The sequence below is a fragment of the Pseudomonas sp. SBT1-2 genome (assembly GCF_028640875.1).
GTDB classification, from domain to species: domain Bacteria; phylum Pseudomonadota; class Gammaproteobacteria; order Pseudomonadales; family Pseudomonadaceae; genus Aquipseudomonas; species Aquipseudomonas chlororaphis_I.
The window spans coordinates 32,205-75,718 of the sequence record NZ_JAQZAA010000046.1; the positions used below are offsets into that span (position 1 = coordinate 32,205).

Here is a 43,514-nt window from a genome sequence, read left to right on the forward strand (position 1 = left end):
AACTCGGCGCCGACTTCGAGGCGCCGACCCCGGTCAGCAGCCGCGCGCCCTTCGACGCCGTCAGCTGCGAGCTGGTGGAAGAGCTGCGTCCGGAAATCGTCAGCTTCCACTTCGGCCTGCCGGAGCCGGCCCTGCTCGCGCGGGTCAAGGCCACCGGGGCGAAGGTGCTGTCGTCGGCCAGCACCGTCGATGAGGCGATCTGGCTGGAGCAGCGTGGCTGTGACGCGATCATCGCCATGGGCTACGAGGCCGGCGGCCATCGGGCGATCTTCCTCAGCGAAGACCTCAACACCCAGGTCGGCACCATGGCCCTGGTGCCGCAGATCGTCGATGCGGTGCAGGTGCCGGTGATCGCCGCCGGCGGGATCGGCGACGCCCGCGGCATAGTCGCCGCCTTCGCCCTCGGCGCCTCGGCGGCGCAACTGGGCACCGCCTACCTGTTCACCCCGGAAGCCAAGGTCAGCGCCGCCCATCACCAGGCCCTGCGCACCGCCAAGGACAGCCAGACCGCCCTGACCAACCTGTTCACCGGCCGCCCGGCGCGGGGCATCGTCAACCGGGTGATGCGCGAGATCGGCCCGATCAGCCCACTGGCCCCGGCCTTTCCCCTCGCCGGTGGCGCGCTGATGCCATTGCGCGCCAAGAATGAGGCCGACTTCGCCAACCTCTGGGCCGGCCAGGCCCTGCGCCTGGGGCTGGAACTGCCGGCCTACGAGTTGACCCGCACGCTGGCCGAGCAAGCCCTGGCCAAGCTCAACAGAGGCTAAAAACCCCAGGGCCGCGACTCCGCTCGCGGCCCGCTGCCCACTCCAGCTCTTGCCCCAGTTCCGTTCGCTGGCGATTCGCTATATATTTCCGTATACAGCGTTTCACCCACCCCCGGTGCAGTCCCTTTCCATATCCCCCACTGCCCAACGTCCCTTCGCCAATGGAGCTGTTCATGAACCGTCGTCTCTCAGGTTTTGCCCCGACCTGCCTTGCCGCTGTGCTCGCCGCCTGCGCTTTCGGCTCGGCCCAGGCCGATGAAGTCCAGGTCGCGGTCGCCGCCAACTTCACCGCGCCGATCCAGGCGATCGCCGCCGACTTCGAGAAAGACACCGGGCACAAGCTGGTGGCCGCCTATGGCGCGACCGGGCAGTTCTATACCCAGATCAAGAATGGCGCGCCGTTCGAAGTCTTCCTCGCCGCCGATGACAGCACCCCGGAGAAACTCGAAAGCGAAGGCGCCACCGTCAAGGGCTCGCGCTTCACCTACGCCATCGGCACCCTGGCGCTGTGGTCGGCCAAGGATGCCTACGTCGACAGCAAGGGCCAGGTGCTCAAGGACAACCACTACCAGCACCTGTCCATCGCCAACCCGAAAGCCGCGCCTTACGGCCTGGCCGCCACCCAGGTATTGGCCAGGCTAGGTCTGACCGAGCAGGTCAAGGGCAAGATCGTCGAAGGCCAGAACATCACCCAGGCCTATCAGTTCGTCTCCACCGGCAACGCCGAACTGGGCTTTGTCGCCTTGTCGCAGATCTACAAAGACGGCAAAGTCAGCAGCGGCTCGGCCTGGATAGTCCCGGCGCAGATGCACGACCCGATCAAACAAGACGCGGTGATCCTCAACAAGGGCAAGGACAACCCGGCGGCCAAGGCCCTGGTTGACTACCTCAAGGGAGCGAAAGCCGCGGCCGTCATCCAGTCCTACGGTTACCAACTCTAAATGCCGCTATCGAGTGCCGACTTTTCCGCCATCTGGCTGACCCTGCAACTGGCGTCGCTGACGACCCTGATCCTGCTGATCGTCGGTACGCCGATTGCCTTGTGGCTGTCGCGCACTCGCTCGTGGCTGCGGGGGCCGATCGGCGCCATCGTCGCCCTGCCCCTGGTCCTGCCGCCGACGGTGATCGGCTTCTACCTGCTGCTCGCCCTCGGCCCCAACGGCTATATCGGCCAGCTCACCCAGGCCCTCGGCCTGGGCACCCTGACCTTCAGTTTCAGCGGCCTGGTGATTGGCTCGGTGATCTATTCCATGCCCTTTGTCGTGCAGCCGCTGCAGAACGCCTTTACCGCGATCGGCACCCGTCCGCTGGAAGTGGCGGCGACCCTGCGCGCCAATCCCTGGGACACCTTCTTCAGCGTGATCCTGCCGCTGGCCAGGCCGGGCTTCATCACCGCGGCCATTCTCGGTTTTGCCCACACCGTCGGCGAGTTCGGCGTGGTGCTGATGATCGGCGGCAATATTCCCGAGAAGACCCGGGTGGTCTCGGTGCAGATCTACGACCACGTCGAAGCCCTGGAATACGCCCAGGCCCACTGGCTGGCCGCCGCCATGCTGGTGTTCTCGTTCCTGGTGTTGCTGGCGTTGTACTCCAGCCGCAAAACCCGCGCTGGCTGGAGTTGAGTCGTGAGTGCATCGATCCATGTGCGCCTCAAGCGCCGTTACAAAACCTTCGACCTGGATCTCGACCTGGAGCTGCCGGGCCGTGGCGTCACCGCCTTGTACGGGCATTCCGGCTCCGGCAAGACCACCTGCCTGCGCTGCATCGCCGGCCTGGAGCAGGCCGAACAGGGCCTGGTACGGATCAACGACGAAGTCTGGCAGGACAGTGAACGCCAGCTGTTTATGCCACCGCACAAACGTTCCCTGGGCTACGTGTTCCAGGAAGCCAGCCTGTTTGCCCACCTCTCGGTGCAGGCCAACCTGGAGTTCGGCCTCAAGCGCATCCCCCGCGCGCAACGCCGTGTGGACATGGCCCAGGCCACCGAGCTGCTGGGCATCGGCCACCTGCTGCAGCGCCATCCGCACAACCTGTCCGGCGGCGAGCGCCAGCGCATCGGCATTGCCCGCGCGCTGCTGACCAGCCCGCGGCTGCTGCTGATGGACGAGCCGTTGGCGGCCCTCGACAGCAAACGCAAAAGCGAGATCCTGCCGTACCTCGAACGCCTGCATGACGAGCTGGAGATCCCGGTGCTGTATGTCAGCCATTCCCAGGATGAGGTGGCGCGCCTGGCCGACCATATCGTGCTGCTGGAAAACGGCCGCGCCCTGGCCAGCGGGCCGATCGGCGAAACCCTGGCCCGTCTCGACCTGCCCCTGGCCCTGGGCGACGACGCCGGGGTGGTGATCGAAGGCCAGGTCACCCATTACGACGCCGGCTACCAGTTGCTCGCCCTGCAACTGCCCGGCAGCCAGTTGCAGGTGCGAGTCGCCCATGCGCCGATGGCCATCGGCAAGCACCTGCGCTTCAAGGTCCAGGCGCGGGACGTCAGCCTCAGCCTGCAGGCCGGCGAACACAGCAGCATCCTCAACCGCCTGCCGGTGACGGTCAGCGGCGAAATCCCCGCCGACAACACCGCCCATGTCCTGGTGCGCCTGGACGTCGCCGGCACCCCGCTGCTGGCGCGAATCACCCGCTATTCCCGCGACCAGTTGCAACTGCACCCGGGCCAGCAACTCTGGGCGCAGATCAAGGCGGTGGCCGTGCTCGCCTGAGTCGCGCGCCGGGCGCAAGCGTTTCTCGCGAGCAAGCTCGCGCCTACCAGGGCGCGTATTGGATCTGTAGGAGCGAGCTTGCTCGCGATAGCCGCGCCGCGGGTTGTCATCCGGCCCACCCGCGCGTTAGGCTAGCCGCCCTTCCCCGTCACCGGACGATTGCCGACGTGAACAACTAAGCCTTCCAGAAATGTATTCGCGACAAGCCGCCTTGCTGCGCTTGTTGGCCTTTTTCGACATTCTCCGGAGGTGCTGATGACTCACGTCACACGGCTGCCTGCGCTGGTTTCCCTGAACCAGCTGACATTCCAGTTCGCCCATGGCGAAACCCTGTTCGATTCACTCGACCTGACATTCGATGCCTTGCCCACCGGCATAGTCGGGCGTAACGGCACTGGCAAGAGCGTGCTCGCGCGCCTGATCGCCGGCGAGCTTGCGCCGTCCTCGGGCAGCGTCACGCGCTTCGCCCGCCTGGCTTATGTGGCCCAGGAACACCTGGCGCAGGAGGGCCAGAGCGTTGCCCAGGTCGCCGGCATCGCTGAGGCCCTGGCCGCCCTCGAGCGCCTCGCCGCGGGCCAGGCCTCGATGGCCGACCTGGCGCAGGTCGACGAGCGCTGGGACCTTGGCGAACGCCTGCGCCGCCTGCTGGACGAGGCCGGTCTCGACACGGTCGGCCCCGACGATCCGGCTGCCAGCCTCAGCGGCGGGCAACGCGCGCGTATCGCGGTGATCGGCGCCCTGCTCAGCGATGCCCAACTGCTGATACTCGACGAACCCAGCAACCACCTCGACGAGCCCGGTCGCCAGTGGCTGCTGACGCAGCTCCAGCAGTGGCGCGGCGGACTGCTGCTGATCAGCCATGACCGCCAATTGCTGGCGCAGATGCAGCGCATCGTCGAACTCACGCCTCACGGCGCGCGAGTCTACGGCGGCAACTACGCGGCATTCCGCGCCCAGCGCGAAGCCGAGCACGGCGCGGCGCGGGCCGCCCTGGAGCACGCGCGAACCGAACGCAGTCGCGAACAGAAGCGCCTGCAACGCGAACACGACACCATCCAGCGCCACGCCGCCGGCGCCCGACGTTATGCCGACACCGCCAACATCGCCAGCTTTGAACGGAGGAAGATAAAAAGCGCCGCTCGGGACATCATGGGCCACGTGCGCAACCGTCAGCAGGGCCACAAGAACAACCTCGATCAGCAGGTCCGCGACGCCTATGCGCGGGTGGTGCCGGAGGCGCCAACCCTGGTGACGCTGCCCGGCACCACGGTGCCCCAGGGGCAACAGGTGTTCTGCCTGACCCGAGCGCAATTGCCCTGGCTGCCGCCCGAGGCCGCCTCCAGCTACCTCGACCTGACCGTCACCGGGCCCATGCGCATCGCGGTCAGCGGGCCCAATGGCTGCGGAAAATCCACGCTGCTGAAGATGCTGGCCGGCGAGATCCAGCCCTTGAGCGGCCAGTGCCAGGTGCGGCTGGCCAGTGCTTGCCTTGACCAGCGCCTGTCGCTGCTCGATCCCGAGCGTTCGATCCTCGACTACCTGGGGGCGCTCGACCGGCCACTGCAGGAAGGCCTGCTGCGCAGCCGCCTGGCCTGGCTGCAACTCGATGCCCAGCGCGTGACCCAGCCCTGTGGCCGGCTCAGCGGCGGCGAACGCCTCAAGGCCGCGCTGGCGATTGCCCTGTGGCGTGAGACGCCGGCCAAGCTGCTGCTCCTGGACGAGCCGACCAACCACCTGGACCTGGAATCGGTGGAAGCCTTCGAAAGCGCGCTGCGCGATTTCCCGGGCGCGATGCTGGTAGTGTCCCACGACCGCGAGTTCCTCGCCGCCATGGCACCCAGCCACCGGCTGCAATGGACGGCAGCGGGCTGGAGACTGGACGAGGCCGGCCAATGAACAGGCTTTTGCGCGAATTTCAGAGTTGCTTCTATAGTTGCTCTGAGCAGCTATCAACCAGGGAAGCGCCATGGAAGACATTTTTGTCGTAAAGCGCTGCAACAAGATCATCATTCAGGGTCGACGCGCCGGGGAAGCCGCCCACGGCGCGCCGATCGCCGCCCACTGGTACCGCATCGCCGACACCCGCACCGACGGCTTCATCGGCGATGGCTACGACCTGGAAGAGGACGCCATGCGCGAGTGCCGCCGGCTCAATGCCGCCAGCCGCCGCGCCTGAAACCGTGGACAACCGGGTGGTGCAGCCACTCGCCGGCAATGATGAAATTTCTTTCACTGTGAACCTGCCAAGGCTTCGCTAAAGTGGCTCACGCTTATTGAAGACTCCCGACTGGCCCACCGCTCCCCCGGTGGGTCTTTTTTATGGGCGATCGCCAAGGGCCGGGCGGCGGTCTGGCAGAGGACGCCAGGCATAAAAAAGCCCCGCACGCGGGCGAGGCTGTGTGATGCGGCGAGACGCTGCTTACTTGAGCCTGACGGCGGTGCCGGTGACAAAAACCACCACCATGCCGCCACGGCCGCTGGGCATGCTGATCTCGTAGTCCAGGCCGATCACCGCATCCGCGCGAATATCGCGGGCACGCTCCTTGATCTCGTCGGTCGCCTGCACCCGGGCTTCTTTCAGCGCCCGCTCCAGGGTCTGGGAACGCCCACCGAAAAAGTCGCGCATTCCGGCGAAGACGTCACGCACGACGTTGATCCCCTGCACGGACTCGGCGCTCACGATATCCAGGTACTCGGCGATCTCTCGCCCCGCGATCGCGTGGGTGGTAGTGATAATCACGGCATTCTCCTTTGACCGGCGCGACCCTGCCCTGAACCCGGGCGGGGTCGCAAAAAAACGCGATGGTAACAGACGCTCGGCAGGCAGCCATGCAGAGCATGCCGCGCGAGGCTGGCGCAGCGGTCTGCACGGTGCTGCCAAGGGCGAGCCTGTCCGTGATTAAATCCGCCAGCGGATAACCGCAGATCCTTTCCCCACTGGAGTATTCACATGGACGTCATTCAGTCGCTAGCCCCCGAACAATGCGCAGGCATGGAGGATATCCGCCGCGAGATCGATCGCCTCGACCAGGTTGTCATCCAGCTGCTGGGCGAACGTTTGCGCTACGTCATGGCCGCATCGAAATTCAAGACCTCGGAAACCGCCGTGCGCGCGCCCGAGCGTTTTCGCGCCATGCTCCTGCAACGCCGGGAATGGGCCCAGGCCGAGGGTCTGAACGCCGATGCCATCGAAAAGCTCTACAGCGACCTGGTGCAGCATTTCATCGCAGAGGAGCTCAAGGGCTGGAAGTCCGCCCAGGCCCAGTCGCCGGCCTGAGGGTAAAAGAACACCCGACAGCCCGGGAACACGCCAGGCTGTCGGGCAGGGTCGTGGATGGGGTTATCGGGTGTTGGCCCCTTGCGCAATCTTCTTGGCCTTCGCCTTGTAGGCCGGCAAGGCTGCCGCGTAGGCCAGGGCCTCTTCCCGGGTGCCAAAGGAGCCAAGACGGTCGCCCTTGGTGCAGACCCGCCAAGGGCCGCTGTTGACGCTGACCACGTCATAGCCGTTCATGTGCATCTTGTTCAGCATTGGAACGCTCATAATCGCCTCCCTTTCGGTAGAGATCGTCCGAGGTTGTCGCGAACACCTTACACCCGGTCCGCGCGGGCGTGGGTTCCATCCATCGCTACGAAGCCGGAGTACCCTGCCTGTGTTTCACTTGGGCTTCAGGTTCCCCAGCGGGTCATACGCCCGGGACTTGGGTTCTTTCTCCGGCTTGTTGTCCCTGGGCGCTTTCGCCGGACCTATGGGGTCCACCTGCGGATCCGCCAGGTCCGGGGAGTCGGGGTCGAAGCCCAGTTCGTCCTTGCCGGAAGCGTGCTCGGATGAACGCGGGCCAGTGGGCCTGTTCGTATTCATGGATACCTCCCGACCAGGATGGAATGTTCTTTCAATAAGAGGGCCATTCCGGCGCGGGGTGCAAAACAGCTGACGAATGGCACTCGAGCAAACGACCTTTTTCCGCCGTGCTTATGGCGTTTTGGAAGGTCTGCCGCAGTCGAATCATGAGCTGCGTTATCAGTCCGCGCCAAGGCCTGCGTTTCGTCGCCCTGTCGTTGCTAGGGCCATAGCGCAAGCGCACACTGGCTGCAGCTGACGGATCAGCTCCCCCTCTGCAAAAAGCCCGCCCATGCGGGCTTTTTGTCTATCCGCCATCCCCTCGTCCCGCCCTTTGCGAATACTGCTCGCCGCCCTCGTCGCTCGGCTTTACTTCAACTGATGCATCAGGCGTCTCTTCACGACACCGACCATCGGGAGCCCTGCCATGAACAAAACACTTATCGTCATGATCATCCTGTTATCAGCTGCCTCCGGTTGCACCAGCAATTCCCACGTCTACCGCAATCAACCGCTGGTGGCGAAGGTCGAGACCGGCATGACCCAGGACCAGGTCCGACAGATCGGCGGCGAACCCTTGTCCGTCACCCCGCGCACCGTGGAACTCGGGACCTGCTTCGACTATGTGTTGACCCAGGCCGGTCATAACCAGCCGTTCAATGTCAGCTTCGACGGCAACGGCAAAGTCGACCACACCAGCTTCCTCACCTGCGCCGAATGGAGCCACGCCCAGCAGAAAGCCAGGGCTCCAGGCAGCGGCACGAGTGATATGGGTGGCGGTTATTGAGCTGAGCTGGCCAGAGTCGGCGGCGATTGCGGGTGGGTACGTCCAGATGAAATTTCTTTCACTGTGAGCCGAGCGCCAGGCGGGTAGATTTCACCCTGCTCATTCAACTATTGGCCCGCTCCCCGCGGGCTTTTTTTTGCCTTGCAGAGCGACGTGAAAGATCGCCGCAGGCAAATTTCAGGCAAAAAAAAGCCCAAGTAGCTGATGGACACTTGGGGCTAAAAATGCATAAACCGTGGTAGGTGAACGCGGGGCTATCTTAACGTCCCCGAGAACATGTAACAATATATTTTGAGGTTATTTTTACCCTAAATGCTTTCTAAGCCCTTAAATAACCACATGTTTTTTCAGGCCATGGCCGATTCGTCACCTTGTTGACGTCAGTAAAAAAGCACCACCGCCTGGCTTTCCGCATGATTCAACGTCTGCGTGAACCTCTTGCCTGCCGTCAGGCATACAGGATCACGCACTCCGCAAACGAGGAAAACTCACCGGCTTCCACAGGCCCGCCGGTGCTGACCAACCTTGCCGCGAAGGACAGCCTGAAACCCGGTGCCACCGGGCACTCGGCACAGCCTTCATGGCCCAGAAGCACGACTTTTCCCTCGCTATCCAGCAACTGAACGCCAACATTGCGTGCGGAACCGGCCTCTTCGTAATCATTCATCAAGGTCACACCATCACTGGTGATGCCGTCAAAGTAGATCTGGACCTTTTTCGCCCCCTTGAGCCTGTCTTCATTCAACTCGACGCTGAACAGCTGCGGAAAACTGCCACCCGCCTGAAGCACATCAAGGCTCGATGTGCCCAGCCCGACCACCTGCTCCATGCCGCTGGAACGCCGATGTGCAACTCCAGAAACAACACCTGCATCCAGGCCATGACCAGGATCGATCGTCCACGTGGGAGCGGTGACCCTGGCGCGAAAATCAAAGAACTTTCCAACATTTTGAGTGGGCATTATTTATTCCTTTAATTGAATGCAAACATGCGATCGGTTCAGTCCGGAGCAACCACCCAGGCCACTCTTCTGCCTGTCGCCCTGCGCTTTTTCAATGGGCGAAACGCCGCCGACTCGACAGTCGGTGTCAATCCAAAAAGCGCACACGGCGAACGCTGAAACCTTAAAACGGCGCCCAATCAACGTCCTTAGGACACTTCCGAAACGCTCCACTCAACTATCAGATCGCGCTGGAATGTTGCCGAAGAGGACGCTCGGCAAAATCACCGCCAAGGCGGTTACCTGTATTTGAGCCAACGAAAGACAGGAAAACCGGAGTCAAACAGGATGTTGGAGAGGGAATATCGGTGGGAATGGAATGCTGTGTGTCAGGCAAAAGCCCGGTCTTGCACCGGGCTTTGCTTGCGGGTCGGGCCGGACTGAATCAGTCCAGCGCGTCGTGCAGAACTTCGTAGATGATGCCTGTCGCAATGGCGACCAGGATCAAGTCAGTACCAGCCTGTTGCCACTCATAACCGTCATAGTGCGGCAGCCGGCTTAGCATCCGGCCATCCAGCTTTTTCGCGATACCCGGCGGCAGGGGTTTGCCTCGGGCCAGGTTTTTCTGAATGCCTGGCGGCAGGGCCGGCCCGGGTGACCAGTAGTCGCGACTGTCGCCAATGATCACGCGCACACCGCCGACATCTACTTGAGGTCCGCCATACCTGTAGTCCTGGGATTTGTTGCCTTTATTGCCGTGCCCACCCTGATTGCCGTGGGGATTGCCCTTGCCGTTCCCTGGGTCCGCATACAAGGCAGTCGAGCCGAATAAAAACGCGGCGCTTGCTAAAACAGCTACAACCGAACGAGTCGTCATCTCTGCAGTCCTCTGCATGAATCCAGCCGTGGTGCCATTCGTCATGACACACGAACTATAGACAGCCGATTGCGTCTTAGTTCATGCAAACCTCTCCTTATCTATGGAAGCGATCATGCTTTTAAAGAAAAAAAATCTCGTGACGGCCCTGACCTGCGTACTGATGCTGGCAGCGGCGCCTCTGCTCCCTGTGACGTCCGCCTATGCAAAGGACGGTGGTGGCCATGGTGGCGGAAATGGCGGTGGTAACGGCGGGGGTCATGGCGGTGGCAATAGTGGCGGCAATGGTGGTGGTCATGGTGGCCAGGCAGGCGGCCACTCCGGAGGGGTCAGCAGCAAGGGCCATAGCGGCGGCCTGAAAAGCGACCCGGCCGGCAAGTCGGTTCGCAATCTCGGAGAAAATGGCAACCATTACGGCAGCATTCGTAATGACAGCAACGGCCATGGTTCGACCACTTCCGGCGTGGCTCACTCCAAAGACACCCGCGGGCTGTCAAAAGCCACCGCGATCTCGGACACCACGCCCGGTGACCACAACTCGAAAGGCCTGGGCAAAGCCAGCGTCTCCTCGAGCAAGAATGATCGATAGACCCAGCCTCATGCTCTCCAGCTGAGTCGGTTTCAACACTGCCGGTTGGTCAGCATTGCCCGCATGAAAAGCCCGGCCCAGCGCCGGGCTTTTTAGTATCTGCCCCGCCCTTCTTTGCCCTCACGACTCGCGCATGGATGAAATTATCTTTAAGTAACCTTCATGAAGCGAAGCATCTGAGTGCCTACCCTTCTGGGACCGACAAAGTGAACTACAGGAGTAACCCACGATGTTTTCCCATGAAGGTCTCGGTCTGATGTCCATCTTCATTGTCCTGCTGCTGTGTGTGCTGGCGATGTTCATTCATCCTGTGCACGCCCTCTGTAGCTGGGTGCAAAGGCGTAGGCGCAGGTTGTCGGTCGAAAATACGCGGCGTGAAGGCAAGCCCTACTCACGCTGAACAGGCAGCCATCCAACGAAGCCCGGGCATGTCCGGGCCTCTGCTTTCTTGCTTCTACGCAGCCGCTTAGAGCCGCCCGGGCCGTTTGCGCCGGTCGATCACAACCGCGGTCGCCGCCAGCAGGATCGCCAGGGTGTAGGCAAACAGTCCGAGGTTAACGCCCAGGATCAGCTTCTCAGAGCCATCGGTGAGCACCATCGACCCACCGTAAGACTGCCGAAGCCAGTAAGCCGCCAAGAAGCCGCCCGTGACGAACAGGGTCAGGAGGCTGGACAGGCGCAGGTTGCTCTTCAGCCACACCAGCCACAGGCTGAATGCACCGATCGCCGTATTGGTGAACAACTGCCAGACCTCATGCAACCGTGCGTGCGGCTCCCAGGCCGGGTTGAAAACATGGGTCTGATTGATCTCCAGCACCGGTACCACAACGGCGTAGAAGATTATCCCGATCGTCACGAGCAGCTTTGCAATCACCTGGAGCCTCCTTGTTGTGAGGGTCGCGGCAACGTTCGGTAAGAACGAGGCCAGCACTTCAGCGGCATATAAGGACACGCAACCCCATAAAGGTCAGGCCCGATATCTGCCAAAAGCCAGGAGGGAATCACGCTGCAACTGCGCGTTCTACTCTCCGCTGCCTGCCGATTGCCTCAGTTGCCGGGCATCGTAAAGCTCCCGGGCAGCGTCCAGTTGCGGGAAGTTGTGCTCGGCCCAACGATCCAGCGCGGCCAGGGTGTCGACCAAAGAGCAGGCTACCGCCGTCAGCCGATACTCGACATGGGCGGGCTTCTCGGCGAAGTCCAGTCGCTCGATCGGCTTCGATGTGCTGGAGCCCTACCTCATCCACGGCGTGCGTGGTGGGCTGGCTCCTGAGGCAGAACGGAAACAGCAAAATACCTGGAGCAGCGAACCCTCGATTACCAGGCCAGGCTCACCCGCTGGGCACAGTGGCCGTCGATCCCGTTCAACCAGGAGCAGGACTTTATCGATGGCCAGAGCTTGCGGCCTGGCGCGCCGACTTACAGCCCGTTCGTCCGGCACATCCCTTAGCCGTGCAGCCAGCAACCTGTGCCGGCTAAAGGGTTGTTTTACAAGGAGGGTAAAACGACAAAGGCCAAAGGATGATTGGGCTTTTTCGATGCTCGAGCGACTTCTGCCAATGCCATTCGTCCAGGCCTGAGAGCCGCCCCCCGTTCCTCATCTACACCTTAGACATGAGATATCTGGTCGCACGGGTCCGCACAGCTGAATGGAGAGGACCGGGCCAGGCATTCGATTCGATGGCACACGAAGCGCCATGCGAAACCGCAGTACCTCAAGCTTCGGGCTTCATTTCTCAAGGAACGGAAAAATGATCACGAACTGCACGAACTGGCATGCCTGGCTGGACACCATGCCACCCAAACCGGACGAACTTCATGTAGTCGGAGACGTTGAAGTCTCCAACCCAGGGGTCAAGGCCTACCTGACGGTACGAGTCCCGCAGGGTATCAACCCGGCAATACTTATGCTGGATCTGCACCTGTACCAAAGGCCAGGGCAATGGATTCAGGTAATCACCTGCACGCAAGTCAGGTTCACCCGGGTGCTGCCGCCAAACTCCGTGCTCTACAGCGCGGTTGAAATCTTCCACAACGGTGAGCGAATCGCGTATATCGACGAAATCCCACACATCTCCTGACTGATCCGTACTGAATCAGTGGAGCCTTGAAATCCGACTGCGACCGCCTGATCCTCGATCAGTCGGTCGCCTCCCCCGCCACACTCCTGCTTCGTTCAATAGGTTGGCTCTTGAACTGGCCAGCGTCTGCTTCTAGCCTGCAACCCGTTGTCAGGAGAAGCGGAAGAGAAATGATCAGAAGATTTGAACAGCAAGATATGGATGCCGTGCTGGACATCTGGCTGCAGGCTTCGCTGAAAGCCCACGATTTTATCGATGCCTCATTCTGGCAGTCGCAAGTCGACAACATGCGCAACCTGTACCTCCCGACGTCAGAGACCTATGTCTTCGAGCGACAATCCAAAGTGCGGGGTTTCTATTCACTGCACGACGAGCAACTGGCCGCCCTCTTTGTTGCACCTGAATTCCAGGCCAAGGGGATTGGCAAGCAACTGCTCGCCCATGCCAGGGCACAGCGTCCCGTGTTGAGCCTGGCGGTATACAAGGACAATACGGCCAGCTGCGGCTTTTACCTGGCACAAGGCTTTGTCGTGACCCACGAGCAGACGGATGAACATACGGGGCAGCAGGAATACCTTATGAGCAGCGCCCCGCTCTGATCCATGTAGCCCGTCACGGTATATCCAGCCCTGGCCTTTTACTGCCCTCCAAAAACCAAAAAGCCCAGCGTACGAGCTGGGCTTTGCCTGGCCAAAAACTGAATCAATGAGGCTGGCGTTGCCTCTGCAACTCTGCCTTTAACCAGCTGCTTGCCGGTTGCGATCCAGCAGCGCAACGCACTTCATAAACCTTGCCACTCATGCTGCTTTTAGTGGCGGCAAGATCGATAAAGTCCTCCGCGCTGCTCACCATGTTCTTGCCCTCGAGGTAATTCAGTTTTTTCTCCAGGTGCTGCCGTGCTTGGGGGGCTGGATACTCGGCGCCATTACGCACGAACTGGCATTGGCTGTGCTCGACAAAGTCCAACAAGCCCTTTATCTCCTGGGCTGCCTGAGGCGTCGTTTGCGCCTGCGCGTTAGTCGCCATTGCCAAGACGGCGATACCCGCCGCCATCAACCATCGAGCCTGTTCACCGGTAAAAATTCGCATCATTCGTCCTTGTCTTGAAACTGAGCACTGTTGTCGGATCGGCCGAGCATTACCCGGCGCCAGGTCGGTCAAACTTCGATAGGGAAAGCCGGCTGAACGCCCTGTTGCGCATCCGCGCTTTCTATAGCGGCCTCAAGTCTGGCCAGGAAGGCTGGATTCAATTTGGCGTCAAGCAGATTGACCTGCTCTACCGCCCTCTTCTGCTCAATCATCTTGGCAAGTTCTGCATAAGACAGTTTGGGTGCCGGGTTTTGAATAATAATCACTGAAACGCTTCCTTGGTTCATCCGTCCAGCCCACCAGAGGCTTGGCGGCAAGTGTATCCGCTGTTCCGCACTGATCCAAACTCGCCCGGCCTGCACTTGGACGCTTGCATCCACTCCCTGCTTTGTCGATACCTGGCGCCTCCGGGCCTCGAATGCCGCGTCGAGCGCAGCCTTGAGCGTTGCCGCCTCAGCCCTTCTTTGCCACGCATGCCTGCCCATGCCCAGGCCCGGCAGCGCTTCTGCCCCGTCATAGACCAATGGTGCCGCCAGTCGTCGTCGCAGCGTTGACGCCCCATCCCTTAAGGCGCGCAATGGCCCCCTAAAAATGATCGCCTGGGGCCTTTCCAGATGGCAAAGATCATAGTGCTGGCCGGTGACTTCCCCCAGGGTGACGCGGAGTATCTGCGCGGAACCATCACGCTCAAAACCGCCAATAAGCCGCTGATAGGGAAAAGTTTTCTCGTTTCCGAGTTCAAGGACCTGGTCGTCGAAAATACCGACTCGAACAAGAACATTAAGAGCGCCATAGGCCTTGGAATGGTTGGCGCGATGTTTCTGGGGCCTGTGGGTGCCGTCGCCGGCTATCTTCTGGCGGGCCACAATACCGAGGTGACATTTCTGGCCACCTTGAAGGATGGTCAGACACTGCTTGCTGCAACCGATAACGAGACCTACCAAGACATCTCGGCGCGCTTCAACAGAAAAAACTCACCTGAAAAACGCGATAAAACCGAGACTTGACGCCCGATATCGCGGGATGTTGCAGGCCGTGACGGGGTGAACGTAGCACTGTGGTGTCCCCCTGTTCACCCGGTACTCATTGACCGTCATATCGAAGATCAAGCATCCAGAATGCCTTGCAGATTGCTGCGTTTTACCCGCCAGCAGCCCCCTCTCGTTCAGCCTTCTCCGCAGCCGGCAACTATCGACGCAGCCTGGATGGAGGATTGAGCGCAGCGCGATTTGCGCCCGAATGGAAAAGCAACAAGGCTGACCGGATTAGCCATTCACAGTCAGCCTTGTCGTTGGGACAGCTTCAACCCAGGAAACGGCAAATCACCATTGGCCCGAGAAGATGCAGGTCAGTGCTTCGATACCGCTGAACTTCCACAGCGAGTCGTTACAGTCTCTGGCGAATGCATGGGCGTTCGAGGCGGTGAGGGCCAGGACCACGGCGGAGGCGTAGACGATTTTCTTGAATGACATGGTGAATCTCCTTTTTCGTATCGGCACTTTCTTGTAAGAGCCACCCCGACGAGGATGGTCGTGCGCACTATAAGCCTGGCCTCGGTAGCAGACGATTAGGGCTGGTGTGCTAATGGCGAATACGCATCACCCAAGGCCGCGGGCGAGTTGCACAGGGCTTACACCCCCCTCTGCGAATGAACGCCAAGCCAGATCAGAAGTTGCAGTTGTATTGATACTCGAAGGGGAAGAACACCGTATCGACCACCAGGGAAAACGGCGCGTCGATCAGTAAAAAGGGAATCAGCTTTCCATGGGAGGTGCCTACCAACCACCAGTCCAGGCGCACGCCCTTGTAGGGGCAAGGGTGGTCGTAGTCCATGCGCATCGCCACCGCGGCGCAGCCGCTCAAGCAACTGATCAGCAGTAACAGAATCACTTTCCGAAACACGTAATGTCCTTATTACATCCATCTGCGGAGCGGCGTAGACGTCTCTGCAATACGCCCATCACCACTTCCCAGTGGTGATGAAAGAGAAATACCTCCGCCAGCAGAAAGGCAGCCTCTCAACCGCGTAAATCGCAGAGCGGATTTGAATGTGCGAACCGGAAACGAACAAGGGTTTGCATCAGCTTTCGCCAGCAAACCCTTGAGATAGATGGTGCCCGAAGCCGGAATCGAACCGGCACGCCCTTACGAGCGGGGGATTTTAAGTCCCATGCGTCTACCAGTTTCGCCATTCGGGCGGTAGCGCGGTGTTGCAATCTGAAAGGCTTGAATTGCTTGAGCCGTTTCAGCGCCTTGCGGCAAGGGGGTGAAATATATACATCCCATACCCTTGAAGCAAGTTCGTTGGCGTCAAATTCAAGACTGGATGTCGAGTACGGCCAAAAACAAAAAGGCGCCGTAAATCATCGATCTACAGCGCTATTTTTATAAGTGGGAGCAACTGCCAGAACCGAACCGGTGCAGATGGCGCCGCATTCCACTGATAAAACCAGATATTTCAATAGGTTACCACAGCAAAAACGGCGTAACCATCTGATTTTAAAAGGCTTGTAGCTGGGCGAACAGGCGAAGACAGATTTGCCCAGCCAGTGTAGGGATCGTGACGCCACTAACCCCATGGGCCAGCGAAGTCGAAGAGGCAGGCCAAAGGCCAAACTGCGAAGGCGCGATCAGCTAAACGCGAGGACAATAAAGAGACAGAGCCGCATCGCTCTTCCGGACTTTTCAACGAGGGATTATTCAAAGGTGCCACAAGATCACCAGGCGTAATGCCTGATAAATTGGCGCCCACCCTGACCAGCTGTTGGCCGTTCAGCATTCCATCGTAAACACACCTGGCCGGGCAAGCGCGACCACTCTATCCAGAGCGGTCGCGCATGTCTCGAAGACAATTCTGAAGAAACCTGAACGGCTTGAAGAAGCCTGGACGATAGTAGGCCGCCACCTGTGCCGTGGCGACGCCACCAGGCGAGAACGACTTGGTCAAGGGTGCCATGACGAAGCGGTTGTGCCTTGAGCACCCTGGTCGTGCTGGAAGGCTGCCTGGTGATCGGACGGGCCAGCGTATAGACAGAAGCATTCGAGGCGGGGCTGGCGATGCTGCTTATCCAACTCGGCGAACAGAGAGCGGCACTTTCCTTAACCACCAAGCCAGTCTCTTGAACAGGCAGCGATAGCGAGGCGGTGGATGGGACTCCATTGACTCGCACATGCGGCAGGAACCGTTGGCCAGGGCAAGACGGATCAGCCGCATGACCTTAGCGCTTTAAAACACAGCTGGAAGATGTGCCCAAGCGCAACGAGTGACCGCCGCCTCGGCGAGCAAGCGCATGTCATCTGTCAGGTTCGATAGCCAGACCTTCGCGCCGTTGGAGCACCTTTACCCCAGATTGAAAATCTCGATGCAGAACCCACATGAGCGAACATTGATAAAACAGCAAAAACAATTGACTCTGACACTAACTCTACCACTCGTCGGAACCGTCACTTCATAAAGGTGGAGGTACCTTGCTTTTACCTGTTTACAGGCTTGACTGTATTCCTATCTATGATCGAAGGAGGAAACGAAACATATCAGCTCAAGAAACTGACACAACTCTTGACACCGATATCAATCGCCTTTGCCATCAATACTCCACGACATCTTCAATGAGTTAACCTAACTACTGTTTTCTCGTAGCAGTGGCAAGTCTGCAATTTGATTTTGAATAGGGAGCCAACTCATGGAATGCACAATCAAAAAGGAATATGAACATGAGCATCACAGTCACAAACGGAGCAAGCGCAGTAGTTAACGTGGCAATCAGCACATGGGAGAAAGACGGCAGTGACGCTTACTACCCATTAGAGCAAGGCAGCGGTGACACCTGGAAACGTAGTGACCCAAGGGGTTACTTGATGGCCATACAGGATAAATCCCAAACAACTGAATACTACGTCTCCTGCAACAGTGCAATTGTCATCGAAGACAACCTCGTAAAGGATCACGGCCGAACTCTTAACCCAGTCGCTGCGGCCGGGAAGAAAAAAGTGGCAAATGCGTAATACCTAGCAGTAAGCGCATATATAAAATGGCCAGTATCGTACAAGATGCTGGCCATTTCCGTAGGAAAAAATCAAACCACTCATCCGACTAGCGACCACCAGACGCCCTCATATTTAGTTGAGTTCTTATGTCTCAATACACCTAGACAAAAGCACTTCACTACTTGTCTCTGCAAACTTCTTTGCGATAACGCCTGATACGCAACAAAGCAATCAGTCCTTGATCACCATCGTCAGTAATTCTGATAGTTCGTTGAACATCCGGCCGGACACGCCAGGTGCGTGCAGCCCTATGAATCACTCCACTGACGCCGGAGACAGTAGGTACATTGGTGCAACGGGTTGGACCTACTCATCACGGGAAGACGGATAAGGGATTGCGCATTTTGCTGGAGATAACAGGCAACAAAATAGCCCCGATGAACTCACCCAGGAGATTTCTGGGAGGACAAAGCACCACGGAACCCAGCCCCCATTAAAAGCGGTGGAACACCGGCTTCCCTCCAGCCAATAAAAAGCCCGCACCTTTGCGGCGTCACACAGGGTCGCTTCTCCAGGCTTATGTTCGGTCGAAAATGCCAGCTTCAGAGGGTTCGTTGAATATGACGTGCTGTAGAAGGCTCCGGCAAAGTCACCACGACTTTGCACTGGTATCCCAGTGCCCCTGGATAGGACCAGTAGCACTTTAAGAATCGCCTGATACCTGGAGAAATCCAACGCCACTAGTATGCCCGGGCACTTAGTCAGGACATGCGGCGAAAGTCCCACAAGCAGTCGCACGGTTTTCTGAACACTCCACGAAGAAGAGGCGCCTTGATGTCTCTTTCAGTTGTCTCGAGAAACTTCATGAAAAAGCACCTTGCCGTAAGTGCGGCGCTTGCCGGATTTCTGTCGTTGTTTGCCATGCCCTCCCATGCTGGCATCTCATTGGGTGTAAACCGAGTGGTACTGGTTGCGCCGAAGAAGGAAGCTTCCGTTCTAATGCTGAACGATGAATCGACCCCCTTCATGGTCCAGTCCTGGATCGAGCCCTTCAGTGCTAGCACCGATCAGGACGTCCCCTTTGCCCTTACCCCTCCCCTGAAACGCCTGAACGGGAACGCACGCCAGCAGTTGCGTGTTCTGTATCAGGGCGCGGGGCTTCCGGCGGACAGGGAGTCGGTGTTCTGGTTGAGCGTGCAGGAAGTCCCCCAGAAGTCGCAGGATGAAAACATCCTGCAGATTGCCGTGCGCCAGCGCATCAAGTTGTTCTACCGGCCCGCCGACTTGCCAGGCGACGTTGGCCAGGCCCCATCCAGGTTGAAGTGGCGCATGGTGCCCAAGGATGGCAAGCCGGGCCTGGAAGTGAGGAATGACTCAGCGTTTCACATCTCTTTCGGCACGGTGAACCTCAAGAGCGGTTCGAACGACTATCCGATTCCCGTGGCAATGCTACCCCCCTATTCAAGCCAGTCATTCGCGATCGAGGGAGCTTCTTCCCTGGCTCCAGCCGGAGCAACAAAGATCGAGTTCGAAAGCATCAACGACGATGGATTAGCGGTACAGCACTCAAGCAACATTTCCAGCTGAGCCTAGTTAAAGACCAGGACGCTTTGTTTGTCGCTTAACCCAGCGCCTTGTTATCGGCTGAATATCACTTATTAGTGACGTACACACTTCGCTAACGATCTGCAGCCAACAAAAGAATCATTTCCGAACGAATGGAGCCAAGGGTGCGTGAGAACGATTCACCCACGAACCACACTCAAGGTCGATCAGAGAGAAACAGGCAATGAAGACCACAGCAGAAAGAATTTTCAGCGCAATATTTATCGTGCCGCAACTGTGCGTAATAACATTCACGGCCCTCGCCGTGTCACCGACCGCGAAGGCGGATGTAACAGCATTCGGGCAAGAGCTTTCGATTCCGAAGAACACAGCCAACGGCACCATAGTGGCTCGACATTACATCACTCCGCAGCAGCTATGCGGCGGATCGAGCTGCAAAATCACCCAAGTTATCGCCTACCCGGATGGCGGCGGGTCCCCCACAAACTCAACAGTACTCACCACGAATGTCTCGGGCATATCGACTCGTTTGTTGATCAATGGAAGAGCCTACGGAACTTCATATCCAGAGCAAACGTTCACGCGGCCAATCGAAGTACAGTTACTTGGCGACGGTCGGGAAAATAAAGGCGGCTCCCTTGCGGGCGTCCACTCCTCACCGTATTACTACCAGCTCAGAGCAGTAGAGAACTTCGATTTTCGAATCTACCTGAAGGGCACTATCACCCCTATCGACGGTACCTGCTCGGTGCCGAGCCAGACGGTAAAGCTACCCAAGACCTTGCTGCAACGCCTGGAGCGCATCGGCTCGACAGCCGGCACCCAGAGTTTCCAGATACAGGTCAACAACTGCCCCAAGGGCTATAACCGGATTGGCTATACCCTTGACCCGGTTGGCGGCGTGATTGCGAACTCGCCAGGGGTGTTACCGCTTGCTGGCGGTTCAACCGCGAGCGGCATAAAGATCCGGGTCGAAAACGCCCAGGGCGCTCCAGCAACCATGGGGAGTTCGATAACGGTCGATGGATACAGCAAGGCGGCAGGTGGCTCGTTTGTCATTCCGATGCAGGCGTCCTACATCAGAACCGACACAGTCGCCACACCGGGAACGGTAAACGGTGCGATGACCGTGTTTATGGATTACCGGTAACCCTTCCCCCTCACTATTCTGCTGGCCTCCTTCGAACCAACGACAGGAGGCTTCGCCAGTCGAGCACATGCCTGGCTAGCCAATGCCGGTTTCGAGGCAGACTTTGAGGGGCTTCCAAAAGCCCATCGGGTGGACCTGGAACGGCAGGTCGCCATAAGGCTTTTCACTGCATAAATGAAAGTTGGCCTGCGGCCATATCGGCTGCTAATCGCGGCACAGGCATCGCCCCTTGCGCTTCAAGCCCACTTTCTTCCAGCCAATAAAAAACCCCGTAGATCATTGATCTACGGGGTTTTCAGTTTGGAGGCCGAGGTCGGAATCGAACCGGCGTAGGCGGATTTGCAATCCGCTGCATAACCATTTTGCTACTCGGCCAAACTTTCGATGCCTTACAACCGCATCAAAGGTATACAACTCTAAGCTGGAAGCCTGAACTTAATCTACCTTCCAACCCTTTGAATTCTAAGGGGTTTTTCGCGTTCCTGAATCAGGAATGGACGCAATTCTGGACTTGTTCGCAGGGCATGTCAAGAACGGAAGTGAAATAATTCAATGCTTTAGCACCAGTCTTTACTTCAGGCCGCGACAGGCCCGGTTGTCCCGTTCTCCGCTAATCCTCATCGGGCCCGAGGATACTTTCCAGCCTCGCCATCCTTTCCCTGTCCCTTCTGAATCCACAAAACATCGGTGAACCTGCCGCGGGCGACTTCCGAAGGCCCTCAACTACTGCATTTGATGCAGCAGTCAAATGCAAACGGCCTGATTGTTGACCCCGCAGCACGACCCTATCCTCATGTTCCCATCCCAAGTTTCCAAGGAGATTGAGCATGGTCACCCGCATACAGCTTCACCAAGTCGGCGCCCCCCAGGTCCTGCAGTTCGAGCAGGTGCCAGCCCAGGCACCCGGTGCTGGCGAGGTCTGGCTGGAGCAGACGGCCATCGGCGTCAATCCGCTGGACCTCAGCCAGCGCAGCGGCGCCGTGCCGGTTGCCCTGCCCTGCGGGCTCGGGCTGGAAGGCGCGGGGCTGGTCAAGGCGATCGGTCCCGGGGTCACCCAGGTCCAGGTGGGCGACCGCGTCGCCTATGCCACCGGGCCCCTCGGCGCCTATGCCAGCGCCCGCCTGTACCCCGCCGAGCGCCTGGTCAAGCTGCCGCCGCAGCTGGGCTCGGACGCCGCCGCGGCGCTGCTGTTCAAGGGCATCACCTCCCAGTACCTGCTCAAGTCCACCTACCCCGTCGGGCCTGGCACCCGGGTGCTGATCTATGGCGCAGCCGGGGCTCTTGGGCAATTGATGGTGCCTTGGGCCAAGCATCTGGGGGCCACAGTGATTGGCGTGGTGTCCAAGGCGCAAAGCGTCGAGCGGGCCCGGGCCGCCGGCTGCGACGAAGTGCTGGTGTTCGATGCCGCGACCCTCGCCCAACAGGTCGTCGAGATTACCCAAGGACACAAGGTCGATGTGGTGTACGACCCGATCGGCCGGGTGTCCTTCGAAGCCTCCCTCGACAGCCTGCGCCCGCGCGGCCTGCTGGTGTCCTTCGGCGCGACGTCAGGTGCTCCGGACGCGGTGCAGGTCGGCACGCTCAACGCCAAAGGTTCACTGTTCCTCACCCGCCCGTCCCTCGCCGCCCACACCGCCAGTGCCAGCGAGTACCAGGCGCGCGCCGCCGATGTGCTGGACGCCTTCGCCGCGGGTATCATCCAGCCGCGGATCTGGCAGCGTTATCCCCTGGCCGAGGTGGCCCAGGCCCACGCCGATCTGCACGACGGACGCGCGCAAGGAGCCATCGTATTGATACCTTGAGGCCGTTTCCTTCCCTTCTGGCCGCATAGTGAGGCACCCCAGGCACATGGATCTGTTCGACAGTCGACAGGCCGATGAACTCGCCACCCTGATGGCGCTCTTCGAGCACGGTTCTTTCGCCGCCGCCGGCCGCGCCTTGCAGCGCCACCCTTCGGTGCTGTCCAAGCGCCTGGCGGCCCTGGAAAGCCGCCTGGGCATTCGCCTGGTGCAGCGCACCACCCGGCAATTGCGCTTCACCGACGAAGGCGCGCGCCTGGTCGAACGCCTGCGGCAGGCGGCGAGCCTGATCAGCGAAGCCGAACACGAAGCTTCCCAGGGCGCCGCGCAGATCCGCGGGCGCCTGCGCCTGGCCCTGCCGGCCGCCATGGGCCGGCGCTGGCTCAGCCCGATCCTCGCCGAGTTCGCCCTGGCCCATCCCGGGGTGGTGCTGGAGACCGAGTATTCGGACCGCTTCGTCGACATTGTCGGTGAGGGTTTCGACGCGGCGATCCGCATCGGCGAGCTGGCCGACAGCCAACTGGTGGCCCGCAAGCTCTGTGCGCACCGGCGCATCCTCTGCGCCGCACCCGCCTATCTGCAACGCCATGGCGAACCGCAGGTGCCTGCCGACCTTGCCAGCCACAACTGCCTGGGCTTTACCGGCCTGCGCTCCTACCCCGACTGGCGCCTGACCCGCCAGGGCCAGCTGGAAACCGTGCGCATCCACGGCACCCTGCACAGCAATGACAACGAGGCGCTGTTGTCCGCCGCCCGGGCCGGCGTCGGCATCCTCGCCGGCGGCGACTGGCTGATGCACCAGGACCTGGAGTCCGGGCACCTGGTCCGGGTGCTGCCGCAGTGGCAGCTGGACAGCGACTCGGGAATCTACCTGCTGCGCCCCTCCGCGCGCTTCAGCAGCGCCACCACCCAGGCCTTCAAGCAGTGGATCGAGGCGTTTTTTGCCCAGGGCGCGCCGTGGGAAACGCCGGCCAGGGACGAGGCGTAGCAGCGTTCACAGCGAAGCGACGATGAACTCCCGCAGCCATTGGTGGGCCGGGTCGCGGTGGCAGCGCTCGTGCCAGAGCATGGCCATTTCATAACCCGGGACTTCCAGCGGCGGCTCGACCACCTTCAGCGCCGGGTTGTCGCGCACCAGGCGCGCCGGCAGCATCGCCACCAGATCGGTGCTCGCCAGCGCCGAGAGGACAAACAGAAAGTGCGGCACCGACAGCACCACCCGGCGGGTCAGGCCCACCTCGCCCAGCGCACTGTCGGTGACGCCATGAAAACCGCCGCCATCGGGCGACACCACAACGTGCTCCAGCTTGCCGAACTGCGCCAGGCTCGGGCGCCGTTGCAGGCGTGGATGGCCCGCACGCCCCACCAGCACATAACGTTCGCTGAACAGCACGCGACGCCGCAGCCTAGGCGGCGAATCCTCGCTGGTATGCAGGGCCAGGTCGATGATGCCCTGCTCGGCCTGCCGGACCAGCCGTCCGGGCTCCAGTTCGAGCACCGCCAGCCGGGTGCCGGGCGCCGCCGCGCGCAAGCCGGCCAACGCCGGGAGGATCACCGTCGACTCGCCGTAGTCGGACGCCGACACGCTCCAGGTATTGGCCGCCGCGCCCGGGTCGAACGGGCTGGCCGGCGACACCGCCAGCTCCAGTGCCTCCAGCGCCCGGCGCAACGGCTCGCGCAATTCGTCGGCCCTGGCGGTGGGCCGCATGCCCCGCGGCCCCGGCAGCAACAACGGGTCGCCGAAGATCTCCCGCAGCTTGGCCAAATGCACGCTGACCGAGGGTTGCGACAGGTTCAGGCGTTGCGCCGCGCGGGTCACGTTGTGCTCCGCGAGCAGCACATCCAGGGTCAGCAGCAGGTTGATGTCCAAGCGCCTGAAATTATTCACGACAATACCTGGGATATTGGATATTCATTTCCAATATACCTGGCGACGACCGATCCTGCTGTCTCCCGACATTGGAGACCCTGTGATGAATGTACTGCTGGTGTATGCCCACCCCGAACCCCGCTCCTTGAACGGCTCGCTCAAGGACTTCACGATCAAGCGCCTGGAGGCCGCCGGCCACGCGGTCCAGGTCTCGGACCTGTATGCGATGAACTGGAAGGCGCCGCTGGATGCCGACGACAGCCTGGGCCGGCCGGACAACAGCCGCTTCGATCCGTCCCTGGACTCCAAGCGCGCGTTCGAAGAAGGCCTGCAATCGGCGGACATCGCCCGCGAGCAGGAAAAACTGCTCTGGGCCGACACCGTGCTGCTGCAGTTTCCCCTGTGGTGGTTCTCCATGCCGGCGATTCTCAAGGGCTGGGTGGAACGGGTCTACGCCTACGGTTTCGCCTATGGCGTGGGCGAGCATTCGGACGCGCGCTGGGGCGATCGCTACGGCGAAGGCACCCTGGCCGGCAAGCGGGCGATGCTGATCGTCAGCGCCGGCGGCTGGGAATCCCACTATGGCCCGCGGGGCATCAACGGGCCGATGGACGACCTGCTGTTCCCGATCCACCACGGCATCCTCTATTACCCCGGCTTCGACGTGCTGCCGCCGTTCGTGGTCTACCGCACCGGGCGCATCGACGAGGCGCGTTTCGCGGCGATCTGCGACCAGCTCGGACAGCGCCTCGACCAACTGCAACAGACCGCACCCATCGCCTTCCGCCCACAGAACGCCGGTGCCTACCGGATCCCCGAACTCACCCTGCACCCGGAGATCGCCGCCGACCAGCAAGGCTTCGCCGCCCACCTGATGTAGGTAGTGAGCTCACTGCCATACGCGTACCGGCCGGCTGTCGAGATGCAGGGCCGACTCACCTACGACTGCTGGCGCGTCCAGGCATCCTGCTGGTCCTGCTTGACGATGTCGACGAAGTGCGCCGGCAGCAGGTTGCGGAACGGCCCGCCGTCGCCCTCTACCACCTCGACCATTTTCGCCACCATTTCCTCGGGGTCGTATTGCTCGAAGGGGAACTTCAGCCCGGAGTGATCGGTGAAGTGCTTCTGCGGGTCGTACCAGCTTTTCCAGGTCTCCATCATCCGGTCGTTGAAGCCGGTGGAATAGGGCCCGGGGTTGATGGTCGCGACCTGGACGCCGAACTCCGCCAGCTCCATGTGCAGGGCCTCGGCGATGGATTCCAGGGCGTGCTTGGAGGCGCAGTAGGCGCCGGTGAAGGGCCCGGTGAGCAGGCCGGCGATCGACGAGACGAAGACGATCTTGCCCTTGCGCCGCTCGACCATCTGCCGCACGAAGCCCTGGGTCAGCTCCAGGTTGGCGAACACGTTGGTCTCGAACTGGGAACGCAGGATATCCACCGGGATTTCCGCGATGGCGCCGGTCTCGGCATCGCCGGCGTTGTTCAGCAGCACGTCGATCTCCCATTGCCAGGCATAGGCCCGGTCGCGGGCCGAGGTGATGTCGAGCTTCTCCACCCGCAGTTTGAGGTCGAGGCTGGCGGCGAGTTCGCGCAGTTCGGTGACCTGCGGGGTGATCTGCACCCCGGCGATCACTTCATGCCCGTTGGCAGCCAGGCGCAGCGCCACCGCGCGACCAAAGCCCGAACCGGCGCCAGTGACCAGAATACGTTTTTTGCTCATTGTGGGTTCTCCAGGAAAATGTCGCAGGCCAGGGCTCAGAGGCAAGCCCGGGCGATGATTTCGTCTTCAACCGCGGTGCCACCGGAGACGCCGATGGCGCCCAGGCAGCGCCCCGCCTGATCGACGATGGGCAGGCCGCCGGCAAAGCTGGTCAAGCCGCCATTACTCTGCTCGATCGACCACAACGACTGCCCCGGCCCGGACAAGGCGCCGAGTTCGGCGCTGGCGGTACGAAACAGCGCCGAAGTCCGGGCCTTGCGCTGGGCCAGGTCGATCGCCCCCGGCACGGCGTCGTCCATGCGCACGAACGCCAGCAGGTTGCTGCCCGAATCGACGATGGCGATGCACACCGACAGCTGCATCTGCATGGCTTTGGCGATGCCCTTGTCGAGCATCTGTCGGGCGGGTTTGAGGGTGACGGGCCAGTGCATGGCAGGACTCCTTTGCGGTTGAAAAGAGTCTATGAAGCTCGTAGCTTTAAGAGAATCCGCATTCTCCCTACAACACTATTAAGTATTCCTAACAATGAGCCGACGCGATCCACTGGCCGGGCTGCACCTCTTCATGGCGGTGGTCGAGACCGGCAACTTCACCCGCGCCGCCGCCGTGCTGGGCGTGACCCCGGCGGCCGTGAGCCTGGCCATCACCCAGCTGGAAAGCGAACTGCAGACCAGGCTGTTCCACCGCACCACCCGCGGCGTCAGCCTGACGGAAAGCGGCCAGCGTTTTCACGAAGGCAGCGAAGCCGGCTACCGCAGCCTGCTGCAGGCCCGGGACGAGTTGGGGGAAACCCAGGGCGAGCCGTCGGGGCATCTGCGCATCAGTGCCTTGCACATGGCCAAGCACCTGATCGTCGCCCCGCTGCTCGAGGACTTCTTCCAGCGCTACCCCAGGGTCACCCTGGAAATACGCTACGAAGATCAGTTGGTGGACATCGTCAAGGAGCAGCTCGACGCCGGCATCCGCCTGGCCGACGCCCTGCACCCGGGCATGCACGCGGTGCAGATCACCCCGCCGCTGCAATGCGCACTGGTGGCCAGCCCGCGGTACCTGGCGCGCCACCCGGCGCCGCGCAGCATCAACGAGCTGCACCAGCATTCCTGTGTCCGTTTTCGTTTTCCCAGCAGCGGGCAGATGCACAAATGGCAGCTGCACGACGGCCAGCACGAGGTGAAGCTGGATGTGCCCGGGCGCTTCATCAGCACCGACACCCAGGCGGTGATCGAAGCCGCCCGCGCCGGCGTCGGTATTGCCCATGTGTTCATTCGCGAACGGATCGCCGCCGACCTCGCCAGCGGCCAGCTGGTGGAAGTCCTGCCCGGCACCTGCCAGCCGCTGCCGGCCATGTGGCTGTACTACGCCAACCGCCGGCACGTCCCACCCAAGCTGCGCGCCCTGATCGAGGTGTTGCGGGACTGGAAGCAGTCGCTCGGGCGCGACAGCCGGTAAAACGGCCCCGAGGTAAGGACTAGGCCCGCGCCCGGACGCTCGGCACCAGCAGCCGCACCAGGGAATCGGCAGTCGTGCGCAAACGTTCCGGTTCCTGGTAGATGCGTTCCATCACCGCCAGCCCGCGGGTGAAGGTGACCATGACCTGCGCCACTTCATCCGGCGCCAGGGCCAGGTCGCCCTGGATCGGCTCGGCCGACAACGCGGTGCTGATGGTCAGTTGCAGGGCGTCCAACAGGTCGCGCAAGCGTTGCTGGATGCGTGGGCCGATGGTGTCGGCGTCGGTGGCTGTCTTGGTGGTCAGGCAGCCTTTGGCTGGCGTGCCGCTGGTCATGTTGCTGATCGCCACCTGGAAAAATTGCCGCAGCGCGGTCTCGGCGTCCGCGGCCTCGAGGGCCTTGGCGGCGTTGCCCAAAAAGCGCGTGGCGTAGGCTTCGAACGCCAGCAGGAACAACGCCTCCTTACCGCCATAGGCGTGGTACAGCGAGCCGCGCTGGACCTCGGCCGCCTCGGCCAGGTCGGCCATGGAGGTGGACTGCCAGCCCTTGCGCCAGAACACATCAAGGACCGCCGACAACACTTTTTCTTCGTCAAACTGCCTGACACCCGCCATAAAAATCACTGCTCACATAATTGTTGACAACCTTGTCAAAGATACCAACACTGCGATCTTTGACACACCTGTCAATAATAGCCGATAGGTGCTGTGCGGTAAGCATGCTTGATGTACTGGTCCACGACTTTCGTTCCGCGCAACGCAAGGAAGTCGGCTTCAACTGCGCAGTCACGCCCGCTGACAGCGGTCGTGGGCGCGAGCGGTTTTCTCTTTTTACGTCAGGAAAAAGGAGTCTTCGAAATGGTTTCGAACAGTCGTATCCAGTATGGCTACATCAATGTCATCGAGCCCGCCGAGCACAAGGGCGAGCTCACCCGCGACAAGGTCGAGCGCTTCACCGAGGGGTTCACCAAACCCGCCCTGCTGCGCAAACTCGCGCCCATCGGCGAGGAGTTCGCGCAACGATCGTTCTTCGATCAGGTCGGCTCGGGGAAAAACCTGCAATGGCGGGTCAAGTCCGGCGACCAGCCGGTGTCGATGCGCGACGAGAACGGCGCCTCGGACTACAACTACGTCACCGGCCGCGTCGGCACCGGGCAGGAATTCCTCGACGACATCTTCACCCACAACCTCGACGTCTACTCGCACCTGGGCACGATTTCCTCGAGCTACAACGACCCCTACGAGTGGGGCAAGGACGCCTTCAACCTGGTCAAGCAACACGTCTTCAGCAAACCCTGGTTCAGTATCGACGCCTGGAAAGTCACCGGCCACATGTTCCTCGGCTACAGCACCCAGGAATACGGCGAGCCGGCCCGCGGCGCGGTGGGCAGCGACTGGCACATTTTCCCCACCCTCAACATCTTCGTGATGATCGCCGGCACCAAGAAGTGGAGCACCCGTCCGCCCCAGCTGGGCGACCAGTTCCGCGACTACGACCTGATGTTCGAAACCAGCAGCGGCCGCGAAGCGCCAGGCGGCGATTACGAGGCCGACACCGTCTATGTCGAGCCGGGCGACGTGCTGATCAACCCGCCCTTCGAATGGCACAAGGTGCTCAATGCCCGCGGCCTGAGCATCGGCGCGGCGTTCCGGGTGATCGACATCGACTACCTGGACAAGCTGGAGAACCGCCGCAACCTGGACCTATCCAAGGTTGCCCATGACAACGGCAGCTTCGCCGAGACCGAGGAGCTGGCGCACTTCCTCACCAGCCTCAACTACGCCTCGCGCCACATCAACCGGGCGCAGATGCTGCTCAACGACCTCGAGTACGCCTACCTGCGCAAGCGCGGCAACGCCGGCTCGGTGAAGATCGGCCACCGCTAGCCCCCAGGCGCCGCAGCGAGGACCCGCTCATGACGCTCACCGTCAGTCCCGAACAGCGTTGGGCCGGCATTCTGTGCGGCCTCGCCGCGGCCTTGATCTGGGGCGCGTTCCCGGTGGTCACCCGGCTGGGGCTGACCCGCACGCCGCTGGATGCCTACGACATCACCTGCATCCGCTACGGCGTTTCCGGGCTGATCCTGTTGCCGTACCTGCTCCGCCATGGCCGCCGGGGCCTGAGCTGGACAAGCATCGGCCTGATGGTCGTCGGCATCGGCGCGCCGTACATGCTGGTAGTGGCCCAGGGGCTGGCCCTGGCCCCGGTGGAACTGTTCGCGGTGGTGACCCCCGGCAGCATGATCCTGTTGTCGATCCTGCTCAGCGCGCGGCTGTTCGGCACCCGCCTCGGCGCCCGGGCGAACGCCGGCACCGCGCTGATCATCGGCGGCGTGCTGCTGGCCGGCTGGCACAGTTTCGCCGGGGCCCAGGCCTCGCCCTACGCCTACCTGATGTTCCTGCTCGGCGGCCTGTTGTGGGCGATCTACACCCTGGTGTCGAAATGGTCCGGCAGCGACGCGCTGCACGCCACGGCGATCGTCTCGGTGTGCTCGATGGTCCTGTACCTGCCGGCCTACCTGGCCAGCCGCGGACTGCGGATCCTCCAGGCGCCGCTCTGGGATATCGGCATCCAGGTGGTCTACCAGGGCCTGCTGGTGTCGACGGTGGCGTTGTTCTTCTACAGCCGCTCGGTCCAGCTGCTCGGCGCTTCACTCGGCTCCACCTTCGCCGCGCTGGTGCCGGGCACGGCCATGGTGCTGGCCGCCCTGTTGCTCGGTGAGCGCGCCAACAGCACTGCCATCGCCGGCTTGCTGGTGGTGACCGCCGGCATGCTCCTGACCCTGCTGCCGCAACGCCCGCGCCCGCTGCCGGGCGCCATCGGCCAGCCGACACCCAGGCCACCAGGGCCCACGCCATGAGCGACCTGCATGAGCGGTGCGCAACCACTGTCCATAGCAAAGGAAAACCAAGCATGAGCAGCGCATCCCTGACCCTCTACGAACTGGCCGGCGCCGACCCGGAGCTGCGCTTCAGCCCGCACTGCTGGAAAACCCGCATGGCCCTGGCCCACAAAGGCCTGGAAAGCCAGCGCATCGCCTGGCGCTTCAGCGACAAGGCGCGCATCGCCTTTTCCCGGCAGGGCGCGGTCCCGGTGCTGGTGGACGGCGACCAGAACATCAGCGACTCCTGGCGCATCGCCCTGCACCTGGAGCAGCGTTACCCCGAGCGCCCGTCCCTGTTCGGCGGTCGCGATGCCATGGCGCTGTCGAGTTTCGTCAACCGTTGGGCCGACAGCATGCTGCTGCCCGCCGTGGCCCGGGTGATCCTGCTGGATGTCTACGAACAACTGGCCGACGAGGACCGGGAGTATTTCCGCAGCTCCCGGGAAGCGCATTTCGGCACCTCGCTGGAACAGCTGGTGGCCCCGCAAGCCAGGCACCTGGAGCAGTTGCGCCAGGTCCTGACCCCGCTTCGCCAGACCCTCAAGGGCCAGCCCTTCCTGGCCGGCGAGGCCCCGGCCTATGCCGACTATTGTGTGTTCGGCATGTTCATGTGGGCGCGCTGCACCAGTAGTGAAGAGCTGCTGGCACCCAACGACGCCCTGCATGCCTGGCGCGAACGCCTGCTGGACGCCTTTGGCGGGCTGGCGCGCGCGGCGACCCTGGCCACCCCTCTCGCGACTGGAGCACGCCATGTCCAATGACCCCGCCCTGCACGACTTCGCCGTCCGTTCCTCGGACAAGATCCGCTATGCCGACACCGACCGCCAGGGCCATGTGAACAACGCGGTGTTCGCCACCTTCCTGGAAACCGGGCGGGTGGAGATCATCTACGACCCGCACGCACCGCTCGCCGAGCCCGGCAGCGAATTTGTCATCGCGCGCCTGGAACTCGACCTGCGCGCCGAACTGCGCTGGCCCGGCACGGTGCAGATCGGCACCCGGGTCGCCACCCTCGGCAAAAGCTCGATGACCCTGGAGCAGGCGCTGTTCCAGGACGGACGCTGCGCGGCCCTGGCCACCACGGTGATCGTGCAGATCGATGCCCAGAGCCGGCGCTCGAAACCCTTTGGCGAAGAGGCACGGCGCCGCTTGAGCGCCCTGACCACGGCCGCGGATTCGTTCGCGGTGAAATAGGCGGAGGACGCCATGTCGACGCTACAGCAACTGTTCTCGGCCCTGCCGTTTTTCCAGCTGGCGGTGATCATCGTCGCCAGCCAGCTGTGTGGCGCGCTGCTGGCCCGCTGGGGGCAGTCGCGGGTGATCGGCGAAATCTGCGTGGGCATCCTGCTCGGCCCCTGCCTGCTGCTGGCCCTCGGCGCGCAGTGGCATGCGGCGGTCTTCCCGGCGGCCATCCGCCTGGGCATCGAGACCCTGGGCAATATCGGCCTGGTCCTGCTGATGTTCCAGATCGGCCTGCGTTTCGACAACAGTCACTTGAGCAACCAGAAGATCGGTTTCAGCGCCCTCTCGGTGGCCGCCGGCGGGGTGATCCTGGCCTTCGCCCTCGGGGCCATGGTCGGGCTGCTCTCCCACGGCGCCCTGGCGCCCGCCCAGCCCCGGCTCGGCTACGTGCTGTTCTGTGGCATCGCGCTGTCGATCACCGCCCTGCCGGTGCTGGTGCGAATCATCAGCGACCTGGGGCTGGAGCACTCGCTGGCCGGGACGGTGGGCATCGCGGCGGCCGCCATCACCGACATCATTGGCTGGGTGCTGCTGACCCTCATCATCGCGCTGTCCAGCAGCGACAGCTCGCTGTTCGGGGTGTTGCGCCAGCTGGCCTTTATCGCCCTGTTCCTCGTCCTCGCCCGCTGGGGCCTGCGCCCGCTGCTGCACGCCCTGACACGGCTGCTCGCGACCCGCGGCGCGACCCCCGCCGCCGACATGAGCATGGCGCTGATGCTGGCGACCGCCCTGCTGTGCGGCTGGATCACCACCCTGATCGGCCTGCACAGCGCCCTGGGCGGGCTGATCGCCGGCTGGCTGCTGCGCGAGCAGCGCCAGCACTGGCACCGCCATATGGAAGGCTTCGTCAACATCGGGCTGGTGCCCTTCTACTTCGCCGCCACCGGACTGAAGATGGACCTCGGCGCCCTGGCACCGCTCGACAGCTGGCTGTGGCTGCTGGCCTTCTTCGCCGCCGCGGTGCTGGGCAAAACCGCCGGCTGCTACCTCGCCGGACGCCTGGCCGGCCTGTCCGTGGAGGTCTCGCGCAGCGTCGCGGTGTTGATGAACACCCGTGGCCTGATCGAGATCATCGTGCTCTCCGTGGGCCTGGACATGGGGCTGATCTCCCAGAGCGCGTTCTTCCTGTTGCTGATGGTGGCCATCGCCACCACCCTGATGACCACCCCGCTGCTCCGGCGCCTGGCCAGGACCGAGGTCCTTCCATCCGCCCTGGCGAAAGGCGGGCTGCAGACTTCCGATCGGTAACCATCGAGCGACCGGGAAGGCCGGAAAAACCCGGGAGCTACACTCGCAGGTTGTGCCTTGCCTGCGCCCGAAAGCCTGGCCGGGTACCGGACATTCCTCGCCAACCACAGGAGGTGCGGCGGCCATGGTCTTCACCGAAATCGACTACGAAACCCAGGGACCGATCAGAATCATCCGCTTCAACCGACCGCAGAAACGCAATTGCATCGGCCCCACCACCCACCTGGAATTGATCGAGGCCTGGAGCCGTTTTCGCGACGATCCGCACGCCCTCGTGGCCATCATCACCGGCGCCGGCGACCAGGCCTTCTGTGCCGGCGGCGACCTCAAGGCGGCGCTCGATCTGGTGCCCACCACCGCGGACGAGATCGCCGCGCACAACCGCGGCGAGCGCCCCGGGATCATCGGGCCGAGCCGCTGGACGGATATCTACAAACCGGTGATCGCCGCGGTGAACGGCGTGGCCTACGCCGGCGGCCTGGAGTGGGCGTGCTTTGCCGATATGCGCATCGCCGAGGAACACGCCACCTTCGGCGTGACCTGCCGCCGCTGGAACATCGGCCTGGGCGATGGCGGCACCCAGCGCCTGCCACGCATCGTCGGCATGGGCCGGGCGCTGGAGTTGATCCTCACCGGCAAGGTCATCTGCGCCAGCGAGGCGCTGGCTATCGGCCTGGTCAACGAGGTCGTCGCCAAGGGCCGCTCGCTGGAGCGCGCGCTGGAACTGGCGCACCTGCTCTGCACCCTGCCCCAGCCCGCCATGCGCTCGGACAAGGAAGCACTCATCCGCGGCTACGGCCAGCCCCTGGCCGAGGGCCTGCGCATCGAAGCCGAGTGCTTCAACCGCTCCATCCATCAACCGGAAACCCAGGAAGGACTGCGCCGCTTCCGCGAACGCGACCACCCGGACCTGCGCGGCGACGTGCCGCCCCAGACACCGGGGTTGACCAGGGATTGAGGGCTACGGCGTTACCGCTGTAGTTCACGCACCGGCTTCAAACAGCGCAAACCAATACGGCTTCACAGGTTCAACCAAGAACAGCGTTGTGACGCTGTAGGGGCAATCCCTTGACCAGGGATTCTGGGAAAAACCGCGCTCCCGGCTCAGGACCGCTCCTCGTCCAGCGCCTTGTCCGACACGATCGGCGGCTCGATGCCCCAGTCGCCGTGCAGGTACCAGTCGTCGCCGAGCATCTCGGCGGGGTGCATGGTGCGGTCCGAGCCATTGCCGCAGGCCAGGGCATTGGCCGCGCAGTAGCGGTCGCAACCCCAGCAGATGCGTTCGGGGTGCTTGGGGCTGATGGGAAAATTCTTGGCCATGGCGTTCCCCGGGGTGCGGGTGGGAGTGGGAGTGGCTCCCAGGCTACGACGCCCGCGGGGAAATGCCCTTGATCGGGGTCAAGAATGACAGGCCCGGGGCGCCCGCCTCGGCACCCCGGGCTGCCTGCTACGCCGTGACCGCCGGCGCGTAGCGCACCGCCAGCTTGCGCAAGGCGACGTAGAACACCGGGGTCAGGAACAGGCCGAACAGGGTCACCCCGAGCATGCCGGAGAACACCGCGACGCCAGTGGCGCGGCGGATCTCGCTGCCCGCGCCGCTGCCGATCAGCAAGGGCACAGAGCCGGCGATAAACGCCACCGAGGTCATGACGATCGGCCGCAGGCGCAAGCGGCAAGCCTCCAGCGCCGCCTCGATGATGCCCTTGCCCTGGAGCTCCAGCTCCCGGGCGAACTCGACGATCAGGATCGCGTTCTTGCAGGCCAGGCCCATCAGCACCACCAGCCCCACCTGGACGAAGACGTTGTTGTCGCCACCGCTGAGCCACACCCCCGACAAGGCCGCGAGCATGCACACCGGCACGATCAGGATCACCGCCAGGGGCAGCGTCCAGCTCTCGTACAGGGCCGCGAGGACCAGGAACACCAGCATCACCGCCAGCGGGAACACCACCGCCGCGGCGTGGCTTTGGGTGACCTGCTGGTAGCTCAGGTCGGTCCATTCCAGGGTGATGCCGCGGGGCAATACCCGGGCGGCGATTTCTTCCAGCTTGGCGATCACCTGGCCCGACGACAGCTGCTTGGGATCGGAGTCACCGATCAGGTCGGCGGCCGGGTAGCCGTTGTAGCGCACCACCGGATCGGGACCGTAGCTGGGCGTCACGGTGATCATCGCGCCGAGCGGCACCATCTCGCCCCGGTCGTTGCGCACCCGCAGGTTGGCGATGTCCTCGGCGGTCTGCCGGTAGGAACTGTCGGCCTGGGCCATGACCCGGTAGACCCGGCCGAACAGGTTGAAGTCATTGACGTAGACCGAGCCCAGGTAGGTCTGCAAGGTATTGAACACATCGCTCAACGACACCCCTTGCGCCTTGACCTTGACCCGGTCCACCTGCACCTCCAGCTGCGGGATGTTGGACTGGTAGGAGCTGACCGGGTAAGTCATGCCCGGGGTCTGCGCCACCGCGGCCTGGAAGGCGCTCAAGGCATTCTGCAAGGCGCCGTAGCCGAGGCCGGCGCGGTCTTCGAGGTACAGCGAATAGCCCGAACCGTTGCCCAGCCCCTGGATCGGTGGCGGCAACAGCGCATAGGCAAACCCTTCGTGGACCTGGGACAGCTTGGCGTTGAGTTCGGCACTGATCTCCACCGCGCCGCGCTGACGCTGGTCGAACGGCTTGAGGATCACGTAGGCGGCCATGACATTCGGCGTGTTGACCGATTGCAAGGCATTCAGGCCGCTGAAGGCCGGCACGGTATCCACGCCCTCCACCGAGAGTGCCGTCTCGATCAGCTCGCTGGTCACCGCATCGGTGCGGGCCAGCGACGCGCCTTCCGGCAGCTTGGCGCCGGCGAACAGGTAGAGCTTGTCCTGGGTCGGGATAAAGCCGCCCGGCACCAGGTTGAACAACCAGGCCGTGCCGACCAGCAGCAAGGCGTAGAGGAAGAACACCGAGCCGCGCCGCCCCAGGGAGTAGGACACCAGGCCGTGATAACCGTCGGAGCGGCGCTTGAACATCCGGTTGAAGGCGCGGAAAAAGCCCCCGAAGACCTTCTGGATGCCGCGCTCCAGCCAGTCCTGCGGCGCGCCGTGGGGCCTGAACAGCTTGGCCGCCAGGGCCGGCGACAGGGTCAGGGAGTTGATCGCCGAGATCACCGTGGAAATCGCGATGGTCACCGCGAACTGCTTGTAGAACTGGCCGGTGACGCCGGAGAGAAAGGCCATGGGAATGAACACCGCACAGAGCACCAGGGCGATGGCGATGATCGGCCCGGACACCTCCTTCATCGCCCGGTGCGCGGCCTCCCGCGGGTCGTAGCCCTTCTCGATGAAACGCTCGACGTTTTCCACCACCACAATCGCGTCGTCGACCACGATGCCGATGGCCAGCACCAGGCCGAACAGGGTCAGGGTGTTGATCGAATACCCCAGCAAATACAGCCAGGCAAAGGTGCCGATCACCGACACCGGCACCGCGATCAGCGGGATGATCGAGGCGCGCCAGGTCTGCAGGAACAGGATCACCACCAGCACCACCAGCACCACCGCCTCCATCAGGGTGTGCTGCACCGCGCTGATGGATTCGCGGACGAACACCGTCGGGTCCCACACCGCCTTGTAGGCCACGCCTTCGGGGAAACGCTGGGACAACTCGTCGAGCTTGCCGTAGACCGCCTCGGCGACCTGCAAGGCGTTGGCCCCCGGCGAGAGGAAAATCCCCACCGTTGCCTGGTTACGGTCATCCAGGCGCGCGCGCAGGGTGTAGTCGCCCGCGCCGAGTTCGACCCGGGCCACGTCCGACAGCTTCACCAACTGCCCGTCCGCCCCGCTCTTGAGGACGATATCGGCAAACTCCTGCTCGCTGCGCAAACGCCCGCGCACGCTGATCGACACCAGGAAATCGGCGCCTTGCGGCGAAGGCTCGGCGCCCAACTGGCCGGCCGAGACCTGCACGTTCTGCTCGCGGATCGCATTGACCACGTCGGCCGCGGTGAGGCCGCGGGCGGACAGGCTGTTGGGGTCCATCCAGATGCGCATCGCGTAGTCGCCCGAACCGTAGACCCCGACATCGCCGATCCCGGACAGCCGCGACAGCTCGTCCTTGACGTGCAGGGTCAGGTAGTTGCGCAGGTACAGCGAGTCGTAGCTGTTGTCCGGGGACAGCAGGCTGACGTACATCAGCGGCGTCGGCGATTGTTTCTGGGTGGTCACGCCATACTGCCGCACCTCCTCCGGCAGCCGCGACAGCGCCTGGCTCACGCGGTTCTGCACGCGCACCGCGGCGGTGTCCGGATCGACACCGGGGACGAAGGTGATGCTCACCGCCAGGCTGCCGTTGGAGCCGGCGACCGACTTCATGTACATGATCCCCTCGACGCCGTTGATCGCCTCTTCCAGGGGCACGGCGACCGACTCGGCGATCTCCTTGGGGTTCGCCCCCGGGTAGGTGGCGCGCACCACCACGCTGGTCGGCACCACCTCGGGGTATTCCCCCGACGGCAGCACCGGGATGGCGATCAGGCCGAGGGCGAAAATGATGATCGACAGGACGATGGCGAAGATCGGTCGGTCGATGAAGAACTTGGAAAAATCCATGGCCGCTCTCCCTTATTTCGCCACTGGCGTCTGGGGCACGGCGGTCGAGGCCTGCTGCGTCGGCGCGGCGATTTCCTTGGGCTCCACCGCCATGCCCGGGTAGAAGATCTTCTGCGCCCCGTTCAGCACCACCCGGTCGCCGGCCGCCAGCCCGGCGCTGATTACCCGCAGGCCATCCAGCTGGCGACCGAGGGTGACGTCCTTGCGCAGGGCCTGGTTTTGCGGGCCGATGACGTACACGTATTTGCGGTCCTGGTCGGTTTGCACCGCGCGGTCGTCGATCAGCACGGCGCGGGTCTCGCTGCCGCCTTCAAGGCGCACCCGGGCGAACAGGCCCGCGGTCAGCCGGCGCTCGGGGTTGGGCAGCACCGCGCGCACGCGGATGGTGCCGGTGGCCGGGTCGACCTGGTTATCCAGGAAGTCCACGGTGCCGGTCAGGGGAAAGGTCCCGACATCGTTGGCAAGACCGACCCGCACGGTATTGCTCACCCCCGGGCGCTGGCCCTTGCCCAGCAGCTCGGTGTAGCGCAGCAGGCTCTGCTCGTCGGCGTCGAAATAGACGTACATCGGGTCCTGGGAAACGATGCTGGTCAATATGCTCTGGTCGGCCTGGGCCAGGTTGCCGAGGGTCAGCATGGCCCGCCCGACGCGCCCGGAAAACGGCGCGCGGACCTGGGTGAAGTCGAGGTTGAGCTGGGCCGTGGCCACCTCGGCGACGGCCGCGTTGACATCCGCCACGCCCTGGGCCAGGGAGGCGCTGCGAATATCGCCCTCCTCCCGCGACAGCGCCGACTGCTTGACCAGCGCCTGGCCGCGGCGGTCCTGCTCGGTGGCCAAACGCACCGTGGCGCGAGCCCGGGCCAGCCGGGCCTGGGCACTGGCCAGCGCCTCGCGGTACGGGCGCGGGTCGATGACGAACAGGGTCTGGCCCTTTTCCACCTCGTCGCCCTCGCGGAACGCCACCCGGTCGACATAACCGCTGACCCGCGGCCGCAGGTCGACGGCATCGATCGCGCTGATGCGGCCATTGAACAGGTCCCACTCACGCACCGCCTGCACGCTCACGGTCGTCACCTCGACCACCGGCGCCGCGGCGGCGACCGGCTCGGTCTTCTCGTTACAACCGCCCAGCGCCAACAGGAGGCACAGCGCTCCGAGTCGATGGGTTGAAGAACTGCTTCGACCGAGCACCCGGCGAATTCGATTCATGAAAGTGGACTCCGCTGTCACTGCACTGTTGATTTATAGGCAGGCGGAATATAAAAGTTAAAGCTAACTTTAAGTAAAGCCCCTTCGGAGGCCCCATGAACAAATCAAGCGAGCCGCTGCTGACCATCACCGAAGTCGCCCGGCGCAGCGGCGTCATGGCCTCGGCGCTGCGTTTCTACGAGTCCCGCGGGCTGCTCCACTCGCTCCGCGTCGGCAGCGGCCACCGCCGCTACCCGCGCTCGGTCCTCAGGCGGATCGCCTACATCGTGTTCGCCCAGCGCATCGGTTTCTCCCTCGACGAAATCATCCAGCAACTGACCGGCCTGCCCATCAACACCGCACCGGCCGGCGCGGACTGGCGACGCCTGACCGCCACCTGGAAAACCCGGGTGCAGCAACGCATCGCCGAACTGGAACGGCTGAACATGAACCTGGAGGAATGCATAGGCTGCGGCTGCATGTCGCTGGAACACTGCGGGCTCAACAACCCCGAGGACATCTACTCGCGCAACGGCTGCGGCGCCCGGCGCTGGCTGGGGGACCAGAAGATCGTCGTTGCCCCTGGGCAGGAGGCGGATTGATCACAGGGTCGCCTGCCCCCTGGGCGGCGACCGATATACCTGAATGCCCCTACCCCCTCAACACAAACACCGGGAACATCTCGCGCAGGTGTTGCCACAGGTCCGGCACCAGCACCTGTTGCGGGGTGCTCGGCAGTTGCGGGTCGAGCATGCGTGCGGTGCGCACCATCTGCACGGCGAAGCGCTTGACCCCCAGGGCTTGCAGGCGCTGGCCGAGCAGCAGCAGGCGCGCCGGCTGCAACAGGTGCCAGTGCACGGTGGTGCGGCATTCGTAGTCGACGCCGCTGTCCAGCAACAGCTCCAGGCTGCGCCAGTTGGCCTTGCCGCTGCCCGGGACACCGGTGAGCATCGGCGCGTCTTCGGCCAGGGCCTTGACGTCGAAGCCGACCCAGTCGGCGCCGGCCACCGCCCGGGCAAAGGCCGCCGGCTTGATGCCAGCGCTGTGCAGGCCGATGCGAAAACCCATGGCGCGCACTTCCTCCATCGCCCCCGGCAAACCGTCCTGCAGGGTCGGCTCGCCGCCACTGAACACCACCGCGTCCAGCAGGTCCTGGCGGCGTTGCAGGAAGCTCAGGACCCGGCACCAGTCCAGCTCCTCGTTGCCCCGCGGCGGGATCAGTTGCGGGTTGTGGCAGTAGCGGCAACGCCAGGCGCAGCCCTGGCAGAACAGCACGCAGGCGAGCAGGCCCGGGTAGTCGAGAGTGGTCAGGGGCACCATGCCCCCGACCCGCATCTTTCGGCTCATTGGCGCCCTGCCGCGGTCGCCTGTTCGGTGAAGTGCACGCGCTCGCGGTGCTCGGACTGTTTACCCGGGTTGAACGCCGAGACCGGACGGTGATAACCCATCACCCGGGTCCAGACTTCGCAGCGCTGGCGTTGCGCCTGGGGCAGTGTGTGCTGTGGGTTCATGGTGGAACTCCTTGCGGTTGGGGGAAGACAGGTCAGTGCACAGCGCCCGAGGCCTGGGCCTGCAGCAGGGCTTCGTCGCACTTGGGGCAGAACTCGTGTTCGCCGTCGAGGTAGCCATGCACCGGGCAGATGGAAAAGGTCGGGGTCACCGTCAGGTACGGCAGGCGGAAGCGTCCCAGGGCCTTGCGCACCAGCTGCTTGCAAGCCGCGGTCGAGGAAATCCGCTCGGCCATGTACAGGTGCAGCACGGTGCCGCCGGTGTATTTGCATTGCAGTTCGTCCTGCAGTTCCAGGGCCTCGAACGGATCGTCGGTGTAGCCCACCGGCAATTGTGAGGAATTGGTGTAGTACGGCGCCTCAGGGCTGCCGGCCTGGAGAATGCCGGGGTAACGCTTGAGGTCTTCCTTGGCGAAGCGATAGGTGGTGCCTTCGGCCGGGGTCGCCTCGAGGTTGTAGAGGTGGCCGGTTTCTTCCTGGAAGCGCACCAGGGTCGCACGCACATGGTCCAGCAGCCTGAGGGCGAACTGCCGGCCCTGCTCGGTGTGCATGCCCTGCTCGTCGCCGCTGAAGTTGCGCAGCATTTCGTGCAGGCCGTTGAGGCCGATGGTCGAGAAGTGATTGCGCAGCGTGCCCAGGTAACGCTGGGTGTAGGGATACAGGCCGGCGTCCATATGGTGCTGGATCACCTTGCGCTTGACCTCCAGGCTCTCCATCGCTAGCTCCATCAGCGTGTCCAGGCGTTGCAGCAGGCCGCTGGTATTGCCCTTGAACACATGGCCCAGGCGCGCGCAGTTGATCGTCACCACGCCCAGGGAACCGGTCTGCTCCGCCGAGCCGAACAGCCCGCCGCCGCGCTTGAGCAGCTCGCGCACGTCCAGTTGCAGGCGGCAGCACATGGAGCGCACCTGGTTGGGCTGCATGTCCGAATTGAGGAAGTTCTGGAAATACGGCAGCCCGTAGCGGGCGGTCATCTCGAACAGGCGGTCGGCGTTCTCGCTGTCCCAGGGAAAATCATGGGTGATGTTGTAGGTCGGGATCGGAAAGGTGAACACCCTCCCCTTGGCGTCGCCGGCCTGCATCACTTCGATATAGGCGCGGTTGAGCAGGTCCATTTCCGCTTGCAGCTCGCCGTAGGCAAAGGGCATTTCCTCGCCGCCGATCACCGGGACCTGCTCGCGCAGATCTTCCGGGCAGACCCAGTCGAAGGTCAGGTTGGTAAAGGGCGTCTGGGTGCCCCAGCGCGACGGTACGTTGAGGTTGTAGATGAACTCCTGGATCGCCTGGCGCACCTGCGGGTAGCTCAGGCGGTCCTTGCGCACATAGGGCGCCAGATAGGTGTCGAAGGAACTGAAGGCCTGGGCCCCGGCCCATTCGTTCTGCAAGGTGCCGAGGAAATTCACCATCTGCCCCAGGGCGCTGCTCAGGTGCCGGGGCGGCCCGGCCTCGACCCGCCCCGGCACGCCATTGAGGCCTTCATGCAACAGCGTGCGCAGCGACCAGCCGGCACAGTAGCCGGCGAGCATGTCGAGATCGTGGATATGCAGGTCCGCCTCGCGGTGGGCGCGGCCGATCTCCTGGCTGTAGACCTCGTCCAGCCAGTAGTTGGCGGTGACCTTGCCAGACACGTTGAGCACCAGCCCGCCCAGGGAATACCCCTGGTTGGCGTTGGCCTGCACCCGCCAGTCCTCGCGGTCGAGGTATTCGTTCATCGAGGCCGCCACCTCGACCAGGGTCTTGCGGTCGCGACGCAGGCGCCCATGCTGTTCGCGGTAGACGATGTAGGCGCGCATGGCGAGGAAGAACCCGGCGTCCATCAGTACCCGCTCGACCCGGTCCTGGATCTGCTCCACATGCAACCGCGCATGCCCCTCAAGGTGGGCCAGCACCGCCTTGAGCAAACCCTCGGCCTCGACGTCGGCGTACTCGCCGCTGGCTTTGCCGGCGGCGATCAACGCCTGGCGGATCTTGTCCGCATCGAAGGCAACCAGGCTGCCATCGCGTTTGTGCAGGCGGTTGTTGCCCACCCTGATCAGCGTGCTGTGCATTTGACCTCCGCATACTACATATAGATGTTTTTTACTTTTAAAACACAAGATGCAGTGAGGTTACGGAGAGTCGGGTGGATTGCCATTGATCGTGATCAAGTTTTTTTGGTTCGTGTGCATATCCGTTTCTGCGGTAACGGCGGCTTAGGGTTCCGCCCTTACGGCCATCCCTTTCAAGGTCTTGGGTAAAATCCGCTGAAATTCAGTCAGGAAGACCCGAACGATGTGGGCCGATGTACTAGCGCGATTCGAGAAAAAAGCACCTGCCAGCGTGATGGCCAAACTTGCCTTGGAGCAAGCCATTGCGCCGGAGTGGGTCGATCAGGTTTTCGAAGAACACCGGCAACGGCAGTACTCCCGCGAATTGCTGTTCTCAACCATCGTTAAGCTCATGTCCCTTGTTTCATTGGGCTTGAAGCCGTCATTACATGCCGCGGCCAAGCAGCTGGAGGATCTTCCGGTTAGCCTGGCGGCCCTTTACGACAAGGTCAGCCGTACCGAACCGGCTCTGTTGCGCGCCTTGGTCACAGGTTGCGCGCAGCGCCTGACTCCGACGATCAAGGAGTTGGGGGGCTCAGCCATGCTGCCCGATTGGCAGGTTCGGGTGGTAGACGGCAGCCACCTGGCGTCCACCGAAAAGCGCCTTGGAGTACTACGGCACGAGCGCGGAGCGGCTCGTCCCGGATTCTCGGTCGTGGTCTACGATCCCGACCTGGATCAGGTCATTGACCTGCAACCCTGCGAAGACGCCTACGCAAGCGAGCGAGTCTGCGTGTTGCCGCTACTGGCCGATGCCAAGACGAACCAGGTTTGGATCGCTGATCGGCTCTACTGCACGCTTCCTGTAATGGAGGCCTGTGAACAAGTGAAAACGTCATTTGTCATTCGCCAGCAGGCCAAGCACCCGCGCCTGATTCAAGAGGGCGAGTGGCAAGCATCTTTGCCTGTTGCAACAGGTACGGTGCGTGAACAAAGCATTGAGGTAAGAGGGGGGCATCAGTGGCGACGCATCGAGTTGACGCTCCATTCACCAAACGACTCAGGTGACCGCAGTTTGATGTTCTGGAGCAACCTGCCCGAGAGCATCAGCGCACCGCAGATCGCGGACTTCTATCGCCGTCGTTGGAGTATTGAAGGGATGTTCCAGCGACTGGAAGCCATTCTGGAAAGTGAAATTGAATCTCTCGGCAGTCCACGAGCTGCCTTGCTTGGATTCACCACTGCCGTGCTGGCGTACAACGTACTGGCCTTGCTCAAGCGCAGCGTCGAACACGCTCATCGAGAGACTCAGCCTGAGGGCTGGGAGGCTTCGATCTATCACTTGGCGATCCAGGTCAGAGCTGGATATGAGGGCATGCAGATCGCTCTGCCCGTCGAATATCTACCGATCGTCTCAATGGAAAAACTGGCCCAGCGCTTGTTGGAATTAGCCAAGAACATTCAACCCAAGCAAGTCGCCAAAAGCCAACGAGGCCCCAAGGTACCCAAGCCCAGGACATGGGTTCAAGGGACGGCGGTACATGCCCACGTTTCAACAGACAGGGTCATCAAGGCTGCCAAAACGAAAAGACCTTGAAAGGGATGGCC

Annotated in this window: 48 protein-coding genes and 2 tRNA genes; 27 read left to right on the plus strand and 23 right to left on the minus strand. The window is 62.6% G+C overall.

The genetic code is table 11. From position 1 onward, the window contains the following. The 6 genes from PVZ78_RS04860 to PVZ78_RS04885 form a co-directional block, all read left to right on the plus strand. The coding region (locus PVZ78_RS04860) for an NAD(P)H-dependent flavin oxidoreductase (protein WP_273828301.1) at window positions 1–767 on the plus strand (767 nt) is incomplete at its 5' end. A 173-nt stretch (window positions 768–940) separates the two neighbouring features. Next, on the plus strand, window positions 941–1,708 hold the full coding sequence (modA, locus tag PVZ78_RS04865; RefSeq protein ID WP_041983411.1) for a molybdate ABC transporter substrate-binding protein: 768 nt from the start codon (window positions 941–943) through the stop codon (window positions 1,706–1,708). Further along, entirely contained in the window at window positions 1,709–2,389 is a 681-nt protein-coding gene (gene modB / locus PVZ78_RS04870; RefSeq protein WP_009049354.1) for a molybdate ABC transporter permease subunit, read from the plus strand. Between the two features lie 3 nt (window positions 2,390–2,392). Continuing rightward, a complete protein-coding gene (gene modC, locus PVZ78_RS04875; protein WP_273828302.1) occupies window positions 2,393–3,481 on the plus strand; it encodes a molybdenum ABC transporter ATP-binding protein in 1,089 nt (362 codons plus the stop codon). Window positions 3,482–3,736: 255 nt separating this feature from the next. Further along, the gene (locus tag PVZ78_RS04880; RefSeq protein ID WP_273828303.1) at window positions 3,737–5,377 is read left to right on the plus strand and encodes an ABC-F family ATP-binding cassette domain-containing protein; all 1,641 of its coding nucleotides are present in this window, start codon (window positions 3,737–3,739) and stop codon (window positions 5,375–5,377) included. 70 nt (window positions 5,378–5,447) lie between these two features. Next, entirely contained in the window at window positions 5,448–5,657 is a 210-nt protein-coding gene (locus PVZ78_RS04885) for a hypothetical protein (protein ID WP_009049357.1), read from the plus strand. Between the two features lie 243 nt (window positions 5,658–5,900). Here the strand turns inward: PVZ78_RS04885 and PVZ78_RS04890 are convergent, their stop codons facing one another. Further along, a complete protein-coding gene (locus PVZ78_RS04890; RefSeq protein WP_009049358.1) occupies window positions 5,901–6,221 on the minus strand; it encodes a YbjQ family protein in 321 nt (106 codons plus the stop codon). Window positions 6,222–6,431: 210 nt separating this feature from the next. On the opposite strand from PVZ78_RS04890, the gene PVZ78_RS04895 reads away from it, so the two are divergent. Then, window positions 6,432–6,758: an isochorismate lyase gene (locus tag PVZ78_RS04895; protein ID WP_009049359.1), complete on the plus strand. Its 327-nt coding sequence runs from the start codon at window positions 6,432–6,434 to the stop codon at window positions 6,756–6,758. Between the two features lie 63 nt (window positions 6,759–6,821). Here PVZ78_RS04895 and PVZ78_RS04900 read toward each other — a convergent pair whose 3' ends face one another. Then, on the minus strand, window positions 6,822–7,022 hold the full coding sequence (locus PVZ78_RS04900) for a hypothetical protein (protein WP_016704205.1): 201 nt from the start codon (window positions 7,020–7,022) through the stop codon (window positions 6,822–6,824). A gap of 114 nt (window positions 7,023–7,136) precedes the next feature. Further along, the gene (locus PVZ78_RS04905; protein ID WP_009049361.1) at window positions 7,137–7,340 is read right to left on the minus strand and encodes a DUF6021 family protein; all 204 of its coding nucleotides are present in this window, start codon (window positions 7,338–7,340) and stop codon (window positions 7,137–7,139) included. A gap of 406 nt (window positions 7,341–7,746) precedes the next feature. Here PVZ78_RS04905 and osmE point away from each other — a divergent pair, with 406 nt between their 5' ends. After that, on the plus strand, window positions 7,747–8,106 hold the full coding sequence (gene osmE / locus PVZ78_RS04910; RefSeq protein WP_009049362.1) for an osmotically-inducible lipoprotein OsmE: 360 nt from the start codon (window positions 7,747–7,749) through the stop codon (window positions 8,104–8,106). Window positions 8,107–8,554: 448 nt separating this feature from the next. Here the strand turns inward: osmE and PVZ78_RS04915 are convergent, their stop codons facing one another. Both PVZ78_RS04915 and PVZ78_RS04920 read right to left on the minus strand, forming a co-directional pair. Beyond that, a complete protein-coding gene (locus PVZ78_RS04915; protein ID WP_009049363.1) occupies window positions 8,555–9,067 on the minus strand; it encodes a fimbrial protein in 513 nt (170 codons plus the stop codon). Window positions 9,068–9,491: 424 nt separating this feature from the next. Further along, window positions 9,492–9,923, minus strand: coding sequence for an anti-virulence regulator CigR family protein (locus tag PVZ78_RS04920; RefSeq protein ID WP_009049364.1), 432 nt, complete (start codon window positions 9,921–9,923; stop codon window positions 9,492–9,494). Window positions 9,924–10,038: 115 nt separating this feature from the next. Here PVZ78_RS04920 and PVZ78_RS04925 point away from each other — a divergent pair, with 115 nt between their 5' ends. Next, a complete protein-coding gene (locus PVZ78_RS04925; RefSeq protein WP_080577950.1) occupies window positions 10,039–10,512 on the plus strand; it encodes a hypothetical protein in 474 nt (157 codons plus the stop codon). 466 nt (window positions 10,513–10,978) lie between these two features. Here the strand turns inward: PVZ78_RS04925 and PVZ78_RS04930 are convergent, their stop codons facing one another. After that, complete coding sequence (locus tag PVZ78_RS04930) at window positions 10,979–11,386, minus strand: hypothetical protein (protein WP_028682519.1); 408 nt, start codon at window positions 11,384–11,386, stop codon at window positions 10,979–10,981. A 147-nt stretch (window positions 11,387–11,533) separates the two neighbouring features. After that, window positions 11,534–11,722: a winged helix-turn-helix transcriptional regulator gene (locus PVZ78_RS31730; protein ID WP_115344067.1), complete on the minus strand. Its 189-nt coding sequence runs from the start codon at window positions 11,720–11,722 to the stop codon at window positions 11,534–11,536. A gap of 538 nt (window positions 11,723–12,260) precedes the next feature. On the opposite strand from PVZ78_RS31730, the gene PVZ78_RS04935 reads away from it, so the two are divergent. Further along, on the plus strand, window positions 12,261–12,590 hold the full coding sequence (locus tag PVZ78_RS04935) for a hypothetical protein (protein WP_009049368.1): 330 nt from the start codon (window positions 12,261–12,263) through the stop codon (window positions 12,588–12,590). Window positions 12,591–12,760: 170 nt separating this feature from the next. Beyond that, a complete protein-coding gene (locus tag PVZ78_RS04940) occupies window positions 12,761–13,189 on the plus strand; it encodes an N-acetyltransferase (RefSeq protein WP_009049369.1) in 429 nt (142 codons plus the stop codon). Window positions 13,190–13,292: 103 nt separating this feature from the next. On the opposite strand, the gene PVZ78_RS04945 is transcribed toward PVZ78_RS04940, so the two are convergent. Beyond that, window positions 13,293–13,679, minus strand: a complete 387-nt coding sequence (locus PVZ78_RS04945; protein WP_273828304.1) for a DUF5329 domain-containing protein — start codon at window positions 13,677–13,679, stop codon at window positions 13,293–13,295. Window positions 13,680–13,747: 68 nt separating this feature from the next. Beyond that, window positions 13,748–13,945, minus strand: coding sequence for a hypothetical protein (locus PVZ78_RS04950; RefSeq protein WP_223815592.1), 198 nt, complete (start codon window positions 13,943–13,945; stop codon window positions 13,748–13,750). A 348-nt stretch (window positions 13,946–14,293) separates the two neighbouring features. Between PVZ78_RS04950 and PVZ78_RS04955 the strand changes: the two genes are divergently transcribed. Continuing rightward, complete coding sequence (locus PVZ78_RS04955) at window positions 14,294–14,686, plus strand: hypothetical protein (protein ID WP_038632891.1); 393 nt, start codon at window positions 14,294–14,296, stop codon at window positions 14,684–14,686. Window positions 14,687–15,001: 315 nt separating this feature from the next. On the opposite strand, the gene PVZ78_RS04960 is transcribed toward PVZ78_RS04955, so the two are convergent. The 3 genes from PVZ78_RS04960 to PVZ78_RS04970 all read right to left on the minus strand — a co-directional run bounded on the left by PVZ78_RS04960 (window position 15,002) and on the right by PVZ78_RS04970 (window position 15,877). Next, window positions 15,002–15,151, minus strand: coding sequence for a hypothetical protein (locus PVZ78_RS04960; protein ID WP_007921689.1), 150 nt, complete (start codon window positions 15,149–15,151; stop codon window positions 15,002–15,004). A gap of 193 nt (window positions 15,152–15,344) precedes the next feature. After that, a complete protein-coding gene (locus tag PVZ78_RS04965) occupies window positions 15,345–15,581 on the minus strand; it encodes a YceK/YidQ family lipoprotein (RefSeq protein ID WP_009049373.1) in 237 nt (78 codons plus the stop codon). A 209-nt stretch (window positions 15,582–15,790) separates the two neighbouring features. Next, a tRNA-Leu gene (locus tag PVZ78_RS04970) sits at window positions 15,791–15,877 on the minus strand. Between the two features lie 1,516 nt (window positions 15,878–17,393). Here PVZ78_RS04970 and PVZ78_RS04975 point away from each other — a divergent pair. The 3 genes from PVZ78_RS04975 (at window position 17,394) to PVZ78_RS04985 (ending at window position 20,382) form a co-directional block, all read left to right on the plus strand. After that, window positions 17,394–17,684, plus strand: a complete 291-nt coding sequence (locus tag PVZ78_RS04975) for a hypothetical protein (protein WP_016703893.1) — start codon at window positions 17,394–17,396, stop codon at window positions 17,682–17,684. Between the two features lie 846 nt (window positions 17,685–18,530). After that, window positions 18,531–19,253 carry a fimbrial biogenesis chaperone gene (locus tag PVZ78_RS04980; protein ID WP_039968057.1) on the plus strand — a complete coding sequence of 241 codons (723 nt, stop codon included), beginning with the start codon at window positions 18,531–18,533 and terminating at the stop codon, window positions 19,251–19,253. Window positions 19,254–19,455: 202 nt separating this feature from the next. Next, on the plus strand, window positions 19,456–20,382 hold the full coding sequence (locus PVZ78_RS04985) for a fimbrial protein (RefSeq protein WP_273828305.1): 927 nt from the start codon (window positions 19,456–19,458) through the stop codon (window positions 20,380–20,382). 301 nt (window positions 20,383–20,683) lie between these two features. On the opposite strand, the gene PVZ78_RS04990 is transcribed toward PVZ78_RS04985, so the two are convergent. Then, window positions 20,684–20,757: transfer RNA gene (locus tag PVZ78_RS04990), tRNA-Cys, on the minus strand. Window positions 20,758–21,209: 452 nt separating this feature from the next. Here PVZ78_RS04990 and PVZ78_RS04995 point away from each other — a divergent pair. Both PVZ78_RS04995 and PVZ78_RS05000 read left to right on the plus strand, forming a co-directional pair. Next, window positions 21,210–22,184: a quinone oxidoreductase family protein gene (locus tag PVZ78_RS04995; protein ID WP_009049422.1), complete on the plus strand. Its 975-nt coding sequence runs from the start codon at window positions 21,210–21,212 to the stop codon at window positions 22,182–22,184. A gap of 46 nt (window positions 22,185–22,230) precedes the next feature. Then, on the plus strand, window positions 22,231–23,169 hold the full coding sequence (locus PVZ78_RS05000) for a LysR family transcriptional regulator (RefSeq protein ID WP_273828306.1): 939 nt from the start codon (window positions 22,231–22,233) through the stop codon (window positions 23,167–23,169). Between the two features lie 6 nt (window positions 23,170–23,175). Here the strand turns inward: PVZ78_RS05000 and PVZ78_RS05005 are convergent, their stop codons facing one another. Next, the gene (locus PVZ78_RS05005; protein WP_273828307.1) at window positions 23,176–24,069 is read right to left on the minus strand and encodes a LysR family transcriptional regulator; all 894 of its coding nucleotides are present in this window, start codon (window positions 24,067–24,069) and stop codon (window positions 23,176–23,178) included. Between the two features lie 85 nt (window positions 24,070–24,154). Here PVZ78_RS05005 and PVZ78_RS05010 point away from each other — a divergent pair, with 85 nt between their 5' ends. Further along, window positions 24,155–24,931: an NAD(P)H-dependent oxidoreductase gene (locus PVZ78_RS05010; RefSeq protein ID WP_009049425.1), complete on the plus strand. Its 777-nt coding sequence runs from the start codon at window positions 24,155–24,157 to the stop codon at window positions 24,929–24,931. A 59-nt stretch (window positions 24,932–24,990) separates the two neighbouring features. Here the strand turns inward: PVZ78_RS05010 and PVZ78_RS05015 are convergent, their stop codons facing one another. Continuing rightward, window positions 24,991–25,770, minus strand: a complete 780-nt coding sequence (locus tag PVZ78_RS05015) for an SDR family oxidoreductase (protein WP_028682446.1) — start codon at window positions 25,768–25,770, stop codon at window positions 24,991–24,993. A 35-nt stretch (window positions 25,771–25,805) separates the two neighbouring features. Further along, window positions 25,806–26,201 carry a GlcG/HbpS family heme-binding protein gene (locus PVZ78_RS05020; RefSeq protein WP_009049427.1) on the minus strand — a complete coding sequence of 132 codons (396 nt, stop codon included), beginning with the start codon at window positions 26,199–26,201 and terminating at the stop codon, window positions 25,806–25,808. A 94-nt stretch (window positions 26,202–26,295) separates the two neighbouring features. Here PVZ78_RS05020 and PVZ78_RS05025 point away from each other — a divergent pair, with 94 nt between their 5' ends. After that, window positions 26,296–27,219: a LysR family transcriptional regulator gene (locus PVZ78_RS05025; RefSeq protein ID WP_041990214.1), complete on the plus strand. Its 924-nt coding sequence runs from the start codon at window positions 26,296–26,298 to the stop codon at window positions 27,217–27,219. Window positions 27,220–27,238: 19 nt separating this feature from the next. Here PVZ78_RS05025 and PVZ78_RS05030 read toward each other — a convergent pair whose 3' ends face one another. Continuing rightward, window positions 27,239–27,799, minus strand: a complete 561-nt coding sequence (locus PVZ78_RS05030) for a TetR/AcrR family transcriptional regulator (protein ID WP_223815595.1) — start codon at window positions 27,797–27,799, stop codon at window positions 27,239–27,241. Between the two features lie 276 nt (window positions 27,800–28,075). Here PVZ78_RS05030 and PVZ78_RS05035 point away from each other — a divergent pair, with 276 nt between their 5' ends. The 6 genes from PVZ78_RS05035 to PVZ78_RS05060 all read left to right on the plus strand — a co-directional run bounded on the left by PVZ78_RS05035 (window position 28,076) and on the right by PVZ78_RS05060 (window position 33,550). Then, complete coding sequence (locus PVZ78_RS05035; protein WP_038633114.1) at window positions 28,076–29,104, plus strand: class 1 isoprenoid biosynthesis enzyme; 1,029 nt, start codon at window positions 28,076–28,078, stop codon at window positions 29,102–29,104. A gap of 29 nt (window positions 29,105–29,133) precedes the next feature. After that, window positions 29,134–30,078, plus strand: a complete 945-nt coding sequence (locus tag PVZ78_RS05040; protein WP_273828308.1) for a DMT family transporter — start codon at window positions 29,134–29,136, stop codon at window positions 30,076–30,078. Then, a complete protein-coding gene (locus PVZ78_RS05045; protein ID WP_053269264.1) occupies window positions 30,075–30,863 on the plus strand; it encodes a glutathione S-transferase family protein in 789 nt (262 codons plus the stop codon). The genes PVZ78_RS05040 and PVZ78_RS05045 overlap by 4 nt, the downstream gene beginning before the upstream one ends. Beyond that, the gene (locus PVZ78_RS05050) at window positions 30,853–31,296 is read left to right on the plus strand and encodes an acyl-CoA thioesterase (protein WP_273828309.1); all 444 of its coding nucleotides are present in this window, start codon (window positions 30,853–30,855) and stop codon (window positions 31,294–31,296) included. Before PVZ78_RS05045 ends, PVZ78_RS05050 begins: the two co-directional genes overlap by 11 nt. A 12-nt stretch (window positions 31,297–31,308) precedes the next feature. Next, window positions 31,309–32,592 (plus strand): cation:proton antiporter, encoded by a 1,284-nt coding sequence (locus PVZ78_RS05055; RefSeq protein ID WP_273828310.1) that lies wholly within the window; start codon window positions 31,309–31,311, stop codon window positions 32,590–32,592. A gap of 124 nt (window positions 32,593–32,716) precedes the next feature. Further along, window positions 32,717–33,550, plus strand: coding sequence for an enoyl-CoA hydratase/isomerase family protein (locus PVZ78_RS05060; protein WP_009049435.1), 834 nt, complete (start codon window positions 32,717–32,719; stop codon window positions 33,548–33,550). A 146-nt stretch (window positions 33,551–33,696) separates the two neighbouring features. Here the strand turns inward: PVZ78_RS05060 and PVZ78_RS05065 are convergent, their stop codons facing one another. The 3 genes from PVZ78_RS05065 to PVZ78_RS05075 all read right to left on the minus strand — a co-directional run bounded on the left by PVZ78_RS05065 (window position 33,697) and on the right by PVZ78_RS05075 (window position 38,392). Beyond that, window positions 33,697–33,912, minus strand: a complete 216-nt coding sequence (locus PVZ78_RS05065) for a DUF3079 domain-containing protein (protein ID WP_009049436.1) — start codon at window positions 33,910–33,912, stop codon at window positions 33,697–33,699. A 127-nt stretch (window positions 33,913–34,039) separates the two neighbouring features. Then, window positions 34,040–37,183 carry an efflux RND transporter permease subunit gene (locus PVZ78_RS05070; protein WP_273828311.1) on the minus strand — a complete coding sequence of 1,048 codons (3,144 nt, stop codon included), beginning with the start codon at window positions 37,181–37,183 and terminating at the stop codon, window positions 34,040–34,042. A gap of 12 nt (window positions 37,184–37,195) precedes the next feature. Then, window positions 37,196–38,392, minus strand: coding sequence for an efflux RND transporter periplasmic adaptor subunit (locus PVZ78_RS05075; RefSeq protein WP_150085540.1), 1,197 nt, complete (start codon window positions 38,390–38,392; stop codon window positions 37,196–37,198). Window positions 38,393–38,487: 95 nt separating this feature from the next. Here PVZ78_RS05075 and soxR point away from each other — a divergent pair, with 95 nt between their 5' ends. Next, window positions 38,488–38,973: a redox-sensitive transcriptional activator SoxR gene (gene soxR, locus PVZ78_RS05080; RefSeq protein ID WP_151264251.1), complete on the plus strand. Its 486-nt coding sequence runs from the start codon at window positions 38,488–38,490 to the stop codon at window positions 38,971–38,973. 49 nt (window positions 38,974–39,022) lie between these two features. Here soxR and PVZ78_RS05085 read toward each other — a convergent pair whose 3' ends face one another. From PVZ78_RS05085 to PVZ78_RS05095, 3 genes are read right to left on the minus strand one after another with little or no spacing between them, the layout of a single operon-like run. Continuing rightward, on the minus strand, window positions 39,023–39,718 hold the full coding sequence (locus PVZ78_RS05085; protein ID WP_273828312.1) for an anaerobic ribonucleoside-triphosphate reductase activating protein: 696 nt from the start codon (window positions 39,716–39,718) through the stop codon (window positions 39,023–39,025). Further along, entirely contained in the window at window positions 39,715–39,882 is a 168-nt protein-coding gene (gene nrdD, locus PVZ78_RS05090; protein ID WP_016703255.1) for an anaerobic ribonucleoside-triphosphate reductase, read from the minus strand. Before nrdD ends, PVZ78_RS05085 begins: the two co-directional genes overlap by 4 nt. 32 nt (window positions 39,883–39,914) lie before the next feature. Beyond that, on the minus strand, window positions 39,915–41,927 hold the full coding sequence (locus tag PVZ78_RS05095; protein WP_273828313.1) for a ribonucleoside triphosphate reductase: 2,013 nt from the start codon (window positions 41,925–41,927) through the stop codon (window positions 39,915–39,917). A gap of 274 nt (window positions 41,928–42,201) precedes the next feature. Here PVZ78_RS05095 and PVZ78_RS05100 point away from each other — a divergent pair, with 274 nt between their 5' ends. Next, window positions 42,202–43,503, plus strand: a complete 1,302-nt coding sequence (locus tag PVZ78_RS05100; protein WP_273828291.1) for an IS4 family transposase — start codon at window positions 42,202–42,204, stop codon at window positions 43,501–43,503. The last annotated feature ends 11 nt before the right edge of the window (window positions 43,504–43,514 follow it).

Bases quoted from the DNA above. Each gene is read 5' to 3' on its own strand.
- PVZ78_RS04880 (WP_273828303.1), top strand. From the start codon at position 3,737: ATGACTCACGTCACACGGCTGCCTGCGCTGGTTTCCCTGAACCAGCTG.
- PVZ78_RS05065 (WP_009049436.1), bottom strand. From the start codon at position 33,912: ATGGCCAAGAATTTTCCCATCAGCCCCAAGCACCCCGAACGCATCTGC.
- PVZ78_RS05040 (WP_273828308.1), top strand. From the start codon at position 29,134: ATGACGCTCACCGTCAGTCCCGAACAGCGTTGGGCCGGCATTCTGTGC.
- PVZ78_RS04985 (WP_273828305.1), top strand. From the start codon at position 19,456: ATGAAGACCACAGCAGAAAGAATTTTCAGCGCAATATTTATCGTGCCG.
- PVZ78_RS04980 (WP_039968057.1), top strand. From the start codon at position 18,531: ATGAAAAAGCACCTTGCCGTAAGTGCGGCGCTTGCCGGATTTCTGTCG.
- PVZ78_RS04905 (WP_009049361.1), bottom strand. From the start codon at position 7,340: ATGAATACGAACAGGCCCACTGGCCCGCGTTCATCCGAGCACGCTTCC.
- PVZ78_RS05075 (WP_150085540.1), bottom strand. From the start codon at position 38,392: ATGAATCGAATTCGCCGGGTGCTCGGTCGAAGCAGTTCTTCAACCCAT.
- PVZ78_RS04915 (WP_009049363.1), bottom strand. From the start codon at position 9,067: ATGCCCACTCAAAATGTTGGAAAGTTCTTTGATTTTCGCGCCAGGGTC.
- PVZ78_RS04925 (WP_080577950.1), top strand. From the start codon at position 10,039: ATGCTTTTAAAGAAAAAAAATCTCGTGACGGCCCTGACCTGCGTACTG.
- PVZ78_RS04955 (WP_038632891.1), top strand. From the start codon at position 14,294: ATGGCAAAGATCATAGTGCTGGCCGGTGACTTCCCCCAGGGTGACGCG.
- PVZ78_RS04895 (WP_009049359.1), top strand. From the start codon at position 6,432: ATGGACGTCATTCAGTCGCTAGCCCCCGAACAATGCGCAGGCATGGAG.
- PVZ78_RS05035 (WP_038633114.1), top strand. From the start codon at position 28,076: ATGGTTTCGAACAGTCGTATCCAGTATGGCTACATCAATGTCATCGAG.
- PVZ78_RS05045 (WP_053269264.1), top strand. From the start codon at position 30,075: ATGAGCGACCTGCATGAGCGGTGCGCAACCACTGTCCATAGCAAAGGA.
- PVZ78_RS05055 (WP_273828310.1), top strand. From the start codon at position 31,309: ATGTCGACGCTACAGCAACTGTTCTCGGCCCTGCCGTTTTTCCAGCTG.
- modB (WP_009049354.1), top strand. From the start codon at position 1,709: ATGCCGCTATCGAGTGCCGACTTTTCCGCCATCTGGCTGACCCTGCAA.
- PVZ78_RS05010 (WP_009049425.1), top strand. From the start codon at position 24,155: ATGAATGTACTGCTGGTGTATGCCCACCCCGAACCCCGCTCCTTGAAC.
- nrdD (WP_016703255.1), bottom strand. From the start codon at position 39,882: ATGAACCCACAGCACACACTGCCCCAGGCGCAACGCCAGCGCTGCGAA.
- modA (WP_041983411.1), top strand. From the start codon at position 941: ATGAACCGTCGTCTCTCAGGTTTTGCCCCGACCTGCCTTGCCGCTGTG.
- PVZ78_RS05025 (WP_041990214.1), top strand. From the start codon at position 26,296: ATGAGCCGACGCGATCCACTGGCCGGGCTGCACCTCTTCATGGCGGTG.
- PVZ78_RS04945 (WP_273828304.1), bottom strand. From the start codon at position 13,679: ATGCGAATTTTTACCGGTGAACAGGCTCGATGGTTGATGGCGGCGGGT.
- PVZ78_RS05015 (WP_028682446.1), bottom strand. From the start codon at position 25,770: ATGAGCAAAAAACGTATTCTGGTCACTGGCGCCGGTTCGGGCTTTGGT.
- PVZ78_RS05060 (WP_009049435.1), top strand. From the start codon at position 32,717: ATGGTCTTCACCGAAATCGACTACGAAACCCAGGGACCGATCAGAATC.
- PVZ78_RS05000 (WP_273828306.1), top strand. From the start codon at position 22,231: ATGGATCTGTTCGACAGTCGACAGGCCGATGAACTCGCCACCCTGATG.
- PVZ78_RS04920 (WP_009049364.1), bottom strand. From the start codon at position 9,923: ATGACGACTCGTTCGGTTGTAGCTGTTTTAGCAAGCGCCGCGTTTTTA.
- soxR (WP_151264251.1), top strand. From the start codon at position 38,488: ATGAACAAATCAAGCGAGCCGCTGCTGACCATCACCGAAGTCGCCCGG.
- PVZ78_RS04995 (WP_009049422.1), top strand. From the start codon at position 21,210: ATGGTCACCCGCATACAGCTTCACCAAGTCGGCGCCCCCCAGGTCCTG.
- PVZ78_RS04975 (WP_016703893.1), top strand. From the start codon at position 17,394: ATGAGCATCACAGTCACAAACGGAGCAAGCGCAGTAGTTAACGTGGCA.
- PVZ78_RS04940 (WP_009049369.1), top strand. From the start codon at position 12,761: ATGATCAGAAGATTTGAACAGCAAGATATGGATGCCGTGCTGGACATC.
- PVZ78_RS05050 (WP_273828309.1), top strand. From the start codon at position 30,853: ATGTCCAATGACCCCGCCCTGCACGACTTCGCCGTCCGTTCCTCGGAC.
- osmE (WP_009049362.1), top strand. From the start codon at position 7,747: ATGAACAAAACACTTATCGTCATGATCATCCTGTTATCAGCTGCCTCC.
- PVZ78_RS04900 (WP_016704205.1), bottom strand. From the start codon at position 7,022: ATGAGCGTTCCAATGCTGAACAAGATGCACATGAACGGCTATGACGTG.
- PVZ78_RS05020 (WP_009049427.1), bottom strand. From the start codon at position 26,201: ATGCACTGGCCCGTCACCCTCAAACCCGCCCGACAGATGCTCGACAAG.
- PVZ78_RS04935 (WP_009049368.1), top strand. From the start codon at position 12,261: ATGATCACGAACTGCACGAACTGGCATGCCTGGCTGGACACCATGCCA.
- PVZ78_RS04960 (WP_007921689.1), bottom strand. From the start codon at position 15,151: ATGTCATTCAAGAAAATCGTCTACGCCTCCGCCGTGGTCCTGGCCCTC.
- PVZ78_RS05100 (WP_273828291.1), top strand. From the start codon at position 42,202: ATGGCCAAACTTGCCTTGGAGCAAGCCATTGCGCCGGAGTGGGTCGAT.
- PVZ78_RS05070 (WP_273828311.1), bottom strand. From the start codon at position 37,183: ATGGATTTTTCCAAGTTCTTCATCGACCGACCGATCTTCGCCATCGTC.
- PVZ78_RS05095 (WP_273828313.1), bottom strand. From the start codon at position 41,927: ATGCACAGCACGCTGATCAGGGTGGGCAACAACCGCCTGCACAAACGC.
- PVZ78_RS04885 (WP_009049357.1), top strand. From the start codon at position 5,448: ATGGAAGACATTTTTGTCGTAAAGCGCTGCAACAAGATCATCATTCAG.
- PVZ78_RS05085 (WP_273828312.1), bottom strand. From the start codon at position 39,718: ATGAGCCGAAAGATGCGGGTCGGGGGCATGGTGCCCCTGACCACTCTC.